The organism is Rhodosalinus sp. K401 (assembly GCF_041365735.1).
Taxonomy (GTDB): Bacteria; Pseudomonadota; Alphaproteobacteria; order Rhodobacterales; family Rhodobacteraceae; genus Rhodosalinus.
Window position 1 is genome coordinate 278,597 of the sequence record NZ_JBGFSI010000002.1, and the last position, 52,754, is coordinate 331,350.

The following is a 52,754-nucleotide window of genomic DNA, read 5'->3' on the forward strand; positions in this document are numbered from 1 at the left end:
TGACGCGTCCGACCGCGTGCCAGGCCGGCCCGCCGGCGTCGGCCAGCGGCGGCAGCGCGCTCTCTGCCCCGCCCGGCAGCGGGGCCCATAGCGCGAGGCAAAGCGTGGCGAGGCGGAGCGGCGCACGCATCCTTGCGCTCCTTGTGAGGGATGTCGGGCCAGGCGAGCCTAGCGTCGGGTCAGGCGCGCCCGCAAGCGTCCGGGCGCGTCTTGCAAACCCGGCGCCCGCCCCATAGGTTCGCGCCAGATCTCGCGGGGACGCCCCGCCACTTATCAAGGGAGTCCCCGATGGACGGTGCGAGCGCATTTGCCCAGATTCTGCCGCTGATTCTGATCTTCGCGATCATGTACTTCCTGCTGATCCGCCCGCAGCAGAAGCGCATGAAGGAACACCAGAAAATGGTCGAGAACCTGCGCCGCGGCGATCAGGTGGTCACGCAGGGCGGGCTGATCGGCAAGATCACCAAGGTCAAGGACGACAACGAGATCGAGGTCGAGCTGGCCGATGGCGTGCGCGTGCGCGTCGTCCAGAACACCATCGCGCAGGTCCTCAGCAAGACCGAGCCCTCGGGGTCCTGACCGCGGCCCCGGACGAAAGGTCCGCGAAATGCTCCAGTTCGATCTCTGGAAGCGCGTCCTGATCTGGCTCGTCGTGGCCACCGGACTGCTTCTGGCCATGCCGAACCTGTTCTACGAGCGGGTGGAGACCCGTAACGACGCGGTCGCCACCATCGAGCGCGAGGGCGCGACGCCGCGGCTGGAGGCCGAGGCGGGGCTCTGGCCGTCGTGGCTGCCCTCCGGCATCGTCAATCTCGGCCTCGACCTGCGCGGCGGTGCGCATCTGCTGGCCGAGGTTCAGGTCGGGGACGTCTACGAAAGCCGGATGGAGTCGCTCTGGCCCGAGCTGCGCGACGCGCTGCGCGACGAGCGCGAAACCGTGGGCACGATCCGCCTGCAGCCTTCCGCGCCCGACGAGTTGCGCGTGCGCATCTCCGAGCCCGACGCCATGGCGCGCGCGCTGCAGGTCGCGCGCGGGCTCGCCCGCCCGGTCACGTCGCTTGCCGGCACGGGCGCCCAGGACCTGGAGGTGCGCGGCGAGGGCGACGAGATCGTGGTGACGCTCTCGGAGGCGGAGAAACGCGCCACCGACGATCGCACGGTGCGCCAGGCCCTCGAGATCATCCGCCGCCGCATCGACGAGGTGGGCACCCGCGAGCCGACCATCCAGCGACAGGGCGCGGAGCGCATCCTGATCCAGGTTCCCGGCATCGGCTCTGCCGCGGAGCTCAAGGAGATCATCGGCACCACGGCGCTTCTGACCTTCCAGCCGGTGGTCAGTCGAAACGCCGATCCCGGCGAGCCTCCGGGCATCGGCAACGAGATCCTGCCCTCGCTGGACGAGGAGGGTGTTTTCTACAACCTCGAATCCGCGCCCGTCGTCACCGGCGAGGAGCTGGTGGACGCGCAGCCCGCCTTCGATCAGAACGGGCGCCCGGCGGTGAATTTCCGCTTCAACCCGACCGGCGCGCGCAAGTTCGGCGACTACACCGCGCAGAATATCGGCAACCCCTTCGCCATCGTGCTCGACGGGGAGGTGATCTCCGCCCCCGTGATCCAGAGCCACATTCCCGGCGGATCGGGAATCATCACCGGCGACTTCACGGTCGAGGAGTCCACCAATCTCGCCGTGCTGCTGCGCGCGGGCGCGCTGCCCGCGGGCCTCGAGTTCCTGGAGGAGCGCACCATCGGCCCCGAGCTCGGCGCCGACTCCATCGAGGCCGGGCGGATCGCGACCATGGTGGCGTTCGCCGCGGTGCTGATTTTCATGGGGCTGTCCTACGGACTCTTCGGGCTTTTCGCCAACGTGGCGCTCATTCTCAACATCGGTCTCATCTTCGGGCTGCTGTCGCTGATCGGCGCGACGCTGACGCTGCCCGGCATTGCCGGGATCGTGCTCACCGTCGGCATGGCGGTGGACGCCAACGTGCTCGTCTTCGAGCGCATCCGGGAGGAGCTTCGCACCGCCAAGGGCCCGGCGCGGGCCATCGAGCTGGGCTACGAAAAGGCGCTTTCGGCGATCGTGGATGCCAACATCACCACCTTCATCACCGCGCTCATCCTTTACGTGATGGGGTCGGGGCCCGTGCGCGGCTTCGCGATCACGCTCGGCCTCGGCATCCTCACCTCGGTGTTCACGGCGATCTTCGTCACCCGCCTGCTGGTGGTGATGTGGTTCGAGCGTCGCCGACCCAAGACGCTGGAGGTCTGACGATGCGGCTGAAACTGGTCCCCCAGGACACGAATTTCGACTTCTTCGGGCGGCCGAAGCTGTGGCTCGGGATCTCGGGGCTCCTGGTCGTCGTCGCCATCGCCTCCTTTCTGCTCCAGGGCCTGAACTACGGCATCGATTTCCGCGGTGGCACGACGATCCGGACCGAATCGGCCCAGCCCGTCGACGTGGGCGCCTACCGCGACGCGCTGCAGCGGCTGAACCTGGGCGATGTCGCGATATCGGAGGTTTTCGATCCGACCTTCGGCCCCGACCAGAACGTCGCGATGGTCCGCCTCGCAGCGCAGGAGGGCGAGGAAAGCGTTTCCGCCGCGGTCGTGGAGGAGGTGCGCGGCGCGCTTCGGACGGTCGCGCCGGACATCCAGTTCGTGTCGGTGGAGTCGGTCGGCCCCAAGGTCTCCGGAGAGTTGATCAGGACCGCGATCATCGCGGTGATGCTCGCCATCGGCGCGGTGCTCATCTACATCTGGTTGCGCTTCGAGTGGCAGTTCGCGCTGGGCGCCGTCGCCGCCCTCATCCACGACGTGATCCTGACCATCGGCATCTTCTCGGAATTGCAGATCAGGTTCGACCTCGCGATCATCGCGGCTCTGCTGACCATCGTGGGCTATTCGCTCAACGACACGGTGGTCGTCTTCGACCGGGTGCGCGAGAACCTGATGAAATACAAGAAGCGCCCGTTGCGGGAGGTGCTGAACCTTTCGATCAACGAGACGCTTTCGCGCACCTTCATGACCTCGGTGACGACGCTGCTCGCGCTGATCTCGCTTTTCGTCCTCGGCGGCGACGTGATCCGCGGCTTCGTCTTCGCGATGATCTGGGGCGTGGTCGTCGGCACCTATTCCTCGATCTTCGTGGCCTCGACGATCCTCCTCGTCCTCGGGGTGAAGCGCGACTGGTCGAAGCCCGACGCCTCCGCCGGAACGCAGTTCTCCGACGTGGATGCCTGAGGGCCTCTGGGCCGCGCTCGCGACCCCCGGCGCGGCCTGGCTCGCTCTCACGATCGCCGTCGCCGGGCTCGTGCGCGGCTTCACCGGCTTTGGCACGGCGCTGATCTTCGTGCCCGTCGCGGGGCTTTTCCTGCCGCTCTCGCAGGTCGTGCTGCTGATCGCGCTCACCGGGCTGGCAAGCACCGGGGCGCTTTTGCCGCGGGCCTGGGGCGAGGCCGATCGGGGCGAGGTGGGTGTGCTTGCGCTTTGTGCCGCGGTGACCGTGCCCGCCGGCGTCTGGGCGCTGGGCGTGCTGCCGGAAACCACGCTGCGCTGGCTCGTCACGGGTATCGCGGCGACGACACTCGCCGCCGTGGCAACGGGATGGCGCTACCACGCGCGGCTTCGTGCGCCGGGCATTGCCGCGATCGGTGGGGCCGCCGGCGTCGTGGGCGGGATGACCGGGCTGACCGGCCCGGTGGTGATCCTGTTCTACCTCGCCTCGGCCCGCGCAGCGCAGGCCGTGCGCGCCAACACCATCCTCTTTCTCGCGGCGCTCGACGTGGTGATCGTGGCCAACCTGTCGCTGCGGGGGCTGGGGGGCGGCGCGGCGACGGTCTGGCTCGCCGCGTTGCTGGCCGTGCCCTATTTCGTCACCACGCTTCTGGGCCAGTGGCTCTTCGATCCCGCCCGCGAGCGGCTCTTCCGGGGCGCGGCCTATGGCGTGATCGCGCTTGCCGTGATAACCGGAGCCCCGCTCTTCGACGGCTGAGGGAGGTCCGCGATGCGCCTCAACGAAGTGGTCTATACCGATGCCCTGCCGGTGGACGGCTACGGCCCCGGCTTCTTCCGCGTGGGCGGGGAGGCGCGCGAGGGCCCGCTTCTTCTGAGCCACCGCGGCGCGGCGTCCTGGGGCGGCTACGAGGACAACGAGAGCCTTCTTGCGCTGGCGGGCGACGTCGACGTGCTTTTCGTCGGCACCGGTGCGGAGATCGCCCATATCCCCTCCGATCTGCGCGCCCGGCTCGAGGAGGCCGGCATCGGGGTCGAGGTGATGGCCACGGGGCCCGCCTGCCGAAGCTTCAACGTGCTCCTGTCGGAGGGCAGGCGCATCGCGCTCGCCGCGCTGCCGGTCTGAGGGGTCCGGGGGCGCCTTCGTGAGCCCCGGCTCGCATCCGCGCGGCCCATCGACATCGGGCGGGGGCGCGGCGCCGTCCCGCCTTTCCCCCGCCGGGGCGATGGGCTAAGGCCCGGGTCATGTTGTTGTCCGCCCACGATCTTGCTGTCTCCCGCGGCGGCGTGCCCGTGCTGGAGCACGTGGCCTTCACGCTCGCCCCGGGCGGGGCGCTGGTGCTGCGCGGGCCGAACGGGTCCGGCAAGACCACGCTTCTGCGCACGGTGGCGGGGCTTCAGCCGCCGCTCGAGGGCTGGATCGAGGCCGCGCCGGACGCCATCGCCTACGCGGCCCACGCCGACGGGTTGAAGACGACGCTTACGGTGACCGAGAACCTCGCCTTCTGGGCGCGCGTCTTCGGCACCGGCGATATCGCCCCGGCGCTGGCCGCCTTCGACCTCGAGGCGCTGGCAGAGCGGCCGGCGGGCGCGCTTTCGGCCGGGCAGAAGCGCCGCCTGGGGCTTGCGCGCCTGCTGGTCACGGGCCGGCCGGTCTGGGCGCTGGACGAGCCCACCGTGTCGCTCGACATGGCGTCTGTGGGGCTTTTCGCGCAGGCGGTGCGCGCCCATCTCGGGCAGGGCGGCGCGGTGCTGATCGCCACGCATATCGATCTCGGGCTCGAGGCGCAGGTGCTGGACGTCACCCCGCTGAAAGCGCGGCCGCGCGCCGCGGCCGAGGACGAGGCGTTCCTGTGATCGCGCTTCTGGCCCGCGACCTGAAACTTGCGATCCGCGCGGGCGGGGGGTTCGGACTCGGCCTCGCCTTCTTCCTGATCGTCACCGTCCTCGTGCCCTTCGGGGTCGGGCCGGATACCGCGCTTCTCGCGCGGATCGCGCCGGGCATCCTCTGGGTGGGTGCGCTGCTGGCCTGCCTGCTGTCGCTCGACCGGATCTTCGCGCTCGACTGGGAGGATGGCAGCCTCGATCTGCTGGCCACGGCCCCCCTGCCGCTCGAGGCGCTGGTGTCGGTCAAGGCGCTGGCGCACTGGCTGACCACGGGGCTGCCGCTGGTGCTGGCCGCGCCGGCCCTCGGCGTTCTGATGAACCTCGCGCCCGGGGGGTATCTGTGGCTCGTGGTCTCGCTCGCGCTCGGCACGCCCGCGCTGTCGGTGATCGGCACCTTCGGTGCGGCGCTGACGGTCGGGATCAAGCGCGGCGGGCTTCTGCTGTCACTTCTCGTGCTGCCGCTCTACGTTCCCACGCTGATCTTCGGGGCGGAAGTGGCGCGCCGCGGGGCCGAGGGCCTCGCTGTCGCGACCCCCGCCGCGCTTCTGGCCGGGCTGACCTGCGGCACCATCGCGCTTTTGCCTTTCGCCTCTGCCGCGGTAGTCAGGATCAACCTGCGCTGATGTGAATTGCGCCCGGCGCCGGCAGCGACTAGATCAGGCGCGACGAGAGGGAGGACGATGGAACAGCGCGCGAGCCGGTCGATGTGGGAGTGGGCGAACCCCGTGAAATTCCTGCGGCTATCGGGATGGCTGCTGCCCTGGGTGTCTTGGGGGGCGGCGATCTGCCTTGCCGTGGGTCTTGTCTGGGGGTTCTTCTTCACGCCCGACGATTTCCGCCAGGGATCGACGGTGAAGATCATCTACCTGCACGTTCCGGCCGCGCTCATGGCGATCAACATCTGGATCATGATGCTGGCGGCCTCTTTGATATGGGTGATCCGCCGGCACCACGTCTCGGCGCTGGCGGCGAAGGCCGCGGCCCCCGTGGGCCTCGTCATGACGGTGATCGCGCTTCTGACGGGCGCGCTCTGGGGGCAGCCGATGTGGGGTACCTGGTGGGCGTGGGATCCGCGGCTCACCTCGTTTCTTGTCCTGTTCCTGTTCTACCTCGGCTACGTCGCGCTCTGGGAGGCGGTGGACAACCCGGACACGGCGGCGGACCTCACCTCGGTGCTGTGCCTCGTGGGCTCGGTCTTCGCGCTTCTGTCGCGCTACGCGGTGCTCTTCTGGAACCAGGGTCTGCACCAGGGCGCGTCGCTGTCGCTCGACGCCGAGGAGAACGTGCACGACGTCTTCTACCTGCCGCTTCTCGTCTGCATCGCCGGGTTCGTGCTTCTGTTCGTGGCGCTTCTGCTGCTGCGCACGCGCACCGAGATCCGCGCGCGGCGGGCGAAGGCGCTCATCGCGCGGGAGCGGATGGCATGATGCCCGATCTCGGAAAATACGCGGCCGCGGTGCTCGGGTCCTATGGCGGGAGCCTTCTGCTCCTCGCGGCGCTGGTCTGGCTGAGCCTGAGGCGCGCGCGGCGCGTGAAGGCCGATCTCGACAAGCTGGAGGCGCGGCGCGATGGCGAAGCTTAGGCCGATGATGATCCTGCCGCCGGTGATCTTCGCCGCGCTGGCGGGGCTGTTCTTCGCGGGCATGTTCCGCGAGGACCCCGACGCGCTGCCCTCCGCGCGGGAAGGGCGACCGGCCCCGCCCGTGCAGGTGAGCGACCTCGGGGACAAGACGCTTTTCGATGACGACACGCTGCGCCGTCCGGGCGCGAAGCTCGTGAACTACTGGGCGTCCTGGTGCGCGCCCTGCCGGGTGGAGCATCCGCATCTCGAGACGCTCGCCGAGGAGGGCGTGCCGATCTACGGAATCAATTACAAGGACGACCCGGGCAAGGCGCTGCGATTCCTGGAGGAGCTGGGCGATCCCTACGCCGCCATCGGGGCGGACGCCTCGGGGCGTATGGCGCTCGACTGGGGGCTTTACGGCGTGCCCGAGACATACGTGATCGACGGCGACGGCGTGATCGTCCTGCGCTTCGCCGGACCGATCACGGAGAGCATCCTGGAAAGCACGATCCGCCCGGCCATCGAGCGGGCGGGCGGCATCGCCGGGAACTGACCCTCACAACGCCGAGACCAGGACAAGCGTGAGAAGGAATGCCGCCTCGAGAAGCGGCATCGGGATGGCCCCGCGACGCAGGACGCGCGCGGGGGCGGAACGGTGGTTTGCGAAACGATGTGTCATTCGTGATTTCCGTGATGGCGCCCTCGCCCGTGGCGACGGTTCTGCCCGAAAATCGTCAAGGAAAGGTTTTCCCGCGCGCTCCCGTAAGGAGGGCAGGTGGCGGCGCCGGGGTCGCCGGCGCCGCCCTTCGGATCATGCCGCGCCGGCGAGGTTCCGGAGCACGAAGTGCAGCACGCCGCCGTTCTCGACGTATTCCTTTTCCACCGCCGTATCGATGCGGCACTTCAGGGTGATCTCCTTCGTCGTGCCGTCGCCGTAGGTGATCGTCGCCGGAACCTCGGCCTGCGGGCTCACGCTGTCGAGCCCCCCGATCGAGACGCTTTCGTCGCCCTTCAGCCCCAGAGTTCGCCGTGTGTCGCCGTTCATGAACTCGAACGGCACGACGCCCATGCCCACGAGGTTCGAGCGGTGGATGCGCTCGAAGTTCTCGGCGATGACGGCCTTGACGCCCAGAAGCGCGGTGCCCTTCGCCGCCCAGTCGCGCGACGAGCCGGCGCCGTACTGCTCGCCCGCGATCACCACGAGCGGCACGCCCTTCTCCTGCCAGGCCATGGCGGCCTCGTAGATCGAGGTCTGCTCGCCGTCCGGGCCGAGCGTGTAGCCTCCCTCGACCCCGTCGAGCATCTCGTTGCGGATGCGGATGTTGGCGAAGGTGCCGCGCATCATCACCTCGTGGTTGCCGCGCCGCGAGCCGTAGGAGTTGAAGTCGCGCGGGGCCACCTGCCGATCGGTCAGGTAGCGCCCGGCCGGCGTGTCGGGCTTGAAGGAGCCGGCGGGCGAGATGTGGTCGGTGGTCACCATGTCGCCGAGGATCGCGAGGATGCGCGCGCCCTCGATGTTCTCGATGGTGCCGGGCTCCATGCCCATTCCCTGGAAGTAGGGCGGGTTCTGCACGTAGGTGGAACTTGCCGGCCAGTCGTAGGTCTCGCTGTCGGTGGTCTCGACCGAGCGCCACTTGTCGTCGCCCTCGAAGACGTCGGCGTAGCGCGTCTGGAACGCCTCGCGCGTCACCGTGCGTTCCACGAGCTCCGCGATCTCCTTCTGGCTGGGCCAGAGATTCTTCAGGTAGACGGGGTTGCCGTCCTTGTCGTCGCCGACGGGCTCCCGCGTGAGGTCGATGTTCATGTCGCCCGCGAGCGCGTAGACCACGACGAGCGGCGGGCTGGCGAGGTAGTTCGCGCGCACGTCGGGGCTGATCCGGCCCTCGAAGTTGCGGTTGCCCGAAAGCACCGAGGTGGCGATGAGGTCGCCCTTGGTGATCGCCTCGGAAATCTCAGGCTGAAGCGGGCCCGAATTGCCGATGCAGGTGGTGCAGCCGTAGCCCACGAGGTTGAAGCCGATGGCGTCCAGATCCTCCTGAAGCCCGGCTGCTTCCAGATAGGCGGAGACGACCTGGCTGCCCGGGGCGAGGGAGGTCTTGACCCAGGGCTTGCGTGTCAGGCCGAGTTCGCGCGCCTTGCGCGCCACGAGCCCCGCGCCGATCATCACGTAGGGGTTCGACGTGTTGGTGCAGGAAGTGATCGAGGCGATGACCACCGAGCCGTCGCGCAGGGTGTAGTCCTCGCCCTCGACCGAGATCTCCTTGCGCGGGTCGACCATCGCGTCGGGCGCCGGGCCTTCGGACGCCATGGAGGTGGCCTCGAGCCCCTCGTCCTCGCCGCGATACTCCGAGACGACCTCGAAGAAGGCCGGCGCGGCGCGGTCGAGCGTGGTGTAGTCCTGCGGCCGCTTCGGCCCCGAGATAGCGGGCACGATGGTGCCCATGTCGAGCGTCAGCGTGTCGGTGTAGATCGGCGCGTAGTCGGGCCCGCGCCACATGCCGTTGGCCTTGGCATAGGCTTCCACAAGGTCCACGCGCGCCTCCTCGCGGCCGGTCTGGCGCAGATAGCGCAGCGTCTCGTCATCGACCGGGAAGAAGCCGCAGGTGGCGCCGTATTCGGGGGCCATGTTGGCGATCGTGGCGCGGTCGGCGAGCGGCAGGTGATCCAGCCCTTCGCCGTAGAACTCCACGAACTTGCCCACCACGCCCTTCTTGCGCAGCATCTCGACCACCTTGAGCACGAGATCGGTGCCGGTCGTGCCCTCGATCATGCGGCCGGTCAGCTCGAAGCCGACCACCTCGGGGATCAGCATCGAGATCGGCTGGCCCAGCATCGCGGCCTCCGCCTCGATGCCGCCCACGCCCCAGCCGAGGACGGCCGCCCCGTTGACCATGGTGGTGTGGCTGTCGGTGCCCACCAGCGTGTCGGGATACGCCACCTCATCGCCGTTCTGGTCCGCGTCGGACCAGACGGTCTGGGCCAGGTATTCCAGGTTCACCTGGTGGCAGATGCCGGTGCCCGGCGGAACCACGCGGAAGTTGTCGAAGGCCTTCTGGCCCCATTTGAGGAAAGTGTAGCGCTCGATGTTGCGCTCGTATTCCCGGTCCACGTTCATCTGGAAGGCGCGCGGGTTGCCGAACTCGTCGATCATCACCGAGTGGTCGATCACGAGGTCGACCGGGTTCAGCGGATTGATCTTCTGAGGATCGCCGCCAAGCGCCTTGATGCCGTCGCGCATCGCCGCGAGATCGACGACCGCCGGCACGCCGGTGAAGTCCTGCATCAGGACCCGCGCGGGGCGGTAGGCGATCTCGCGCGGGGTCTTGCCGCCCTTTTCGGCCCAGGCCGAGAACGCCTTGATGTCGTCCACCGAGACGGTCTTGCCGTCCTCGAAGCGGAGCATGTTTTCCAGCACCACCTTGAGCACGGCGGGAAGGCGGGAGAAGTCGCCCAGCCCGGCCTCCTCGGCCGCGGGAATGGAGTAGTAGGCAAACCGCTTGCCGCCCGCCTCGATCTCGCGGCGGGTTCCGGCGCTGTCCTGTCCGACGGTGATGGGCATTGAAAGCTCCTCGGGTAATGGCTGGAATGGCGCGTTCGCGGCCGGCTTACCGCCCGCGCAGGGGTGCGATCAAGGCCGGCGTCACGCTTTGTATACTATAGTGCACAATTGGTCGCAAGGCGCGTGTGACAGCTCTCGCAAAACGGTGATTGGCCAACCCCCGGTGCGGCTCCTAGAACGAAGGTGGCGTAACGGAGAAAGGCATCGAGGCATGCGGCGGATCGGCGGATGGCTACTGGCTGGCTGGGTTCTGGTGGCGGGTGCGTCGGTGGCCTCGGCCGACGAGCACCCGGTCGTCGTCGAACTCTTCACTTCGCAGGGATGCTCCTCCTGCCCGCCCGCCGACGCGTTTCTGGCCGATCTGGCAGAGCGCGACGACGTGATCGCACTCGCGCTGCACGTCGATTACTGGGACTATATCGGCTGGAAGGACAGCTTCGCGCAGCCCGCCTTCACCGCGCGGCAAAAGGCTTACGCCCATGCCGCCGGGCACAATTCCATCTACACGCCGCAGATGATCGTGGGCGGCGCCGACCACGTGATGGGCGCCCGCCCGATGGCCGTGATCGACCTGATCCGCGCCCATGCCGAGGCGCCGCGCAAGGTGTCGCTGGGCCTCGAGCGGGCCGCCGGGGCGAAAGTGGCGATCGAGGTCGAGGCCGTGGCGCCCGTGGGCGCGGCGCAGGTGCACTTCGTGCGCTACCGGCCGCACGCGACCGTGAAGATCACGCGGGGCGAGAACGCGGGCCGCACGCTGGCCTATTCCAACATCGTGACCCGCTGGACGGTGCTGGCGCGCTGGGACGGGCAGACGCCCCTTCGGCTTCTGGCGGAGGCGCCCGGGGATCAGCCCGTCGTGGTTCTGGTCCAGGACGCGGGCGACGGTGACGATCAGGGCGCGGTGCTCGCGGCGGCGCGCTTGCGCTGACGCGCGGCCTGGCGCTCGGGCTTCCAGCGGCGGTGGATCCAGAACCATTGGCCGGGATCGGCGCGCACCCGCGCCTCAAGCCGCCGGGTCATCTCTCGGGTCATCTTCACCGGGTCGCCATGGGGCACCGGCGCCTCGAACACGATCTCGAAATGAAGGCCGTCGGGCTGGCGGATGCTGAAGAACGGGATCACGTGAGCCCCGGTCTTCAGCGCGATCTCGGCCGCCGAGGTCAGTGTCGGCGCGGGCTTGCCCAGAAAATCCACCGGCGCGCCGCGCCCGGCATAGAGGTCGAAGAGAAGCACGCCGATGCCGCCCTCGCGGATGTGCCGGACGAGGCCCATCGTGCCCCGGCGGCCCTGCTCGAAGACCGGCCCCGAAAGCGCGTGCATGTTCGCCGCGTAATGATCGTTGAAGTAGCGGTTCTTCATCGGGCGGTAGAGGCCGCCCACCTGCAGGCCGCGCGCCACCAGCGCGGCGCGCGGGATCTCGTGGTTGCCGAAATGCCCGGTCACCAGCAGCACCGGCTCGCCGGCGGCGTGGGCGCGTTCCAGCAGCGCGAGACCCTCGCCGCCGATGGGCGCGGCGGCGGCGCGCGCCTTCAGCCCCGCGATGTCGTAGTTCTCGATCATGGTGCGCCCGGCATTGTCGGCGGCCGCGTCGGCGATGCGCCGCCGCTCCGCCTCGGGCATGTCCGGCCAGACATGGGCAAGATTGGCCCGCGCCCGCGCGCGCCAGCCGGCGAGCGGTGCCACCACCCGACGCACGAGCCATCCCATGAGGCGGGTTCGCGTCGTCCAGGGCAGCAGCAGGGCACCGGCGATCAGACCGCGCAGCAGCCGGTCCGTCAGCCAGTCGCTCCAGCTTCCGCCGGGGGCGTCGGATTGGGGCGGGGCAGGGGGCATGGCGCTCCGCCGTCAGGCGGCCCTTGTTTCGCGGTGCCAGACATAGAGTCCGGCGCCCGCGATCACAAGCGCGCCCAGGATGGTCCAGCCATCGGGGTATTCCGCGAAGAAGAGGATGCCCCAGAGCGCCGCGAAGACCAGTCCGGCATAGGCGAAGGGGGCGAGCATTCCCGCTTCGCCCCGCTGCAGCGCGGTGATGAGCAGGAGTTGCCCGGTCGTCCCGAACCCCGCGAGCGCCACCATGAGGAGAAGCGAGAGGGCATCGGGCGTCTGCCAGTAGAACGGCACCGCAAGGCTGAGCGCGACCGTGCCGAAGAGCGCGGTGTAGACGAGCGAGGTCCAGCGGTCTTCGTCGCGGCCGACGAACCGGGTGGTGAGCGCATAGGCCGAATAGAAGATCGCCGCGCCCAGCGGCAGCAGCGCGAAGGGCGAGAATACGGCACTGCCCGGCCGGATCACGATAAACGCGCCCAGAAGCGCCGCCGCGATGCCGAAGGCGCGGCGCGGACCGATCCGCTCGCCGAGAAAGAGCGCGGCCCCGAGCGTGATCAGCACCGGGTTCACGTTCATGATCGCGGTGGCCTCGGCAAGTCCGATATTCGCGATGCCGAAGAAGAAGCACGCCGTCGCGCCAAGAAGGTAGAGCGAGCGAAGCAGCTGCAGACGCGGGTAGCGCGTGCGCAGCACGGTGCCGAGCCGCGGCGCCATGAGCGCCAGCACCACGAGCGTCTGGCCCGCGTAGCGCGCCCAGAGCGTCGGAACGGTGCCGACCCGGACTGAAAGCGCCTTGGCTGTGGCGTCCATCAGCGTGAAGCAGAGCACCGCGCCGAGCATCAGCAGGATCGCCCGCGACCGGACGAGGGCCGGATCGACGATCGGGGCGGGGGTCGGCGTCGCGGGGCGTGTCATGTCGGAAGGTTAGGCACGGGCCATCGCGGCTGTCCACCGCCGTCGGGCTCACTCCCTGGGCGGGGGCGTCGCGAGGCGGATCTCGCCCGCGCGCTCGAGACGCCGGATGACGCCCACGACCTCGGTGATGGCTTCCTCGCCCTCCTGCGCGGAGACCTCCCCCAGCCCGGCCATTTCCTCGCGCAACGTGTCGGCCAGGCGGGACGATATGTTGTCGAGGAGGAAGGCGGCCGCGTCGCGCAGACCCTCGTCCGAGGCCTCGGCCGCGGCGAGCGCGCGGGCGAAGATCGGCTGTTCCATCTCGCGCAGGATCTTGCCGGCGTCGCGCGGCTCCAGCCGGCCGGGGATGTCGGCGAAGGTGAAGATCGCCTGGCGCACGCGTTCGGCGAAGGCGCGGTCGGTTTCCTCCAGCCCCTCGAGCACGTCGTCCCGGGTGGCGGCGGCAGACGAGTCGAGGATCGCACCCACGCGCTGCACCGGCTCGTCCGGGAAGGCGCGGGGCGGGCGCGCGTCGAGCTGCGCGGCAAGGGCAAGGCCGATCCGGTCCACGGCCTCGGGCGTGATCGCGGCGGTGAGCGAGACGGCATAAGTGATCCGCCGCGCGCGCGCACCGGGCAAAAGGCCGAGAAGCGCCGCGGCCTTGGACGTCTCGAGCTTGGAGAGCAGCACGGCCGCGACCTCGATGCTTTCACCCGTCACGAAGGGCAGAAGCTCCTTCGGGGAAAGCGCCCCGAGCCGCGCCCAGGGATCGCCGGACTGGCGCACCCCGGCCTCGCGGCGCAGACGCGCGGCGGTGGGGGCGCTGAGATGGCCTTCGAGCGCGTCGAGCGCCCCGGCCATGCCCCCGGGGAAGGCGAGGCCCACGCGCTCCAGCTCGTCGGCGAACTCGTCGATGACGGCGCGCAACGTGTCGCGGTCGACGTAGCGCATGGCGCCCATTTCCTGGGCGAGCTCTGCCTGCAACTCGTCGGGCAACTCGGAAAGCGGGATCTCCGCCCCCTCGTTCACAAGAAGGCGGACGATGATCGCCGCCTTGCGCCGCCGGTCGAGCGACGAGGGCTGGGGGGCGGCCGGCGTGGCGCCGAGCGGTGCAAGCTCGCGATGCGTATCCATCCTCTCCCCGATGTCGAGCCGTTCTCGACGGGTCTTAAGCGGGAGCGGTGAAGAAAGACTGAACCGGGGCGGAGGATTTGCGGCGCCCGCCTGGTTTCCCGGCGCGCGTCGATTCAACGAGACGGCCCCGCCTCGCGGCGGCGGCGGGATGCGCGACGGAGACGGCGCCGATTGGCGCATGTCGCTTTTCGGGCAAGAGACCGCGGGCGAACGGGGCCATGGGCCGGGCACCACGGGCGCGCGGCGGACGTGCCGTCACGCACGAAAAAGGCGGCCCGCCGGGGCCGCCCGGTCCTGTTCCGTCCTGCCCGGCGTCGCCGGTGTCAGCTCATTACCTGCTGCACGCAGGCCTGCTGAGCCTCGCTCCAGACAAGGCCCTCGCCGCAGGACATCACCTGCTTGCTGTGGCTGCCGCAGGCCGCCATCGACATTGCGGGCACGGCGGTCAGGGCGGCGGCGGCCAGAAGCGTCTTGATCGTGGTCATGGCGGTCTCCTGTTGGTTCCGTAGTGGAAAGGCTAGCACGGCGACGGCGGTCTTCAAATGCTCGATGCACCGAAAACCCTCTCGAAGATCGTGTCGACGTGTTTCAGGTGGTAATCGAGGTCGAATTTTTCCTCGATCGCCTCTTTTCCAAGCGCCTGGACGACGTCCGGATCGGCCAGGAGCTCGGTCTTGAAGTCGCGGCCGTCCTCCCAGACCTTCATCGCGTTGCGCTGGACCATGGCGTAGGCGTCCTCGCGGCTCACCCCCGCCTGGGTGAGCGCGAGCAGAACGCGCTGGCTCATCACGAGGCCGCGGAAACGGTGCAGGTTCTCCAGCATCCGCTCGGGGTAGATCACCAGCTTGTCGACGACCCCCGCGAGGCGGTGCAGCGCGAAGTCGAGCGTCACCGTGGCGTCGGGCGCGATCACGCGTTCCACGGAGGAATGCGAGATGTCGCGCTCGTGCCAGAGCGCGACGTTCTCCATCGCCGGGATCACCGCCGAGCGCACCAGCCGCGCGAGCCCTGTGAGGTTCTCCGAGAGCACCGGGTTGCGCTTGTGCGGCATCGCGGAGCTGCCTTTCTGGCCCTGGCTGAAGAACTCCTCCCCCTCGAGCACCTCGGTGCGCTGCATGTGGCGGATCTCGGTGGCGATGTTCTCCACAGACGAGGCGATGACGCCGAGTGTCGCGAAGAAGGCGGCGTGGCGGTCGCGCGGGACCACCTGGGTGGAGATCGGCTCGGGCGCGAGCCCCATCTGCGCGCAGACATGCGCTTCCACCGCCGGGTCGATGTTGGCGAAGGTTCCCACGGCGCCCGAGATCGCGCCGGTCGCGATATCCGCCCGCGCGGCCTCCAGCCGACGGCGGCCTCTGTCGATCTCGGCGTAGAAGCGCGCGAAGGTGAGGCCCATCGTCGTGGGTTCGGCGTGGATCCCGTGGGAGCGGCCGATGCGCACGGTCTCCTTGTGCTCGAAGGCGCGGCGCTTCAGCGCGGCGAGCACCCGGTCCAGATCTTCGAGAAGGATGTCGGCCGCGCGGGTGAGCTGCACGTTGAGGCAGGTGTCGAGCACGTCCGAGCTCGTCATGCCCTGGTGGACGAAGCGCGCCTCCTCCTGGCCCACGATCTCGCCCAGATGGGTGAGGAAGGCGATGACGTCGTGGCGGGTCACCGCCTCGATCTCGTCGATCCGCGCCACGTCGAAGGTGGCGTCCTTCGCCTTCCAGACGGCTTCGGCGTTCTCGCGCGGGATCACGCCCAGCTCGGCCATGGCGTCGCAGGCATGCGCCTCGATCTCGAACCAGATGCGGAACCTGCTCTCGGGCGACCAGACGGCCACCATCTCGGGGCGGGAATAACGGGGGATCATGGGCGGCGCTCCTTCCTGGGACGGCGCGGGGTGTAGACCGCGCGCCGCGCCCCCGCAAGCGCCGCGCCCGCGGGATCAGGCGAGCGCGGTCTCCACCCGGCTCGACTGCTCCAGGGTGCGGTGGACGGGGCAGCGGTCCGCGATCTCGAGCAGCCGGGCGCGCTGCGCATCGTCGAGATCGCCCTCGAGCCGGATCGTCCGGCGGAACACGTCCACCTTCTTCGCCTCGCCCGCGCCGGCCTCGTCGGCGTCCTCGCCGTGCAGCTTGTCGTGGGTGACCTCCACCTCGACATGCGCGAGCGGCCAGCCCTTCCGGCGGGCATAGATGCGGATCGTCATCGAGGTGCAGGCGCCGAGTCCCGCGGCGACGAAGCCGTAGGGCGACATGCCCTTGTCCGTCCCGCCGAGGCGTTCGGGCTCGTCGGCCAGCGCGTGGTGATGCGGCCCGGACTGGATGTCCTGCAGGAAGCCTTTCGGATCGGCTTCCGTCACGCGGACCACGCCCTCGGGCGCGCCGTCGGGCGGGGCGGAGCGCTCGAGCGCGAGATAGCGCCCGGCCCAGGCGGCGATGACCTCCGCGGCATAGTCCGCGTCCCGCTGCCGTGTCACGAGATGGTCCGCGTCGTCCAGCGTCACGAAGCTCTTCGGGTGCTTCGCGTTCACGAAGATGCGGGTGGCGTTCTCGATCCCCACCACCGCGTCGCGGGGGGCGTGCATGACGAGCAGCGCGCGGCGCAGCTCGCGGATGTCCTCGACGAGGCTCGCGCCCTCGAGATCCTCGAGGAAGCCCCGCGAGATCGTGAAGGGCCGCCCGCCGAGATCCACCGTCGCCTCGCCCGCCTCGCGGATCTCGTCGAGATTGGCGCCGAAATTGTGGGTGACATGCTCGGGGTCGCAGGGCGCGCCGATCGTGGCCACGGCCTTCGCGCTTCCGATGCGGCGCGCGGCGCGGAGCACCGCCGCGCCGCCGAGCGAATGCCCCACGAGGAGCGAGGGCGCCATGCCGCGCGCCTCAAGCGCCGCGGCGGCGGCCACGAGGTCGTCCACGTTGGAGCTGAAGGAAGTGTTGGCGAACTCGCCCTCGGAATGCCCGAGCCCGGTGAAATCGAAGCGGAGCACGGCAATGCCCATGCCGGCCAGGCGCTGGGCGATCCGCCGCGCGGCGGCGATGTCCTTGCCGCAGGTGAAGCAGTGCGCGAAGAGCGCGGTGGCCAGATGCGCGCCCCTCGGCATGTCGAGCCGGGCTGCAAGCGCGTGGCCGGCGTGGCCCTCGAAGGTGAAGCGGTCGTCGGGCATGGGGTCGAGCTCCTCGGCGATGACGTGACCGCACCCTGCTGAGGCCGCGGGCCCGGCGCAAGGCGCCTCGCGGCGAGGTGATGGAACGTCAGAGATGCAACGCGCGGGCAAGCCGCTTGCAAGCGGCTTGCCCCCTCTCCGCGGGGCTCAGGCGCCCATGAGCCGGGGGTCGAACGGGTAGCGCGTCAGGTTCTCGTGGCCCGTCTCGGTGATCAGCACCTGGTCCTCGAGCTTGATCGAGAAATCGCCCCCGACCTCGCCCACCAGCGCCTCGACGCAGAGCACCATGCCGGGTTCGAGGTGATAGTCGAACGCGCCTGGGACCATCCGGTCGGGATAGGCGATGAGCGGCCACTCGTCGCAAAGCCCGACGCCATGCATCAGGCAGCCGTATTTCAGATCCTGGTACTTGTCCGCGAGACGGTGGCAGTTTTCGGAAAGCTCGCGCATGTGCACGCCGGGCCGCAGCATCTCCATGTTCGTCATGATGTGCTCGTGCGCGTGGCGCATCGCCTCTACCATGTCCGGCCGCGGCTCGGCCTCGCCCAACCACCAGGTGCGCGAGATGTCCACGCAGATACCGTAGGCGCCGACGAGATCCGTGTCGAAGGCCACGATCTCGTTCTCCTGCACGACCCTTGGCCCGCATTCCTGGAACCAGGGGTTGGTGCGCGGCCCCGAGGCGAGAAGCCGGGTCTCGATCCACTCGCCGCCGCGGCGGATGTTTCCGGCGTGGAGCACCGCCCAGATGTCGTCCTCGCTGACGCCGCCCCCGGGCACGCTGGTGCGGGCGAAGCGCTCCATCTCGGCCACGGCCGCCTCGCAGGCGTGGGAGGCGCAGCGCATGGCGAGGATCTCGTCCGGGCCCTTCACGCTTCGCGCCTTCTCGGTGACCTCCTCGCCCTCCATGATCTCGAAGCCGCGGCGCTCGAGCGCGCGGAGCCCGTGAAGCATGATCTTGTCCACCGCGAGACGCATGTTGCCGCCGCCATGCTCGGCCACAAGGTCGCGCAGCTCGTTCGAGAAGGCGTCGGCCGCCACGTCCACCTTGTCCCCCCGGTCGAAGTAGAAGAGGTCCGCGCCCGAACGAACTTCGCGCACGAGAGGATTGAATTCGCTCAGGAAGGGGGCGTTCTTGTAGTCCCAGAGCACCATGTATCCGTCGGCGCAGAGCAGGAGCGCCCGGAACGGGTTGTGGGTGTTCCAGAGCTGCATGTTGGTGGAATCGGTGGCGTAGCGGATGTTGAGCGGGTCGAAGAGCAGCAGCCCACCGTAATCGCGCGTCACGACGTGATCGGTGAGCCGGCGCCAGCGGTAGCGGCGCATCCGGGCCAGATCGGGAAGCGCGAGCCCCGCCGCCTCCCATTCCCGGAAGGCGAGCCGGGTCGGGCCGATCTCCACGCGGTCATTGTCGTTCGGCGTTCCGTCACCGAGCGTGGCGCCCCGCGTGGGGTCGATCTTGCGGGTGTCGCGGTAGTGCTGGTTCATGGCGCGGCCCTCCTCGCTCGCGCCAAGTCTGTCGGGCCTCGCGCGGCGCGCGCGCCTGCGGGCGACATCTCCGCTTGTCGTTTTCGGTCGCGCCGGACGCGTCAGGCTGCCGCCGGCGTTTCGGGCTTGCCTCCGCCGCGCTGGCGCGAAACTCTCTGGCCCCATGTCCGAGATCACCGAGCAGTACGACGCCTACCCCTATCCCGAGCGCGACCCCGATGACGAGCGCCGCCGCCTCGTCACGGGTTCGCCCTCCGACCTGCGGGAGATCGAGCATTTCCTCTTCGCCGGCCGGCGCGACTGGTCGCGGCCCTTCCGGGTGCTGGTCGCGGGGGGCGGCACCGGCGACGGGCTCGTGCAGATCGCGCAGCAGCTCGCCTGGGCGGGGCGGAGCGCGGAGATCACCTATCTCGATCTGTCGACCGCTGCGCGGGAGATCGCCGAGCGGCGCGCCGGGATCCGCGGCCTCGACGGCATCCGCTTCGAGACGGGCGATCTGCGCGAGGCCGCCCGGCTCGGCCCCTTCGATTACATCGACTGCTGCGGCGTGCTTCATCACCTGCTCGAGCCGCAGGAGGGGTTCGACGCGCTCGCCGCCGCGCTCGACCCCGGGGGCGGGATCGGGCTCATGGTCTATGCGCCCCACGGCCGAAGCGGGGTCTATCCCCTGCAGGAAGCGTTCCGGACCCTGCTCGCGGGGCTCCCCCCGGCCGAGCGGCTCGCCCGGGCGCGGGAGATCCTCGCCCGCGTGCCCGAAGGCCACCCGTTCCGACGCAACTCCCATCTCGTGGACCACGCGGCGAGCGACGCGGGCTTCTACGACCTTCTTCTGCACAGCTGCGACCGGGCCTTCGCCATCGAGGAGCTCGACGCGCATCTCTCCCGCGCCGGGCTTGGCCTCGTGAGCCCGGCCCGGCCCGCGCTCTATGATCCTGCGCGCTTCCTGCCCGAAGGCGTCGCGCTTCCCGAAGACCTGCCCCTGGCCGCGCGCATGGGGCTCGCCGAGCGGCTTTCGGGCACGCTCAAGACCCACATCGTCTATGCCGCGCCCGAGGCGCGGGCGGGCCGGGCCATGGCGCGGGGCAGCGACAGCGCGCTCGTGCCGCATCTTCGCGGCGCCGCGCCCGAGAAGCTTGCCGCGCATGTGGCGGCGAAGGGAGAGGTCGCGGCGCAGGGCGCGGGCACGCGCATCTCAGAGCCTCTGCCGCGTGCGTGCGCCCCGCTGCTCGCCCGGATCGACGGGCGGCGGAGCGTTGCCGATATCGTCGCGGCGGCCGGCGGCGACACGCTTGCCGCGCTCGGCCACTGGGCCCGGATCGACCGGGCGCTCACGGGCTGGGGCCTTCTGCACTACGCGAGCCCGCGGCAGGCCGAGCGATGAGCGCGCCGATCCTTCAGGAGCGGTTACCCTTCGATCCGGCCGCGCCGCGCCCGTTGCCGGGGGTCGCGCCGCTCGACCCGGCCGACTGGCTGCTGGTGGACGAGGCGTTCGCCGCGCAGATGGCGCTGCGCGACCGGTTGCTCGCGACGCGGCGCGACGAGGTGCTGCGGCTCGACGCGGCGGCGCGGCCGGCGGCGGAAGAGCTTTTCGACACGGTGCTCTGCCACCTGTCGCGGCAGCCGGGCTACGAGGTCGGGGCAGGGGACGTACTCCGGCCCGACGGCGTGCGCGTCGCGCTCGACCGGGGCGATCCGCTGGCCACGCTCGGACGGCTGGTGCAGGAGGATCTGTGCCTGATGGATCTGCGCGGCGCGGAACATCTCCTTGCCGGTGCGGTGCTCTGCTTCCCCGCGAGCTGGCGGCTCGACGAGAAGTTCCTGGGGCCGCTGACCGCGATCCACCGGCCGGTGGAGGTTTACGACGCCGATCTCGCGCGGCGTGTGCAAAGGCTCTTTCACGGGGTGAAACCCGGCCGCCCGCTCTGGCGCTTCAACGCGCTGGGCTACCACGATCCGGCGCTCTTCCAGCCCAGGAGCGAATCGGACCCGCACCGAGGGGATCGCGGCAGCGCCCCCTACCTGCGCTGCGAGCGCCAATGCGTGCTGCGCCTGCCGGAAAGCGGGGCGGTGGTGTTCTCGATCCACACCTACATGCTCGCCCGGCCGCGCGGGGCCGCGGCCGGGCGCGACGCCATCACATGAAGGGAACCGGCGCGCCGGCCGCGGCGAGGGTGAGGAACACGCTGGTCAGCGTCAGCGCATGGGTGTTCAGCCGGAAATCCTCTCCGCGCAGGACGTTGTAGACCGCGAGCGAGGCCCCCACAGGCGGCGAGAAGATCGCAACCGTGCCGTTGACGGCCCAGGTGGCGAGTCGCGCCTCGATGGGCAGTTGCGGGCGATCCTCGACGATGTCCTGCCAGAAGCGGCGGGCGTCGGGCTCCGGCGGGTCGAGGCGGAGCCACTCGGCCTCGAGCCGGTCGCCCGTTTCCTCGATGTCGGGGAAGCGCGCGTCCACCGAGGCGTCGTCCTCGCTGTTTCCCGCGCCGATCAGCACGGTCGGCGGGCTCACGAGACGGAATTCGGTCTGGAACCTTTCGCCTGTCATCAGGCCCGAGCGGCCGGGCAAGCGCACGAAATGCGCGTAGGTGCGATCGACGAGAAGGTGCAGCATCTGCGCGAGCACCGCGGAGGTCGTGTCCGGCGTGCCGTCGGTGTCGGGCGCATGGGCCACGAGGCGCACCGAAATCAGTGCGTCGGGGCGCGGCAGGTCGGGATAGGCGTCAGCGAAGACCTCGATCCCTTCCTTCACCTCGTCCTCCGGCACGCTGCCGCCGCGGCGGGCATCGGCGAACACGTCGAGCTGGGCCATCAGCGTCCGTCCCACGACGGTGAGCGGATCGTCGCATTCGGCCGGATCGCCGAGCGGGGCCTGGCCAGTGGCGCGGAACGCCGTCTCGACGTCGCCGCGCAGCTCGTCTGCATCGAACGTGTGGCGGCCGAAGACCACCAGCACGGCCTGGTGAAGAACTGCTTCCTCGTCCATTGCGGATTCCTTCCTTCTTTCTTGCCCAAGTTGTGGCGGGCAAAGAGGGAAAAACTGTGTCCTGACGGCAGAAACAGTTAGGCAATTGTTAAGGATTGCGCGGATTGTTGCCGGACGGCCGTAACCGGGCACGCAGAGCACGGCAATTTTCTGCCGGTCGCGCGGCGCTCAGCCCCGACCGTCGATCTGCGCCGCCATGATCGCGATGGTCTGCTGGTAGACGGAAGCCGCATTCCATTCCTGAATCACCCGGAAGTTGCGTTCGCCGGGCTGGTATCCGGCGCCGCGCTGCCAGCCCTTCTGCACGAGGAAGTTCGCGGTGGAGGCGAGCGCGTCGGCTTCGGAATAGAAATCCACCCGGCCGTCCCGGTTGGCGTCCACCCCGTAGCGCAGCGCGTTGCCAGGCAGGAACTGGGTGTGGCCGAGCTCCCCGTGCCGGGCGCCGAGCGTGCCGGCGGAGATCGTCCCGTTGTCCACGAGCCTCAGCGCGCCGATGGCGTGGGGCCTGAAGAAATCGCTCCGGCGGCAGTCATAGGCCAGCGTCACGATGGCCGAGACGACCTGGCTGTCGCCCATGAAGCGCCCGAACCCCGTTTCCATGCCGTGGATCGCGATCAGAACGCCCGCTGGCACGCCGTAGGCGCGTTCGAGCGAGGCGTAGAACCGCGGGTTCCGGGCAAGGCGCTGGCGGCCCTGCCTGACGATGGTGGCCGAGCCGCGCACCCGCATGAACTCGTCGAGCCCGAGGCGAAAACTCTTCTGGTTGCGGTCGGCGTTGATGGTGGACTGCGCATAGCGCGAGGCGGCGAGCGCCTGCAGGCCGCGCTGACCGACCCCGGCGCGGGCGGCGTCCTGCGCGAAGGCGGCCTTCCATGTCTCGAAGCCCGCGCCGGTGTTGCCGCAAGGCGCGGCGGCGGCGGGGGTCGAGGCGGCGGCGGCGAGCGCGAAAAGCGCGCCCATGGCGCGGCTCCTCTGTCGGGCGTGCATCGTGTCCCTCCGTGTGCGGTGCCAACGGGGGAAGCGTAGCCAAAGTTTACGCTGCGGCAAAGCGTTCGCTGCCGCGTCCGGGATCTTCAGGACAGGGCGAGCGCGGCCAGATGCTCGAAGGTGCCCGCCCGTTCGAGCAGGACATAGATCCCGGCCAGGGCCATCGCGTGGACGGGCAGGCGCGGATCGGCCCCGTGGCGAAGGTTGATCGCGGCGAGCACCGGCGCGAGCGGCAGGTAGATCGTCGCGATTGCGGCCGTGAAGGTCCAGGGCAGAAGCGTCTCGGCCCGTCCGGGCCGTCGCGCGGCCGGGGGGGCGTAGCGGGCTGCGTCCGCCCGTGCCGGCGGCGAGGCGTCCTGCGCTGCCCCGGGCGGCGGGGCCGGGGCGGCGGGGCGGCGCACGCGCGCGGGGCGTGCGGGCCGCACGCGGCCGATCGGCCCCGGGATCACGCGCAGGAAATCCGCGACATCGAGCCGGAGACCGGGTTCCTGCCACTCGAGCGCGACAGGCCCGAGCCGCGCCGTAAGCCCGTAGGTGATGCCGATCAGGGCGAGGAGCGCGGCGTTGGCCGAGCCGCCGGTTTCCTCCAGCCGGATGGCGAGGCGGCGCTCCTTCGCGGTCTCGCCCACGCTTTCCATCACCGTGACCCGGAACCCGTCCGTTTCGATCAGCGCGGCCCCGTTCGACGGGTGAAGCCGTGCCGCGCGCACGGTGTGGCCGGCCTGCTCGAGCCAGCAGTCGAGCCGGTCCAGAAGCGCCGCCGCCGACGGCGCTTCGTCGGCCGGAAACACGAGCGCGGCGTAATGGCCCGTGCCGTGCAGGGTGTGCGGGATCGCGGTCATCGTCGCCCTCGCTCGGGTTTCCGAAGGAGAATGACGGTCAATCGCGGAGAATTCGTGACCCGAATTCGCAGAACCGGGGGCAAGTGCCGGACTCCCGACGCGTCGTCGCCGGTTCGGAAACGAAACGGGGCGCCCGAAGGCGCCCCCCGCGAACCTTGGAAACGATACGGTTCAGCAGCTGTAGTAGAGCTTGAATTCGACCGGGTGCGGCGTGTGCTCGTAGGTTTCGATCTCTTCCATCTTGAGATCGATGTAGCCGTCGATCTGGTCCTTGGTAAAGACGTCGCCCGCGAGAAGGAACTCGTGATCCGCCTTCAGGCAGTCGATGGCCTCGCGCAGCGACCCGCAGACGGTCGGGATGCCCTCGAGCTCCTCTGCCGGCAGGTCGTAGAGGTTCTTGTCCATCGCCTCGCCCGGATCGATCTTGTTCTTGATCCCGTCGAGGCCGGCCATGAGCAGCGCGGCGAAGCACAGGTAGGGGTTCGCCGACGGGTCGGGGAAACGCGCCTCGACCCGCTTGGCCTTCGGGCTTTCGGTCCACGGGATCCGGATGCAGCCCGAGCGGTTGCGGGCGGAATAGGCGCGCAGCACCGGCGCCTCGAAGCCCGGGATGAGCCGCTTGTAGGAGTTCGTCGACGGGTTGGTGAAGGCGTTGAGCGTCTTGGCGTGCTTCAGAAGCCCGCCGATGTACCACAGCGCCTCCTGGCTGAGGTCGGCGTACTTGTCGCCCGCGAAGAGCGGCTTGCCGTCCTTCCAGATCGACATGTTGACGTGCATGCCGGTGCCGTTGTCGCCGGCGATGGGCTTGGGCATGAAGGTCGCCGTCTTGCCGTAGGCCTGCGCCACGTTGTGGATGACATACTTGTATTTCTGCAGCTCGTCGGCCTGCTTGGTCAGGGTCGAGAAGATCAGCCCGAGTTCGTGCTGGCAGGACGCGACCTCGTGGTGGTGCTTGTCCACGGTCATGCCGATGCGCTTCATCGTGGACAGCATCTCGGAGCGGATGTCCTGCCCGTCATCGACGGGCGGCAGCGGGAAATAGCCGCCCTTGATGCCCGGGCGGTGGCCCATGTTGCCCATCTCGTATTCGGTGTCGGTGTTCCACGACGCGTCGAGCGCGTCCACCTCGTAGGACACCTTGTTCATGCCCACCGAGAAGCGGACGTCGTCGAAAAGGAAGAACTCGGCCTCGGGACCGAAAAAGGAGGTATCGCCGATCCCCGAGGATTTCAGGTAGGTCTCTGCCTTCTCCGCGGTGCCGCGCGGGTCGCGGTCGTAGTGCTCGCCGGTGTCCGGCTCGACGATGGAGCAATGCACCGCGAGCGTCTTCTCGGCATAGAACGGATCGATGTAGCTGCTGTCGAGGTCCAGCTTCATGTTCATGTCGGAGGCTTCGATCCCCTTCCATCCGTTGATGGAGGAGCCGTCGAACATGAATCCCTCGTCGATGAAGTCCTCGTCCACCAGATCGGACATGACCGTGACGTGGTGCATCTTCCCGCGCGGGTCGCAGAAGCGCAGGTCGACGTAGGCCACGTCCTCGTCCTTGATGGTCTTGAGGATGGAGTCCTTGCTCATTCCCTTGGTCCCTTTCGTCTAGATTTGGGCGTTTATCAGATCGCGTCCGAGCCGGTCTCGCCGGTGCGGATGCGGATCGCCTGTTCCACGGGGCTGACGAAGATCTTGCCGTCGCCGATCTTGTCGGTCTTGGCGGCGCTGACGATGGCCTCCACCGCCGCGTCCACCTGGTCGTCGTCGAGAACGACCTCGATCTTCACCTTGGGAAGGAAATCAACGACGTATTCCGCCCCGCGATAAAGCTCGGTGTGCCCCTTCTGCCGTCCGAAGCCCTTGACCTCGATGACGGAAAGGCCCTGCACACCCACCTCCTGCAGCGCTTCCTTCACCTCGTCGAGCTTGAACGGTTTGATGATCGCCTCGATCTTCTTCATCCCGGGGTCTCCCTCGCTTCCCGTGTCACGGCGGTGAGACCAGTTTCGCGCCGGGGCGACAATCGGATAGGCTGAGAGCGCCACGGAGCGGGGAGGGGTTTCCCGTCGCGTGGCGCGGTTTTGTGCGAGGCGCATATAAAATGAGCAGAGTTGAATCGGTGAGCCGGGCGCCCTGCGAGGTGCTGACCGCGGAGCAGATGCGCGCGGCCGAGCGCTCGGCCATGGAGGCCGGGGCGGCCACCGGGCTGTCGCTCATGGAGCGTGCGGGCCGTGGCGTGGTGGCGGAGGCGTTCGAGGCCTGGCCCGATCTCGCGGCCGCGCCGCGGCGGGCCTGGGTGTTATGCGGGCCGGGCAACAACGGCGGCGACGGGTTCGTGGTGGCGCGGCTCCTCGCCGGGCGTGGCTGGCAGGTGGAGGTCGTGCTCTTCGGCGAAGCCCAGAAGCTGCCGCCCGACACGCGCGCCAACCACGACCGCTGGGCCGCAACCGGGCCGGTGCACGGCGCCCCGCCCGAAAGCGCGGCGGCCCCCGATCTCGTGGTGGACGCGCTGTTCGGCACCGGGCTCGGCCGTGCGATCCCGGACGAGCTCGTCCGTTGGGGCCGGGTCGTCCGCCGCATGGACGGCGTGCGCGTCCTTGCGGTGGACATCCCGAGCGGGCTTTGCGCTGACAGTGGCGCGGCGCTTGTGCCGGCCGGCCGCCCCGACGCGCCGGCCGGGGGCTGCGTGTTCGCGCCCGCCGACCTGACGGTGAGCTTCCATCGGGCCAAGCCCGGACATTTCCTGCGCGACGGCCCGAGGCTCTGCGGGCGGCTTGCGGTGCACGACATCGGCCTGGGCGGGGACGCCGCGACGGGACCGGGCGCCGCCCTGCTTCGTCTCGTGCGCCCCGGATCGCCGCCCTTCGCACCGCCGCGGAAGCGGCCCGAGGCCCAGAAATACGAGTACGGCCATGCGCTCGTCCTGTCGGGCGGGGTGGGGCAGGGCGGTGCGGCGCGGCTGGCCGCGCGCGGCGCGCTGCGCATGGGCGCGGGTCTCGTGACGGTGGGCTGCCCGCCCGAGGCGCGCACCGAGAATGCCGCGCGGCTGGACGCCATCATGCTGCGGGAGGTCGCCGACGCCGACCGCCTCGCGGAACTGCTCGAGGATCCGCGCATCACCGTGCTGTGCCTCGGCCCCGGGCTGGGCACCGGTACCCGGGAGGCGGCGATCCTCGAGGTGGCGCTTCGCTCCGGGCGCGCCGCAGTTCTTGACGCGGACGCGCTCACGCTGCTGGCGGCGGACAGGACGCTGGCGCGGCTCGTCCACGCGGGATGCGTGCTAACGCCGCATGGAGGAGAGTTCGCGCGTCTCTTTCCGGACCTGTCCGAAGCGCTCGACGCGCCACCCGTCAAGGGGCCGGCCGTCTCGAAGGTCGAGGCGGCGCGGCAGGCGGCGGCGCGCCTTGGCTGCACGCTGCTTTTCAAGGGCGCCGACACGGTGATCGCGGGGCCCGGACCCTCGGCGGCCCTGAGCGCGGCGGTCCATGAGCGCGCCGCCCCCTGGCTTGCCACGGCGGGCGCGGGAGACGTGCTTTCGGGCTTCGTCGCGGGGCTTCTGGCGCAGGGGCGCGCGCCCCTCGACGCCGCTGCGACGGCGGCTTGGCTGCATCAGGAAACGGCAATCGCCTTCGGTGCCGGCCTCGTGGCGGAAGACCTGCCCGAGATGCTGCCGTCGGTCCTGCGGTCGCTTGGCTGAGCCTCAGCTCTCGGCGGGGGCGGTCATGGCCGAGGCGGCGGCGAGCTCCAGCCCGTCGGCGTAGACGATGTGTGGGCTGTCGAACTTCAGGGTGAAGAGCGTCCACTCCGCCACGCCCTCATCCGTGACGCAGGTGCCGTCCACCAGCCGCGCGGCGGGAATGATCGCCTGCTCCGCGCCGTAAAGCGCCTTCGCCCGCCAATCGCGGATGAGCACGCCCTGGCAGCCCGGCAGCGCCGTGTCTCGGATCGGCCGAAGCTGGCCCATCACGCGGGCCGGAAAGCGGATCCGTCTCATGCGTGCCCTGCGCCACGTCACGGCGCGGAGCGTCGCGAGGCCGCGATCGCGGGTGATGATGCGGTCGCCAGGGCAGAGATACTCCACCGGAAGTTCGCCGTCCTTGCTGTAGACGATCGCGCCTGCGGGGATGCCCCCCGTTCCGGGCGGCTGGCACAGATCGAGTCCGGCGTCGCTGACGCGACGTGGCTGTCGAGGTCTCATGGGCTGGTCCTGCTTCGCCTGCCTTATTGTTTCTCATCAGAATACGGCAAAATCTGGTTGATGTCGCGGTTTTTCTGGCGCCTTTTTTCCTCTCGCATCCCCAGGGGCGCTTTGCTAGACAGCCGCGAAACGGCGGGGACCCGGCGGGTGCCCTCTCGTTCTATTGGCGGGTGTGGCGGAACTGGTAGACGCACCAGATTTAGGTTCTGGCGCCGCGAGGCGTGGGGGTTCAAGTCCCTCCACCCGCACCAGACAAGTTTGAGAAGGACTGAGAATGCAGGTCACCGAGACTCTCAAGGACGGGCTGAAGCGCGGCTACGAGATCACCGTCACCGCCGCGGAGCTTGACGAAAAGGTCAACGAGAAGCTCGCCGAGGCGCGGCCCGAGGTGGAAATGAAGGGCTTTCGCAAGGGCAAGGTGCCGATGGCGCTGCTGAAGAAGCAGTTCGGCCAGCGCCTTCTGGGCGAGGCGATGCAGGAGAGCATCGACGCCGCCATGTCCGAGCATTTCGAGCAGACCGGTGACCGCCCCGCCGCGCAGCCGCAGGTCCAGATGAAGGGCGAGGACTGGAAGGAAGGCGACGATGTCCTCGTCGAGATGACCTACGAGGCGCTGCCCGAGGTTCCCGAGCCCGATCTGTCCTCGATCTCGCTCGAGCGGCTTGTCGTGAAGCCGTCGGAGGAGGCGGTGGAGGAGGCGCTGCAGAGCCTTGCCGAGAACGCCCAGGACTTCGAGGACCGCGACGCGGGCGCCGCGGCGGAAGACGGCGACCAGGTTGTCATCGATTTCGTCGGCAAGCTGGACGGCGAACCCTTCGAGGGCGGCGCCGCCGAGGATTTCCCGCTGACCCTTGGCTCGGGCAGCTTCATCCCCGGCTTCGAGGAGCAGCTCGCCGGCGTGACCGCGGGCGAGGAGAAGACGATCGAGGTGACCTTCCCCGAGGATTACGGCGCCGAGGCCCTCGCCGGGAAGCTTGCGGCCTTCGACGTCACGGTGAAGGCGGTGAAGGCGCCCAAGGCCGCCGAAATCGACGACGCGCTCGCGCAGCGTTACGGGGCGGACGATCTGGAGGCGCTCAAGGCCCAGATCCGCGAGCGGCTGGAGGCCGAGTATGCCGGCGCTGCGCGCGCGGTCGCCAAGCGGACGCTTCTCGACAAGCTCGACGAGATGGTCGATTTCGACCTCCCGCCGAGCCTGCTCGAGGCCGAGGCCAAGCAGATCGCGCACCAGCTCTGGCACGAGGAGAACCCGGACGTCGAAGGCCACGATCACCCCGAGATCGAGCCCACCGACGAGCACATGAGGCTGGCCGAGCGCCGGGTGCGGCTTGGCCTGCTTCTGGCCGAGCTGGGCAACCGCGCGGAGATCGAGGTTTCCGATGCGGAGATGACGCAGGCGGTGATGGCGCAGGCGCGGCAATATCCCGGCCAGGAGCGGCAGTTCTTCGAGTTCGTGCAGCAGAATCCGCAGATGCAGCAGCAGCTGCGGGCGCCGATCTTCGAGGACAAGGTCGTCGATTATATCCTAGAGCTTGCCGAGGTCACCGAGCGCGAGGTCGGCAAGGACGAGCTTCAGGCCGCCGTGGAGGCGATGGAAGAAGAGTGAGCTCCGCCCAAGGGCGGAGCTCCGAGGTCCGGTCGGCGCGGGCTGGGGGGCGCCGCCGCCCGGGCCCCGCAGCCGGCGTCAGCCGACCACGCGGTGCGGGGCGGGACGCTTCGGCGTCTCGCCGCGACCGGATTTCAGGAGCTCTTCCATGAGTGCCAGCGCGGCCTCCAGCTCCGTCTCGTCCCGTGCGTCACGGATCTGCGCGCGCAGGTAAGCGCACAGCGCGTCGATGCTCGGGGCCGGAGCGTTTTCCTCCGGACTGTCGCCATCGACCACGGCCAGCGGCGGCTGACCCGCCGCGGTCGCTTCGCCGGCGACCCGGCGCGCGACCAGCGCAAGCGCCTCTTCGTCGCTCAGATGCACGTCGTGATGGATGCCCGCGAAGGCACGGATCCGGTTGATCCGCTCTTCGGTGCAATCGAGAAGCGCGGCCATCGCCGTGACCTTGCCCATCGGCTTGGCCGTGCCGAGGTAGTCGTAGGGGGCGCTGTTCGAGCGTTTCAGGATGCGATCGATGATGGGGTCGATCACCGTCACGATGTCCGAGATGCCCGAACGGCGCGCGAATTCGAGCGATCCGATCATCAGCTCGCAGGTCGCGTAAGAGATCGAGTTGCGCGCCTTGCCGCGGCCAAGACGCTGCGTGTCCACGCAGAAGCGGGTCGATTCCCAGAGCGTCGCGCTGCGCAGCGGCGGCTCGCCGTCTAGAATTGCGGAGAACACGTCGGCCAGCATGTGCGGGCCGGTCGTCTGCAGCGCACGGACGCACGCGACCACATGGCCCTCGTCGTCGAGACCGACCACATAGGCCGGATCCAGCCGGTCGAACTTGTCGATTTCCTTGCCGTCGCTGACTTCCACCTCCCACCCGAGCCGGTCGGCGAAGACACGCGCGCGAAGGCGGAACATGTCGTCCAGAACGTGCTGGAAGCGGTGCTTGTTGATGGCGTCGATGACAATGATCATTTCGGTTTCCCCCGATGTTTCCGTGGAAAAAACTTTAGGGGATGGAGCGATCTACTCCATTGGGGAAATCCCGTAGCTCTCTTGCGCAAACGGATCCGTGGCGGGCGGGCCCTGCGGGTCGCCGCGAGGCGGCGCTCAGCGGGGCTGAATGAGCCCGAGCCCGATCGCGCGGCCGACGGCCTGGGGCGTGGTGAGAGAGTAGAGCTTTTCGCGCGCCGAGCGCAGATGCACCTCTACCGTGCGATGCGAGATCGACAGGATGTCGCCGATGTCCTGTTGCGACTTGCCGGCGGCCGTCCATTGCAGGATTTCCAGTTCGCGCAGGGAGAGCGCGGGAAAGCGCAGCGCGCGCGAGAGCACGTCCGACCGCATCACCGTGTCGTGCAGGTGCACGGCCGCCGCCTGCAGATCCGCGATCACGCCGGGCAGGAAGTCATCCCAGTCGGACGGCGTGCAATCGCGCGTGACGCTCAGCATGCCCACCTCGCCGAAGGGGCCCCGGACCGGCACGGTCATGCCGCGATCGGCGATACCGAAGTCATGCGCATCGCGGAAGACGCGGTGGAAGCGCGCGTCGCGCTCGAGGCGGCGCCAGTCCACCGGCGCGATGCTGCGCCCGGCCGAAATGAGCGTCGGGTCGATGTTGTGAAAGCCGTTGCGGACATAGTGGCGCTTCCACGACTCCGGATAGGTCACATGGCCGTGGAGCGTGCCGTTTATGGGGTTGCTGCCGGCATAGGCCGCGTGATCGAAGCCCAGCCTGTCGCAGATCTGCGCAAGGAAATCTTCGAAGCTGCGATCTTCCTCGGAGATCGTTCCAAGGTCGATAGGATCCATCCGGGCTCCGCTGGGTTCGGCCCGGCCCCGGAACCCGGGAGGTCGGGCATGTCTTGTGGCGATCAGGCGCCGAGTCGCTCCGCCGTTCTGTCTGACCCCTCACGGTGCGCCATGGACGCGACGATATCAAGAACGGCCTTCTTCTGCTCTTCGGGAAGGCACAGGAAGTCGCTCACGAGGCGCATGGCGCGGGTATCGCCGAGAAAATCGGCGCGCCCGGCGTCAGATGCCGATCCGACGGGCAACTGTTCGAAGAAATGGACAACCGGGACGTCGAGTGCCTCGGCAATGGCCCACAGCCTGGACGCGCTGACGCGGTTCTGGCCGGATTCGTATTTCTGGACCTGCTGGAACTTGACGCCGATCCGTCGCCCGAGTTCCGTCTGGCTCATGCCGAGGGCCGCGCGCCGCGCACGCACCCGCTGACCGACCATGACATCCACTGAATTCATATCCATCTTCCCTCGCAGCCTCGGCGGGCAATGTCGGACGGCGAAGAAGATAGGAAGCCAAGGTTCCGATCGAAGACCACGACGTCCCCCGGCCTGAATGAGGCCTTCCCGCCCTACGTTGAAGTAGGTGAAACGTTACATCCTTGGGTAGAGAAAGGCAAGGTGTGAATGCCGGGGACGCGCCCGGCCGCGGGCGCGCCGCGGCCGGGAAAGGCGGGCGCCTCAGGCGCCCTGAACGGTATCCTCGTCGGAGCCGTCTTCGCGGGGCTCGTCCGCATCGCGGCTTTCGCCGCCGACCTCGTCGAGCTCGTCGAGCTGGGCCGCGCCGATGTCGTCGAAGAGCTCGGCAATCTCGAATTCGGCCTGCGCCTCTTCCTCGGCGGCGAGTTCCTGGATCGACTTGCCCGAAGCCTGGACCTCGGCCTCCTCGGGGGAGCGGGCCACGTTCAGCGTGATCCGGGCCTCGACCTCCGGGTGAAGGCGCACGAGGACCGTGTGCAGCCCCAGCTCCTTGATCGGCTTTTCGATCAGAACCTGTTTGCGGTCGACCGAGAAGCCCGCCTCGGCCGCGGCGTCCGCGGCATCGCGCGGGGCGACGGACCCGTAAAGCGAGCCGCCGTCCGAGGCCTGGCGAATCACGACGAACTGCTGGCCGTGGAGGCGTTCGGAAAGCGCCTCGGCCTCCTTGCGGGTTTCGAGGTTGCGCGCCTCGAGCTCGGCCTTGCGGGATTCGAAGGCGGCGATATTGGCCTTGGAGGCGCTGAGCGCCTTGCCCTGCGGCAGGAGAAAGTTGCGCGCGAAGCCGGGCTTGACGTCGACGACGTCGCCCATCTGGCCGAGCTTCGCGACGCGTTCCAGAAGGATCACTTGCATCGCTCTCTCCTTATTTCACGGCGTAGGGCAGCAGGGCGAGGAAGCGGGCGCGCTTGATCGCACGGGCGAGTTCGCGCTGTTTCTTCGACGATACCGCGGTTATGCGCGATGGCACGATCTTGCCGCGCTCGGAGATGTAGCGCTGCAGCAGCTTCGTGTCCTTGTAATCGATCTTGGGCGCATTGTCCCCCGAGAAGGGGCAGACCTTGCGACGGCGGAAAAACGGTTTCGCAGCCATTTTCGGAACTCCTTTCCTCGCTCAGCGGCGCTCGCGGCGGTCGCCGCGTTCGTCGCGCTTCTGCATCTGGACCGAGGGACCCTCGTCATGGGTGTCGACCTTGATGGTCAGCACGCGCATCACGTCGTCGTGCAGACGCATCAGGCGCTCCATTTCCTGGATGGCCGCGGCGGGCGAGTTGGTCCGCATGAAGCCGTAATGGCCCTTGCGGTTCTTGTTGATCTTGTAGGCCATCGTCTTGACACCCCAGTACTCGGTGTCGACGACCTGGCCCCCGTTGTCCGCCAGGACGGTGCCGAAATGCTCGATGAGCCCCTCGGCCTGCGCGTTCGAAAGATCCTGACGCGCGATCAGGACATGCTCGTAAAGCGGCATGCGTGCTCCGTTTCTGTTCAGGCGCATTTCATAGGGCCGGACGATCTGCTTCCGCGCCCCGACCCACGAGAGACTGCGCGGCAAAAGAGTGCTTGCGCGGAAGGCGTGTCACTTGCCACGGATCGACCCTCGGCGCAAGTCCGGCACCCCGGGGAAACGCCGCCGCGCGCGCGGCGCGTCATCGTCGCGGCCTTGCCCCGCATGTGCCCAAAATTCGACGCAGTGTTGAATGACCTTGGTGGACACAAGACGAGCCACGGAGGATGAGTGATGTCGCTTACCGATCTTCAGAACGCCCGGCCGACGCCGCAGGGCCTCAACCGTCTTTTCTGCAGGGTGCTGGGGGTGGCGCTTCTCACCGCGGCTGCCGGGCTCTGGGTGCTGCCGGGATCCCTCTTCGCCATGGAAACGCTGCTGTTGAAGTTCGGGCTCACGCTCTTCCTGCTTGGCGGCAGCGCGACGCTTCTGACCGCCCCGCGCTGAGGCGCCGCCTCGGCCGTTGCGCCCTCTCGCCGCGCCCGCTATCTGGGCGCGGGATTGAAGGGAGGGCCGCATGAGCCGGGCATTCGTATTTCCAGGACAGGGCGCGCAGACCATCGGCATGGGGCGCGCGCTGGCCGAGGCCTACCCCGCCGCGCAAGCGGTCTTCGACGAGGTGGACGAGGCGCTGGGCGAGCGGCTGTCGCACCTCGTCTGGGAGGGCGACGCCGGGGAACTGACGCTCACCCGCAACGCGCAGCCCGCGCTCATGGCCACCTCGCTCGCCGCGATGCGCGCGCTCGAGGCGGAGGGCGTCGCCGTGACGTCCGCGGCCTACGTCGCCGGTCACTCCCTCGGTGAATATTCCGCGCTGGCGGCCGCCCGCGCGCTTTCGGTCGCCGACGCGGCGCGGCTCCTGCGCCGGCGCGGAGAGGCGATGCAGCGCGCGGTGCCGGTGGGCGAGGGCGCGATGGCCGCGCTTCTCGGGCTCGATCTGGAGGCCGCGCGCGAGGTCGCCGCGGAGGCGGCGGGCGGCGAGGTGTGCGAGGCCGCGAACGACAACGACCCGGCGCAGGTGGTGATCTCGGGGCACAAGGCGGCGGTGGAGCGCGCGGTGGAGATCGCGAAGGCGCGCGGGGGGAAGCGCGCCGTTCTGCTGCCCGTCTCCGCGCCCTTCCACTGCGCGCTGATGGCGCCCGCGGCCGAGGAGATGGCCGAGGCGCTCGCCGGCGTGGAGATCGCGCCGCCCGCCGTGCCGCTGGTGGCCAATGTCCGCGCAGAGGCCGTCACCGACCCCGACGAGATCCGCCGCCTGCTGGTCGAGCAGGTGACCGGCGCGGTGCGCTGGCGCGAGTCCGTGGCCTGGATGGCCGGCGCGGGCGTCGACGAGTTCTGGGAGATCGGCGCCGGCAAGGCGCTCTCGGGCATGATCCGGCGCATCGCGCGCGAGGCGGGCACGAAACAGGTCGGCACCCCCGAGGAGGTGCGCGCGGTTTCAGGGCTAAAGGGCTAGGAGATGCCGCTGCTGGAGGCGAATGGCAGCCGCATCTTCTTCGCGCACATTCCGAAAACGGGGGGCACCAGTGTCGAGGCCTACATGGCCACGAAGGGGCGGCTTTCCATGATGTCGGGGGATCAGCGTCCAGTGCCCGGCGATCCCGTCACACAGCAGCATTATCATCGTGAGCTGTATCTGCCGAAGCTTGCCGACACAGGTGTCGATGCCTGGTTCGCGATCCTGCGCAATCCGCTGGACAGGCTCGTGAGCGAGTATCGCTTTCGGCTGAAGGCACGCCCGGGATTTCATGCGCTCGACCCGCGGATCTGGTTCGGGCGCTGGCCTGTAAAGGTGGGTCGGCAGCATCTGCGCCTGACATTCGAGGAGTGGGTCGAAGCGGTTTTCTCGGCCTATGCGGAAGATCCGTGCGTGAACGACAACCACATCCGGCCTCAGTCCGACTTCGTCTGTGAGGGAATGACGCTTTTCGACTTCGAGAACGGGTTGAACCCGGTCTTCGACTGGATCGATGCGCAAACGGACGGCACGCGATCGCAAGGCCGTTACGAGGCCAAGCGGTCCAGCGGCCGACGTCCCGCGGTCACGCACGCATTGCGGCAGCGCGTACTGGACTTCTATCGTGAGGATGCAAACCTCTTGGCGCAGTTGAGCGGGAAACGCGAGGCGATCGCATGAAGCCCCTGATCGGATTGCGGAACAGGCTCGTCTTTCGCGGCATGGACGTCGTGCATTCGAACCTGAACAACGCGGATGCCGTGGCGGCGTTCCCGCAGCTGCGTGTCGCGTTCAACCGGATCAAGAAAGCTGGAAACTCGACCGTCACCACCTTTCTGGCGGAGCTCTCCGCCGAGGATAGCGGGCAGTCTTTCAACTCCGTTCGCGATGCGAAGAAGGGCGCGCTGTCACCGGCGCGCTGCGGGTGGCGCGATGCGCGGGAGATGCGCGGCTACACCTTCTTCACCGTCGTGCGGAACCCTTACGACCGGGTGCTTTCCGCATTTCTCAACAAGGTGGCGCTGGGCGAAAAGGGCATAGACAGCCGCAAGCCGCGGTTTCGCGTCGTACCGGGCTGGGGCGAGGCGACCCCGGCGGGCTTCGCCGAGTTCGTGGCCTTTCTGGATCGAGGCGGGCTGTCGCATGATCGGCACTGGTGGCCGCAGTGCGATCTGCTCATCATGCCGCCCGAGCACTTCGACCTTATCGGACGGCTTGAAACGCTGCCCGAGGACATGGCCCGTTTGCTGACCATGATCGATCGTGACCCGGAGCGCGCCCGCGCGCTGGAGAAGCCGCACCCCCTCGAGGCCAGCCAACCGCACAAGATCACCGGGGCGACGTCCAAGCGCGCCCAGTTCTACACGCCGGACCTCGAGCGCGTGGTGCGACGGCTTTACGCAAGGGATTTTGCGACGTTCGGCTACCCGGAAGAGGCTGGCTAGCCCGGTACGGCGGTCGTTTCGTGATCGATGAGGGCCAGAACGCGGTCGCGCAGAACGTCGCCCGCATGCTTCCTCGCGAACGCATGAAGCGTCTGGGGCGAAAACGACGTGTCGAGGGCGGCCTGCACCTGACGGGCGAGGTCGTCGGCGTCGTCCATCCGCGCGATCCGCCCGCAGCCCGAGCCTTCGAGCACTTCCACCGCGCCGGGCGTGTCGGTGGCGACGACCGGCGTGCCGTGGGCGAGCGACTCGATGATGACGTTCGGAAACCCCTCCCAGCGGGAGGGCAGAACCGTCAGGTCGGCGCGTCGATATTCGGAGTCCACGTCGGAGACGTGGCCGAGAAAGGTGACGTCCTCGGCGATGCCCAACCGTCGGGCCTGGCGTTCGAGCTGTTCCCGCAGCTTGCCGTCGCCGGCGATCCGCAGCCGCGCCTCGCGCGTGCGGCGCAGCCGTGCGAAGGCGTCGAGCAGGAGGCCCACGTTCTTCTGCTTCGTCAGCCGCGCGACGCACAGGATCGTCGGCGGGCCGTCCGGCGGCAGGCGCTCGGGCGGGGCGTCGGGCACGTCGACCGCGTTGCGGATCACGGTGATCCGCTCGCGCGGCACGCCCCACTTCTCGGCGATCTGCTCGGCCATGCTGTCGGTGAGCGCGATCACGTGATCGGCGCGGGCGTAGCCCTTGCGGAACACATACGCTTTCTGCGTGCGCACGAACCAGGACCGCATCTGGTTGCGCTCCCACGTGTAGAGCGCCTCGCGCAGGATCACGCGCGGTTGCGGGTCGACGCCGCGCAGGGCGAGCTGAAGCCCGAGCATGTTGGCCATGTCCACCACGAGGCAGATATCGGGGCGCGCGCCCTCGATGACCCTGCGAAGCCGCGGCCCCACCTGGATGTTGCGGCGCACGTTCAGGACCTCCAGGCGGACGAGATCGCGGCGCAGCCCGAACTGGTCCACCTGGGGCGCGCGGCCGGTCGCCAACGTGACCTCGTGCCCCGCCTCGGCGAGGATGTTCGCGTATTTCACCGCGTTCTTGCCGGCGCCGCCCGAAACGGCGCGGACATAGACGACGATGCGAAGAGGGCTCGGCATGTGCTTTGTCCGGATGGCCTTCTTGCGCGATATCGCCTGGCCGCTCGGGTTGCAAGCCGCGCTCCCGTCTTGCCGCGCGACCGCGCCCTCGGTTAAGGCTCCGGGATTGGATCGCCGGGTGGGCGGTGTGTTTTTTGCTGGGAGGCGGGCATGTTCGATCTGACGGGAAAGACGGCGCTCATCACGGGCGCTTCGGGCGGTATTGGCGGCGAGATCGCGCGCGCGATGCACGAGGCGGGCGCCACGGTGGGGCTTTCGGGAACGCGGGAGGCGCCTCTTGCGGCGCTCACGGAAGAGCTGGGCGCGCGGGCGCATGTGCTGACCTGCGACCTCTCCGACCCCGCGGCGGTGGACGCGCTGCCGAAGCGCGCGGCCGAGGCGATGGGCTCGGTGGACATCCTCGTGAACAACGCGGGCATCACCGCCGACAACCTTTTCATGCGCATGTCCGACGAGGAATGGGCGCGGGTGCTCGAGGTCAACCTGACTGCCGCGATGCGGCTTTGCCGCGGTGTCATGCGCGGCATGATGAAGGCGCGCTGGGGCCGCATCGTCTCGGTGGGCGCGGTGGTGGGAGCCATCGGCAACCCGGGCCAGGCCAATTACGCCGCGGCGAAGGCGGGCCTCGTGGGGCTGACGAAGTCGATCGCCCACGAGGTGGCGAGCCGCGACATCACCGCCAATGTCGTCGCGCCGGGTTTCATCACCACGGCGATGACGGAAAAGCTGACCGAGGATCAGCAGTCGGGGCTGCTGACCCGCGTGCCGATGGGACGCATGGGGTCGGCGCGCGAGGTGGCGGCGGCGGTGGTTTACCTTTCGAGCGAGGAGGCAGGATACGTTACCGGCGCGACCTTGCACGTCAATGGCGGCATGGCCATGTTGTGAGCGCCGTGCGGGGCGGGCGAAAGCGTTTGCCATTCCCCGCGCCTGTGCTATAGGCGCGCAGGATTTCGGCGGGGGGCCTGCGGGCATGTCCCGCCGGCCCGCCCGAGGCGGGAGCAGGAGCCGCCCTCAGGGGCAGTTGAAACCGAGCGTCCGCAATGGGCGAGGGCAAATCAGGGGCGAAGCCCCGGAAAGACAATGAGGATTTGACATGAGCGACATCGCGGATCGCGTGAAGAAGATCGTCGTGGAACATCTCGGCGTGGAGGAGGACAAGGTCGCCGACAATGCGTCCTTCATCGACGATCTCGGCGCGGACAGCCTCGACACTGTCGAGCTCGTCATGGCCTTCGAAGAGGAGTTCGGCATCGAGATCCCGGACGACGCCGCCGAGAACATCCAGACCTTCGGCGATGCGGTGAAGTTCATTCAGGACGCCCAGTAAGGGCAGCCTCGGGATGATTGCGGGCGGCGTCCGGGAGACCCCGGGCGCCGTTCTTGCTTTTGGGCGGGCCTGCGCCGCGCCGCCGACGCCGGGTGCGGCGCTCTTGCCGAACGCGGGCGAGCCGCGCTAATGAGCGGCGAGTAAAAAACGGGAACAAGACGGGGGCCGGGCATGCGACGTGTCGTGGTGACGGGGCTGGGACTTGTGACGCCGCTCGGCTGCGGCGTCGAAACGACATGGCGGCGCCTGCTGGAGGGCCGGTCGGGCGCGGGCACGATCAGCAAGTTCGATGCGAGCCATCTTGCCACGACCTACGCGTGCGAGGTGCCTTACGGCGACGGCTCCGACGGCAGCTTCAACCCCGATGACTGGGTCGCGCCGAAGGAGCGACGCAAGATCGACGAGTTCATCGTCTTCGGTCTCGCCGCCGCGCAACAGGCGGTCGAGGACGCCGGCTGGACCACCCCGTCGGAGGCGGAGAAGCTGCGCACCGGCGTGATGATCGGGTCGGGAATCGGCGGGCTCAACTCCATTGCCGAGACGGCATACCTGATCCGCGACAAGGGCGCGCGGCGCGTGTCGCCCTTCTTCATTCCCGGCTCCCTCATCAACCTGATCTCGGGTCAGGTGAGCATCCGCTACGGCTTCAAGGGGCCGAACCATGCCGTGGTCACCGCCTGTTCGACCGGCGCGCACGCCATCGGCGACGCGGCGCGGCTGATCCGCGACGGCGACGCGGACATCATGGTGGCGGGCGGGGCCGAGGCCGCGATCAGCGAGATCGGCATCGCCGGGTTTAACGCCTGCAAGGCGCTTTCCACGAAGCGTGGCGACGCCCCGGAAACGGCGAGCCGCCCCTACGACGCGGACCGGGACGGCTTCGTCATGGGCGAGGGGGCCGGAATCGTCGTGCTGGAGGATTACGAGCACGCGAAGGCGCGCGGGGCGCGGATCTACGCCGAGGTGATCGGTTACGGCCTTTCGGGCGACGCCTATCACATCACAGCGCCCTCCGAAGACGGCGACGGGGCGGAGCGCTGCATGCGCGCCGCGCTCGACAAGGCCGGTCTCGCGCCGTCGGACATCGACTACATCAACGCCCACGGCACCTCGACCATGGCCGACGTGATCGAACTGGGCGCGGTGGAGCGGATGATGGGCAACGCCGCGTCCAAGGTCACCATGTCGTCCACCAAGTCGATGACCGGGCATCTTCTCGGTGCCGCGGGCGCCATCGAGGCGATCTTCTCGATCCTCGCGATCCGTGACCAGGTGGCGCCGCCGACGATCAACCTCGACGATCCGGCCGTGGAAACGGCGGTGGACCTCGCGCCCAACGCGAAGCGCGAGCGCGAGATCAACGTGGCGCTGTCCAATTCCTTCGGCTTCGGCGGAACCAACGCGAGCGTGCTTTTCAGGAACGTCGCCTGATGTGGCGCAGCCTTGCGTCGAACGCCCTGACGATCCTCGCGCTGGCGCTGTTTCTTGCTGCCGGCGCCATTCTCTGGGGCCAGCGGCAATACGTTTCGGAGGGACCGCTCTCCGAGCCGATCTGCCTGCGGGTCGAGCGGGGCGCCAACATCCGCGACGTATCGGAGGACCTCGCCGCCGAGGGCGCCATCGAGAGCGCGGCCCTCTTCCGGATCGGAATGGACTACGCGGGCAAGTCCGAGGCGCTCAAATTCGGCAGCTACCTCGTGCCCGTGCATGCATCGATGCAGGAGATCGCGGACATCGTGACCCGGGGCGGGGCGTCCACCTGCGGCACCGAGATCGTCTACCGCGTGGGCGTGACCCAGACACAGACGGAACTGCGCGAACTCGACCCGGCAAGCGGCCGCTACGAGCAGCAGGCGGAATACCTGCTCGGGACGGGCGAGGCGCCCGATGCGGTCGCCGAGGCGATGGCGAAGCCCGACACCCGCTTTCGCATCGCGCTGGCCGAGGGCGTGACGAGCTGGCAGGTCGCCGAGGCGCTGCGCGACGTGGAGATTCTGGACGGCGAGGTCGATCTGCCAGCGGAGGGCAGCCTTGCGCCCGACAGCTACGAGGTCGTGCCCGGCGATAGCCGGCAGGCCCTGATCGACAGGATGCAGCAGGCGCAGCGGGTGATCCTCGCGGCCGCATGGGAGAATCGCCAGCCCGACCTGCCGCTCGAGTCGCCGGAGGAGGCGCTCATCCTCGCCTCCATCATCGAGAAGGAAACCGGCGTGCCCGAGGAGCGGCGCCAGGTCGCCAGCGTCTTCGTCAACCGTCTTCGTGCGGGGATGCGCCTGCAGACCGACCCCACCGTGATCTATGGCGTTACCGAGGGCCGGGGCGTGCTGGGGCGGGGACTTCGTCAAAGCGAGCTTCGCGGGGCGACTCCCTACAACACGTATGTCATCGAGGGTCTTCCGCCCACGCCTATCGCCAATCCGGGCCGCGCGAGCATCGAGGCCGCGGTGAACCCCGACGCCACGCCCTACATCTTCTTCGTGGCCGACGGCACCGGTGGACACGCCTTCGCCGAGACGCTGGCCGAGCATAATCGCAATGTCGCACGCTGGCGCGAGATCGAGGCGGAACGGGCGGCCGAGCCGGACCAGGACAACCAGTAACGCGGTCTCTGCGGGCAGGATTTTGTTAAAGGAACCGGGCGCTTACCCGGTGCTCCGTTGCGCAACGCGGTTGACTCCCGGGCCGCTCTCGCCTATAAGGTGTGCCACGCTGACGGCGATGCGGGCGGCCCGGGGGATGACCCCGCGGCCGCCTTTTTCGTGCCGACGGCGGGACGTTCCCATGAAAGGCCGATCACCGACATGATCCTGAAGACCGAGGCGGAGGACACCTCCCCGCTGGACGAGGAGATCGTCAGCATTGCCCGCCAACTTCGCGAAATGCGCCACGATCTCGAAGACTTCCAGGCAAGTCTTGCCTCTGGCGATCTCGTCGAGGCGCGCGAAACGGGAAAGGCGGTCTCTTCGATCAAGCAGTGGATCCGCCTTGCCATCGAAGCGGAGATGCTCCTTGCCACACGACAAAGAAACCGCGCCGGTATCGCCCGCGGCGGATACGCCCTCGACCTCGACGCCGCCCGAAGCGAAATCGCCGCTCGACTGGATCGCCTGCGCCGGGCGCGAGACGCGGAGGACGTTTCTTGATGCGCTGGCTGACGGGCCGCTTCTGGCGCTTCCCTACCTTTTCGAGTTCTGGGCCATGGACCATCAGCTTCCCCCAGGGGGCGACTGGCGGGCCTGGGTGGTGCTGGGCGGACGCGGCGCGGGCAAGACGCGTGCGGGCGCGGAGTGGGTGCGCGCGCAGGTCGAGGGGCCGCGCCCGCTCGACCCGGGCCGGGCGCGGAATGTGGCGCTTGTGGGGGAGACCTATGACCAGGCGCGCGACGTCATGGTTCTTGGCGAAAGCGGGATCGTGGCCTGCTCCCCGCCCGACCGTCGCCCGGAATGGCAGGTGAGCAAGCGCCGCCTCGTCTGGCCGAACGGGGCCGCCGCGCAGCTCTACTCGGCGTCGGATCCCGAGGCGCTTCGCGGCCCGCAGTTCGACGCGGCCTGGGCCGACGAGCTTGCCAAGTGGCCCCGCGGCGAGGCCGCCTGGGACATGTTGCAGTTCGCGCTGCGCCTCGGCGACGATCCGCGGCTGTGCGTGACGACGACACCCCGCAATGTCGCCGTTCTGAAACGCCTGCTCGCTGCGCCGACGACCGTGGTCACACGCGCGGCGACGGAAGCGAACCGCGCGAACCTCGCCGAGAGCTTCCTTGCCGAGGTGCGGGCGCGCTACGACGGCACCCGGCTTGGGCGCCAGGAGCTCGACGGCGTGCTTCTGGAAGATGCCGAGGGGGCGCTCTGGACGTCGGCCGCGCTGGCGGGCATGCAGCTCGACGTGGCGCCCGAGCTCGACCGGATCGTGGTCGCCGTGGACCCGCCGGCCACCGGCCATGCGGGCAGCGACGCGTGCGGCATCGTCGTGGCCGGCGCGGTGACGCGCGGGCCGGTGGCGGACTGGCGCGCCGTGGTGCTGGAGGACGCCAGCGTCGAGGCCGCGAGCCCCTCGGCCTGGGCGAAGGCGGCCGTCGCCGCGATGGAGCGTTGGCGGGCCGAGCGTCTCGTGGCGGAGGTGAACCAGGGCGGCGCGATGGTCGAGGCGGTCATCCGGCAGGTCGACCCGCTGGTGCCGATCCGCAGCGTTCACGCGACGCGCGGCAAGGTGGCGCGCGCCGAGCCCGTCGCCGCGCTTTACGAACAGGGGAGGGTGCGGCACCTGCGCGGGCTCGCCCGGCTCGAGGACCAGATGTGCCGCATGACGGCGCATGGCTTCGAGGGTTCGGGCAGCCCAGACCGCGTGGATGCGCTCGTCTGGGCGCTCCACGAACTGATGATCCTGCCGGCGGCGGGCTGGCGCCGGCCGCGCATGCGGGAACTTTGAGACAGGCGCGAGGCTGAACGCCGCGGGCGGGCCGCCTGCGCAAGGGGAGGGCATGCCGGCCCCTCGCGGCACCCGCGGGCGGTATCGCGGGGATGCGCGGCCGCCCGCCGGGCGAAGGCTGAAGACGGTCGATCGTGCCTGTTGCGGGGTCGCGCACATCACCGTGCGCTTCGCTGCCGCGTCGTTAACGCCTTGGTAGCTATACCCCTTCTCAACGCCGCGGGGCGCGACGGAGCGCCCGCCGCAGACGAAGATCGAGGAGCCGCCAAAGATGGTCTTTTCCTTCCGCCGCGCCGAGCCGCAGGCCCCCGAGCAGAAGGCATCTGCCACGGGACCGGTGCTTGCCTGGGCGAGCGCGGGCCGCGTGGCCTGGAGCCCGCGCGACACCGCGACGCTGACCCGCACGGGCTTTGCCGGAAACCCGGTGGGCTTTCGCGCCGTCAAGCTGATCGCCGAGGCCGCGGCCGCGCTGCCCCTCGTCCTTCAGGACCGCGCGCGGCGCTACGAGACGCATCCCATTCTCACGCTGCTCGCGCGGCCGAATCCCGTGCACGGGCGGGCCGAACTTCTGGAGGCGCTCTACGGCCAGCTTCTGCTCACCGGAAACGCCTATCTCGAGGCCGTGGCGGGCGGCGAGGGCTGGCCGGTGGAACTGCACGTGCTGCGCTCGGACCGGGTGAGCCTCGTGCCCGGGGCCGACGGCTGGCCCGCCGCCTACGACTACACGGTGGGCGGGCGGAAGCACCGGTTCCACATGGACGAGCCACCCGCGCCGATCTGCCACGTGAAAAGCTTTCACCCGCAGGACGATCATTACGGCCTTTCCCCGCTGCAACCCGCGGCGCAGGCCATCGACGTGCACAATTCCGCCTCGCGCTGGTCGAAGGCGCTTCTCGACAATGCGGCGCGGCCGTCGGGCGCGATCGTCTACACCGGCGCGGATGGCGCAGGCGGGCTCGGCGCCGAGCAGTACGACCGGCTCGTGGCGGAGATGGAGCGCTACCACCAGGGGGCGCGGAACGCCGGGCGGCCGATGCTTCTGGAAGGCGGACTCGACTGGAAACCGATGGGGTTTTCGCCCTCCGACATGGAGTTCCAGAAGACCAAGGAAGCTGCGGCGCGGGAGATCGCGCTCGCCTTCGGGGTGCCGCCGATGCTGCTCGGGATACCGGGGGACGCCACCTACGCCAACTACCAGGAGGCCAACCGGGCGTTCTACAGGCTGACCGTCCTGCCGCTTGCCCAGCGGGTGACCGCCAAGATCGCTGACTGGCTCTCGGGTTTCGGGGGTGCGGTGCTTGAGCTCGGTCCCGACCTCGACCAGGTGCCCGCCCTTGCCGCCGAGCGAGACGCGCAGTGGCGTCGGGTCGCGGCCGCGGAGTTCCTGACGAACGCCGAGAAGCGGCGGCTGCTCGGCCTGCCGGCCGAGCCGGACGGGGCCACGGATGAGTGAGCGGGCACGCTACGGATTTGAGCCGTTCGACTGTGCCCCCGCGCTGCGCCTCGAGGCGCACGAGGCCATGGTCCGGCTCCAGTTCCAGACGCTGGAGGCGCGGCTCGCGCGGATCGAGCAGATGGTGGAACGACTGGAACGGCGGCTCTGGCTGACCGTCTACGGGATCGCGGGAATGATCCTCGCGCAGGCGGCGCAGTCGCTGATGCAGGGCGCGCCCTGAGCGCGCCGGGAGGCCAGGGAAGGAATGGGGCGATGGACATGGAAACGGGACTGGAGCGCAAGTTCTGCCGCGCGGGCGAGACGCTTTCGCTGGGCGAAGGCGCCGTGATCGCGGGCTATGCAAGTCTTTTCGGCGCCGGCGATACGGGCGGCGACGTGGTCGCCGAGGGCGCCTTCGCGGCCTCGCTGGCGCGCCTCGCCGCGGGTGGCGGGCGGGTACGGATGCTCTGGCAGCATGACCCGCGCGAGCCGATCGGGGTCTGGGACGAGGTTCGCGAGGACAAGAAGGGCTTGCGTGTGCGCGGCCGGCTTCTCGAGGCCGTGGCCCGGGGCCGCGAGGCCGCCGCGCTGCTGGCGGCGGGCGCGATCGAGGGCCTTTCGATCGGCTACCGCGTGAAGCGCGCGCACCGCGACGCCGCGGGACGCCGTGTGCTCGAGGAAATCGAGCTGTGGGAGGTGTCGCTCGTCACCTTCCCGATGCTGCCGAGCGCCCGCGTGGCGGCGAAGGAGGATGCGGGCGCGGTCGCGCTTCGCGAGATGGCGCAGGTCTTCGAGACCGCGCGCCGCAGCCTGGCGGGCGACTGAACCCGTCCCCCGAAAACACGCCGCGGTCGCGGCCAAGCGAGAGGAAACCGGATGGAAACGCAGGAGGACGCGCCGGGCGGGCAGATCGCGCCTGTCGCGGAGGTGAAGCGCGCAGTGGTGGGTTTCACAAAGGACTTCAGGGAATTCCGAGAAGGAATTCATCAAAGGCTTCAGCAACAGGAAGAACGGCTAGACATGCTTGACCGCAAGACAACGCTCGCCACGGCGACGACGACGCGCCCCGCGCTTTCGCGCGCCGATCACACCGACGCCCCGCACCGCAAGGCCTTCGCCGCCTACCTGCGCACGGGCGACGACGATCATCTGCGCGGACTCGAATTCGAGGGAAAGGCGATGTCGACCGCGGTGGCGGGCGACGGGGGCTACCTGATCGACCCGGAAACCGCGGCGACGATCCGTTCGGTCCTGGGCGGCGCGGGTTCCATCCGGCGGATCGCCAACGTCGTCGAGGTCGAGGCCAGCGCCTATGACGTGCTGATCGACACCAGCGAGGCGGGCGCGGGCTGGGCCAGCGAGACGGGCCCGCAGGCCGAGACCGGGACGCCCACGGTCGATCGGATCTCGATCCCGCTTCACGAACTTTCGGCGCTGCCGAAATGCAGCCAGCGTCTTCTCGACGATGCGGCCTTCGACATCGAGGGCTGGCTGGCCGGGCGCATCGCGGAGAAGTTCGCCCGGGCCGAAGCTGCGGCCTTCGTGTCGGGCGACGGGACGGACAAGCCCACGGGGTTCCTGACCCACCCGGCGGTGGCGAACGACAGCTGGGCGTGGGACAGCCTGGGCTATGTGCCCACTGGCGCGACCGGCGCGTTCTCGGGCGCCGAAGCGCTGGTGGACCTCGTCTACGCGCTGGGCGCGCCCTACCGGGCCAATGCGAGCTTCGTGATGAACTCGAAGACGGCGGGCGCGGTGCGCAAGCTCAAGGACAATGACGGGCGCTTCCTGTGGTCTGACGGCCTCGCCGCGGCAGAGCCGGCGCGGTTGCTGGGCTACCCGGTGCTGATCGCGGAGGACATGCCCGACATCGCCAGCGGTTCGGACGCCATCGCCTTCGGTGACTTCCGCGCGGGATACACGGTTGTGGAAAGGCCGGACCTGCGCGTGCTGCGCGACCCGTTCAGCGCGAAGCCGCATGTCCTCTTCTACGCCACGAAGCGCGTGGGCGGTGACGTGACCGACTTCGCCGCGATCAAGCTGCTGCGCTTCGCCGCGTCCTGACGCGGCGACGGCAAGCCAGAGCCGGTCCCGGCGGCGCCCACGCGCGCGGCCGGGGCCGGAGACCAGTCGGAGAGGTTGGATGATGCTGATCGATGAAGCCGGCGTGCCCGACGCCGCGCTGCCGGTGACGGAGTTCACGGCCCATCTGCGGCTTGGCACGGGGTTTTCCGCCGAGACGCTTCAGGAGCCCGTGCTGCGGAGTTTCCTGCGGGCGGCCATCGCGGCGATCGAGGCGCGCACGGCCAAGGCGCTCGTCCGCCGCGTCTTTGCGCTGACGGTGCAGGACTGGGCTGCGCGCGACGCGCATCCACTGCCCGTGGCGCCGGTGACGGGGCTGGTCTCGCTGGGCTTCCGCGACCGGGCGGGCACGGAAACGGCAAGCGGGCTTGACGTGGTCTGGCTGGCAGAGGAGGCGCATCGCCCGGTGCTGCGCGCCGCGGGCGGGGCCCTGCCGGCGATCCCCAGGGAGCAAAGCGCCGTGCTGCGCTTCGAGGCAGGCTACGCCGCGGCCTGGGGAGAGTTGCCGGCCGACCTCGGCCAGGCGGTGCTGCTGCTCGCGGCGCATTACTACGAATACCGTGATGCGACCTCGCTCGGCGGGGGCTGCATGCCCTTCGGCGTGACGAGCCTGATCGAGCGTTACCGCGCATTGCGGCTTCATGCCGGGGCGGGGCGGTGAGCGCGGCGCGGCTGAACCGGGCGCTGGTGCTGGAGGCGCCGGGCGAGGTGCCGGACGGCGCCGGCGGCTTCGTCCCGGGCTGGAGCGCGCTCGGAACGCTCTGGGCCGCGGTCACGCCGCGCGCGGCGCGCGAGGAGGCGGGCATGGCGGCGCCTCTGGCGCAGTCCGCCTACCGGGTCACCGTGCGCGCGGCGCGCCCCGGCGATCCGGCCCGTCCGCGGCCGGGCCAGCGCTTCGCAGAGGGCGAGCGGCGTTTCCGGATCCTCGCGGTGGCCGAGGCCGACCCGCACGGCCTCTATCTCGACTGCGTCTGCGAGGAGGAGCTTTCGCAATGAGTTACGCGCTCGCGCCCGATCTTCAGAAGGCGGTTCATGGCCGCCTGTCGGCCGACCCGGCGCTCGCGGCGCTTGTGGCCGGCCATGTCTATGACGCGTTGCCGCCGGGCAAGCTGCCGCCGCTCTTCGTGCTTCTGGGCGACGAGACGGTGCGCGACCGGTCGGACGCCACCGCGCGTGGCGCGGACCACGACGTCACCGTCTCCGTCGTCTCGGACGGGCGGGGCTTCGCCCCGGCGAAGGCGGCCGCCGCGGCGGTCTCGGACGCGCTTCTGGCGCCCGGGCTCTCGCTGGCGCGCGGGCATCTCGTCTCGCTCCGGTTCCGCCGCGCCGCGGCCCGGCGCGAAAAGCGCGGCCGCTATCGCCGCATCGATCTCGTGTTCCGCGTCCGCGTGGACGAGGACTGACCGAAGGAGGACCGCGCATGACCGCGCAGAACGGCAAGGATCTTCTGATCAAGGTGGATCTGACCGGTGACGGCCAGTTCCACACCATCGCGGGGCTGCGGGCCACGCGGCTGAGTTTCAACGCCGAGCAGGTGGACGTGACCAGCCTGGAAAGTCAGGGCGGCTGGCGCGAGTTGCTGGCCGGCGCCGGGGTCAAGTCGGCCGCCATCTCGGGTTCGGGCGTTTTCCGCGACGCGGCGACCGACGAGCGCGCCCGCCAGATCTTCTTCGACGGGGAGACGCCGGATTTCCAGGTGGTGATCCCGGGCTTCGGCACGGTGGACGGGGCGTTCCAAGTGACCGCGCTCGACTACGCGGGCAGCCACAACGGCGAAGCCACCTACGAGCTTTCCCTCGCCTCGGCGGGCGCCCTTCGGTTCACGGCGCTCTGAGATGGCCAATCCTTGGGCGGGCGAGGTGGAACTCGTCATAGACGGCAAGGCGCGGGTGATGCGGCTCACCCTCGGGGCGCTGGCCGAGCTGGAGGCCGCGCTCGAGGCGGGATCGCTCCTCGATCTTGTGCGGCGCTTCGAGGAGGAGATTTTTTCCGCGCGCGATGTGCTGGCGCTGCTTGCGGCGGGGCTGCGGGGAGGCGGCGCCGACATGACGGCCGCAGATCTTGCCCGCGCCGAGATCGCGGGCGGGCCGCGGGCGGCGGCGCGGGCGGCCGCCGAGCTTCTGGCGCGCGCCTTCATGGATCCCGGAGAGCCGTCGTGACGGCGCGAATGGACTGGCCGGGGCTCTTGCGGGCTGGCGTGCGCGGGCTGGGGCTGGCGCCCGCCGAGGTCTGGGCGCTGACCCCGGCCGAATTGCGGCTGCTACTGGGACCGGAGGCGGGGGTGGCGCCGATGCCGCGGGCGCGGCTCGACGAGCTGCTCGCGGCGTTTCCTGACGACATGGGAGACTGCGATGGCTGACTACGAGGAGGCCGAGCGCCTCGAGGACCAGATCGACGCCCTCGAGGCGAGTTTCGGCGCCGCGGCAGGCCTCGCGGCGGGCTTCGACGCCGAACTCAGGCGCATCCACGAGACGTTCAGCGCCACCGGCAAGGGCGTGGCGGAGCTCGAGTCGTCGCTGGGCCGCGGGCTTCGCCGGGCCATCGACGGGATCGTGCTGGACGGAATGCGCGCCTCCGAGGCGCTGGAGGCAGTGGGCCGCTCGCTCGTCGCCACGGCTTACGGCGCCGCGGTGAAGCCCGTGACCGATCATTTCGGCGGGCTGATCGCGGACGCGGTGGGCGGGCTCTTCGGCGGGCTTTCCGGGTTCGCGTCGGGCGGCAGCTTCACGCAAGGGCGGGTGATGCCGTTCGCCGAGGGCGGGATCGTCACCCGGCCCACGCTCTTTCCCATGCGGGGCGGAACCGGGCTGATGGGCGAGGCGGGACCGGAGGCGATCCTGCCGCTCGCACGGGGCGCCGACGGGCGGCTCGGAGTGCGCTCCGGGCAGGGATCGGCGCGGCCCGTCACCGTGGTGGTCAACGTCACCACCCCCGACGTCGACGGCTTCCGCCGGTCGCAGGGCCAGATCGCCGCCGAGATGGGCCGCGCGCTCGCCCGCGGGCAGCGCTACCGCTGAGGAGGGACCATGGGCTTTCACGAGATCCGCTTTCCAAGCAACCTGAGTTTCGGATCGGTGGGTGGGCCGGAGCGCCGCACCGACGTGGTGACCCTCGCCAACGGGTTCGAGGAGCGCAACACGCCCTGGGCGCAGTCGCGGCGGCGCTATGACGCGGGCGTGGGCCTGCGGTCGCTCGACGACATCGAGACGCTCGTGGCGTTCTTCGAGGCGCGGCGCGGGCGGCTGCACGGGTTTCGCTGGAAGGACTGGTCGGACTTCAAGTCGTCGCGCCCCAGCCGGCCTGTCGCGCGGGACGATCAGCACCTTGGCACGGGCGACGGGGCGACACGGGCCTGGCAGCTCGTCAAGACCTACCGGTCCGGAGAGGGCGCCTACACGCGGCGGATCGAGAAGCCGGTCTCCGGCACCGTCCGCGTGGCGGTGCAGGGCGACGCGCTGCGCGAGGGCGTCGACTTCGAGGTCGATGCGGCCACCGGCCTCGTGACGCTGGAGCGCGCGCCGGCAGCGGGCATGGAGATCACTGCGGGGTTCGAGTTCGACGTGCCGGTCAGGTTCGACACCGACGCGATCCAGACCGGCGTGGCGAGTTTCCGCGCCGGCGAAATGCCCCGCGTGCCGGTGGTGGAGATCCGCACATGAGCGACATGAACCCGACCCTGGCCGCGCATCTCGACGGTGGCCTCACGACCCTTGCGCGCGCCTGGGCGCTGACCCGCACCGACGGTGTGGAGATGGGGTTCACCGATCACGACCGTCCGCTCGTCTTCGAGGGCATCGCGTTCCGCCCCGACACCGGGCTGAGCGCCATGGCGCTTCAGCAGGGCACCGGGCTTGCGGTCGACAACACCGAGGCGCTGGGCGCGCTGTCGGATTCCGCGATCACGGAGGCCGACGTCGAGGCGGGCCGCTACGATGGCGCGGAGCTTCAGGTCTGGATCGTCGACTGGCAGGATCCGCGGGCGCACCACCTCGTCTTCCGGGGGCATATCGGCGAGATCCGGCGGATCGACGGCGCTTTCCGCGCCGAGGTTCGGGGGCTTTCGGATGCGCTCAACCGCCCGCTCGGGCGCGTCTTCCAGCGGCCCTGCACGGCCGTCCTGGGCGACGCTGCCTGCCGCTTCGACCTGTCGAGGCCCGGGTATGCCCACGAGGCCGCGGCCGTTTCGGCGGATCGCGCGCGGGTCTTCCGCCTTGCCCCGCTGCCCGGCTTCGCGCCGGGCTGGTTCGCGCACGGGCGGCTGACGGTGCTGGACGGGCCTGCGGCGGGGCTTTCCGGCGCCATCAAGCGCGACGCGGCCGAAGAGACCGCGCGCGTCATCGAGCTTTGGGAGCCGCTGCGTGCCGTCGTCGGCGCGGGCACGCGGCTGCGCCTCGAGGCGGGGTGCGACAAGCGCATGGAAACCTGTCGCCTGAAATTCGACAACCTTCTGAACTTTCGTGGTTTTCCGGATATTCCCGAGGAGGACTGGATGCTCGTTCATGCCGCGCAGTCGGGCAGCATCGGCGGCGGAAGCCGGCGCTGAGATGGCGGCGCATGCGCGGATCGTGGTCGCCGCCGCGCGCGGCTGGATCGGAACGCCCTACCGCCACCAGGCGAGCGTGAAGGGGGCCGGCGCGGACTGTCTCGGGCTGCTGCGCGGGGTGTGGCGCGAGGTTCTGGGCACCGAGCCGGAGGCCGTCCCGCCCTACACGCCCGACTGGTCGGAGCCGCAGGGCGAAGAGCGGCTCTGGCGTGCGGCGGCGCGGCATCTCGTTGCCAAGCCGCTCGCCGCGGAGGCGCCGGGGGACGTCCTGCTCTTCCGGCTTCGGCGCGGCGCGGTGGCCAAGCATCTCGGCATCCAGGGGCGCACCGGCCGCGCGGCCAGCGTGATCCACGCCTATTCGGGCCACGGCGTGGTGGAAAGTGCGCTCGGATCGCCCTGGCGGCGGTGCATCGTGGCCCGTTTCTCGTTTCCCGAAAGGACCCGCTGATGGCGACGATCCTTCTTTCCGCTGCCGGGGCGGCGCTTGGCAGTTCGCTGGGGGGCACGGTTCTCGGCCTGTCGATGACGGCCGCGGGCCGGTTCCTGGGCGCCACGCTGGGGCGGGCCATCGACGCGCGGCTGATGGGGCAGGGCTCGGACACGGTGGAAACCGGCCGGATCGAGCGGTTCCGCCTGACGGGCGCGGGCGAGGGCGCGCCGGTTCCGCAGGTCTATGGCCGGATGCGGGTGGGGGGGCACGTGATCTGGGCCAGCCGCTTTACCGAAGTCGTCACCGAGGCGGGCGGTGGCGGCAAGGGCGGACCGCGCCAGCCCAAGACGCGGCGCTACAGCTACCGAGTCAGCCTTGCCGTGGCGCTTTGCGAGGGCGAGATCGCGGGCGTCGGCCGTGTCTGGGCGGACGGCGCCGAGATCGCGCCCGGAGAGCTTGTCATGCGGGTGCACCCGGGCAGCGAGGACCAGTTGCCCGATCCGGCGATCGAGGCGATCGAGGGGGCGGGCGCGGTGCCCGCCTACCGCGGCACGGCCTATCTGGTGATCGAGGATCTGGACCTGTCGACCTGGGGAAACCGCATCCCGCAGCTGAGCTTCGAGGTGATCCGCCACGAGCAGCCCGCCCGTCCCGGGGCCGAGACGGAGCCGGCGGGTGTGTTGCGTGCGGTGGCCCTCACGCCGGGCACCGGCGAATACGCGCTCGCCACCACGCCGGTCCGGCTCGAACGCGAGCCAGGGCGGAAGGTGGTCGCCAACGTGAACTCGCCCTCGGGCGAGACCGATCTGGTGACCTCGCTCGACGGGCTCGAGCGCGAGTTGCCGGCCTGCGAGGCGGTGTCGTTGGTCGTGAGCTGGTTCGGTGACGATCTGCGCTGCGGCGCGTGCAGCCTGCGGCCGAAGGTCGAGCAGGCCGAGGCCGACGGCAAGGAAATGCCGTGGGCAGTGGCGGGGGTGACCCGCGGTGCAGCCGGAACGGTGCCTGTCGATGACGGCCGTCCCGTCTACGGTGGCACGCCCACCGACGCCGCCGTGGTCGAGGCGATCCGCGAGCTTTCCGCGCGCGGGCAGGCGGTGACCTTCTATCCGTTCATCCTGATGGAACAGATGGCCGGCAACACGCTGCCCGACCCGTGGACCGGCGCGGCGGGGCAGCCCGTGCTGCCATGGCGAGGGCGCATCACGCTCTCCGTCGCGCCCGGGCGCGAGGAGTCTCCGGATGGCACCGCGCCCGCGGCCGACGAGGTCGCGGCCTTCTTCGGCGCGGCGCGGGCGGCGGATTTCGCCGTGGGCGACGGGACCGTCACCTACACCGGCCCGGCGGAGGACTGGGGCCTTAACCGTTTCATCCTGCACTATGCGGCGCTCTGCGCCGCCG

Annotated in this window: 62 protein-coding genes and 1 tRNA gene (2 of these 63 running past the window's edge); 41 read left to right on the top strand and 22 right to left on the bottom strand. The window is 69.6% G+C overall.

Annotated elements, in window-relative coordinates:
• A protein-coding gene (locus AB6A66_RS03820; protein ID WP_371054849.1) for a serine protease crosses the window boundary here: on the bottom strand, positions 1–130 show its 5' portion. It extends 578 nt beyond the left edge of the window; 130 of the gene's 708 nt are visible here — the first part of the coding sequence; its start codon is at positions 128–130; the stop codon falls past the left edge of the window.
• A 158-nt stretch (positions 131–288) separates the two neighbouring features.
• Between AB6A66_RS03820 and yajC the strand changes: the two genes are divergently transcribed.
• The 10 genes from yajC (at position 289) to AB6A66_RS03870 (ending at position 7,235) form a co-directional block, all read left to right on the top strand.
• Complete coding sequence (yajC, locus tag AB6A66_RS03825; protein WP_371036525.1) at positions 289–579, top strand: preprotein translocase subunit YajC; 291 nt, start codon at positions 289–291, stop codon at positions 577–579.
• Between the two features lie 28 nt (positions 580–607).
• Complete coding sequence (gene secD, locus AB6A66_RS03830) at positions 608–2,269, top strand: protein translocase subunit SecD (RefSeq protein ID WP_371054850.1); 1,662 nt, start codon at positions 608–610, stop codon at positions 2,267–2,269.
• Between the two features lie 2 nt (positions 2,270–2,271).
• On the top strand, positions 2,272–3,240 hold the full coding sequence (gene secF / locus AB6A66_RS03835) for a protein translocase subunit SecF (protein ID WP_371036523.1): 969 nt from the start codon (positions 2,272–2,274) through the stop codon (positions 3,238–3,240).
• A complete protein-coding gene (locus AB6A66_RS03840) occupies positions 3,233–3,991 on the top strand; it encodes a sulfite exporter TauE/SafE family protein (protein ID WP_371054851.1) in 759 nt (252 codons plus the stop codon). Before secF ends, AB6A66_RS03840 begins: the two co-directional genes overlap by 8 nt.
• A 12-nt stretch (positions 3,992–4,003) precedes the next feature.
• Positions 4,004–4,357: an Mth938-like domain-containing protein gene (locus AB6A66_RS03845; RefSeq protein WP_371036521.1), complete on the top strand. Its 354-nt coding sequence runs from the start codon at positions 4,004–4,006 to the stop codon at positions 4,355–4,357.
• A 119-nt stretch (positions 4,358–4,476) separates the two neighbouring features.
• On the top strand, positions 4,477–5,088 hold the full coding sequence (gene ccmA / locus AB6A66_RS03850) for a heme ABC exporter ATP-binding protein CcmA (RefSeq protein WP_371036520.1): 612 nt from the start codon (positions 4,477–4,479) through the stop codon (positions 5,086–5,088).
• Positions 5,085–5,741: a heme exporter protein CcmB gene (gene ccmB, locus AB6A66_RS03855; protein WP_371036519.1), complete on the top strand. Its 657-nt coding sequence runs from the start codon at positions 5,085–5,087 to the stop codon at positions 5,739–5,741. Before ccmA ends, ccmB begins: the two co-directional genes overlap by 4 nt.
• A gap of 57 nt (positions 5,742–5,798) precedes the next feature.
• Complete coding sequence (locus AB6A66_RS03860) at positions 5,799–6,545, top strand: heme ABC transporter permease (RefSeq protein ID WP_371054852.1); 747 nt, start codon at positions 5,799–5,801, stop codon at positions 6,543–6,545.
• Positions 6,542–6,700: a heme exporter protein CcmD gene (gene ccmD / locus AB6A66_RS03865; RefSeq protein ID WP_371036517.1), complete on the top strand. Its 159-nt coding sequence runs from the start codon at positions 6,542–6,544 to the stop codon at positions 6,698–6,700. Before AB6A66_RS03860 ends, ccmD begins: the two co-directional genes overlap by 4 nt.
• A complete protein-coding gene (locus tag AB6A66_RS03870) occupies positions 6,687–7,235 on the top strand; it encodes a DsbE family thiol:disulfide interchange protein (protein ID WP_371054853.1) in 549 nt (182 codons plus the stop codon). Before ccmD ends, AB6A66_RS03870 begins: the two co-directional genes overlap by 14 nt.
• 258 nt (positions 7,236–7,493) lie before the next feature.
• On the opposite strand, the gene acnA is transcribed toward AB6A66_RS03870, so the two are convergent.
• The gene (acnA, locus tag AB6A66_RS03875; RefSeq protein WP_371054854.1) at positions 7,494–10,241 is read right to left on the bottom strand and encodes an aconitate hydratase AcnA; all 2,748 of its coding nucleotides are present in this window, start codon (positions 10,239–10,241) and stop codon (positions 7,494–7,496) included.
• A 211-nt stretch (positions 10,242–10,452) separates the two neighbouring features.
• Here acnA and AB6A66_RS03880 point away from each other — a divergent pair, with 211 nt between their 5' ends.
• Positions 10,453–11,169 carry a DUF1223 domain-containing protein gene (locus AB6A66_RS03880; protein WP_371036514.1) on the top strand — a complete coding sequence of 239 codons (717 nt, stop codon included), beginning with the start codon at positions 10,453–10,455 and terminating at the stop codon, positions 11,167–11,169.
• On the opposite strand, the gene AB6A66_RS03885 is transcribed toward AB6A66_RS03880, so the two are convergent.
• The 7 genes from AB6A66_RS03885 to dddP form a co-directional block, all read right to left on the bottom strand.
• On the bottom strand, positions 11,133–12,074 hold the full coding sequence (locus AB6A66_RS03885) for a lysophospholipid acyltransferase family protein (RefSeq protein ID WP_371054855.1): 942 nt from the start codon (positions 12,072–12,074) through the stop codon (positions 11,133–11,135). The genes AB6A66_RS03880 and AB6A66_RS03885 overlap by 37 nt on opposite strands.
• Before the next feature lie 12 nt (positions 12,075–12,086).
• Positions 12,087–12,983 carry a DMT family transporter gene (locus AB6A66_RS03890; protein ID WP_371054856.1) on the bottom strand — a complete coding sequence of 299 codons (897 nt, stop codon included), beginning with the start codon at positions 12,981–12,983 and terminating at the stop codon, positions 12,087–12,089.
• 48 nt (positions 12,984–13,031) lie between these two features.
• On the bottom strand, positions 13,032–14,096 hold the full coding sequence (locus AB6A66_RS03895; RefSeq protein ID WP_371054857.1) for a flagellar motor switch protein FliG: 1,065 nt from the start codon (positions 14,094–14,096) through the stop codon (positions 13,032–13,034).
• Between the two features lie 323 nt (positions 14,097–14,419).
• The gene (locus AB6A66_RS03900; RefSeq protein WP_371054858.1) at positions 14,420–14,581 is read right to left on the bottom strand and encodes a chitin-binding domain-containing protein; all 162 of its coding nucleotides are present in this window, start codon (positions 14,579–14,581) and stop codon (positions 14,420–14,422) included.
• Positions 14,582–14,634: 53 nt separating this feature from the next.
• Positions 14,635–15,948, bottom strand: coding sequence for an adenylosuccinate lyase (gene purB, locus AB6A66_RS03905; protein ID WP_371054859.1), 1,314 nt, complete (start codon positions 15,946–15,948; stop codon positions 14,635–14,637).
• 75 nt (positions 15,949–16,023) lie between these two features.
• On the bottom strand, positions 16,024–17,244 hold the full coding sequence (locus AB6A66_RS03910; protein WP_371054860.1) for an alpha/beta fold hydrolase: 1,221 nt from the start codon (positions 17,242–17,244) through the stop codon (positions 16,024–16,026).
• Between the two features lie 147 nt (positions 17,245–17,391).
• The gene (gene dddP / locus AB6A66_RS03915; RefSeq protein WP_371054861.1) at positions 17,392–18,732 is read right to left on the bottom strand and encodes a dimethylsulfonioproprionate lyase DddP; all 1,341 of its coding nucleotides are present in this window, start codon (positions 18,730–18,732) and stop codon (positions 17,392–17,394) included.
• 163 nt (positions 18,733–18,895) lie between these two features.
• Here dddP and AB6A66_RS03920 point away from each other — a divergent pair, with 163 nt between their 5' ends.
• Together AB6A66_RS03920 and AB6A66_RS03925 are read left to right on the top strand one after the other, a co-directional pair.
• Positions 18,896–20,113: a class I SAM-dependent methyltransferase gene (locus tag AB6A66_RS03920; protein WP_371054862.1), complete on the top strand. Its 1,218-nt coding sequence runs from the start codon at positions 18,896–18,898 to the stop codon at positions 20,111–20,113.
• Positions 20,110–20,874 carry a DUF3445 domain-containing protein gene (locus tag AB6A66_RS03925; RefSeq protein ID WP_371054863.1) on the top strand — a complete coding sequence of 255 codons (765 nt, stop codon included), beginning with the start codon at positions 20,110–20,112 and terminating at the stop codon, positions 20,872–20,874. The genes AB6A66_RS03920 and AB6A66_RS03925 overlap by 4 nt, the downstream gene beginning before the upstream one ends.
• Here AB6A66_RS03925 and AB6A66_RS03930 read toward each other — a convergent pair.
• The 5 genes from AB6A66_RS03930 to AB6A66_RS03950 form a co-directional block, all read right to left on the bottom strand.
• Positions 20,867–21,715 (bottom strand): hypothetical protein, encoded by an 849-nt coding sequence (locus AB6A66_RS03930; RefSeq protein ID WP_371054864.1) that lies wholly within the window; start codon positions 21,713–21,715, stop codon positions 20,867–20,869. The genes AB6A66_RS03925 and AB6A66_RS03930 overlap by 8 nt on opposite strands.
• A 168-nt stretch (positions 21,716–21,883) precedes the next feature.
• Complete coding sequence (locus AB6A66_RS03935; RefSeq protein ID WP_371054865.1) at positions 21,884–22,675, bottom strand: lytic transglycosylase domain-containing protein; 792 nt, start codon at positions 22,673–22,675, stop codon at positions 21,884–21,886.
• 113 nt (positions 22,676–22,788) lie between these two features.
• Positions 22,789–23,544, bottom strand: coding sequence for a hypothetical protein (locus AB6A66_RS03940; RefSeq protein ID WP_371054866.1), 756 nt, complete (start codon positions 23,542–23,544; stop codon positions 22,789–22,791).
• A gap of 171 nt (positions 23,545–23,715) precedes the next feature.
• A complete protein-coding gene (gene glnA, locus AB6A66_RS03945) occupies positions 23,716–25,122 on the bottom strand; it encodes a type I glutamate--ammonia ligase (protein ID WP_371036501.1) in 1,407 nt (468 codons plus the stop codon).
• 35 nt (positions 25,123–25,157) lie between these two features.
• Entirely contained in the window at positions 25,158–25,496 is a 339-nt protein-coding gene (locus tag AB6A66_RS03950) for a P-II family nitrogen regulator (RefSeq protein ID WP_371036500.1), read from the bottom strand.
• Positions 25,497–25,636: 140 nt separating this feature from the next.
• Here AB6A66_RS03950 and AB6A66_RS03955 point away from each other — a divergent pair, with 140 nt between their 5' ends.
• On the top strand, positions 25,637–27,232 hold the full coding sequence (locus AB6A66_RS03955) for an NAD(P)H-hydrate dehydratase (protein WP_371054867.1): 1,596 nt from the start codon (positions 25,637–25,639) through the stop codon (positions 27,230–27,232).
• Between the two features lie 3 nt (positions 27,233–27,235).
• Here the strand turns inward: AB6A66_RS03955 and AB6A66_RS03960 are convergent, their stop codons facing one another.
• Positions 27,236–27,733, bottom strand: a complete 498-nt coding sequence (locus AB6A66_RS03960) for a Hint domain-containing protein (protein ID WP_371054868.1) — start codon at positions 27,731–27,733, stop codon at positions 27,236–27,238.
• 166 nt (positions 27,734–27,899) lie between these two features.
• Here AB6A66_RS03960 and AB6A66_RS03965 point away from each other — a divergent pair.
• A tRNA-Leu gene (locus tag AB6A66_RS03965) sits at positions 27,900–27,984 on the top strand.
• 23 nt (positions 27,985–28,007) lie between these two features.
• Positions 28,008–29,339, top strand: coding sequence for a trigger factor (tig, locus tag AB6A66_RS03970; protein WP_371054869.1), 1,332 nt, complete (start codon positions 28,008–28,010; stop codon positions 29,337–29,339).
• Between the two features lie 78 nt (positions 29,340–29,417).
• On the opposite strand, the gene AB6A66_RS03975 is transcribed toward tig, so the two are convergent.
• The 6 genes from AB6A66_RS03975 to rpsF form a co-directional block, all read right to left on the bottom strand.
• Entirely contained in the window at positions 29,418–30,305 is an 888-nt protein-coding gene (locus tag AB6A66_RS03975; protein ID WP_371054870.1) for an acyl-homoserine-lactone synthase, read from the bottom strand.
• A 135-nt stretch (positions 30,306–30,440) separates the two neighbouring features.
• Complete coding sequence (locus AB6A66_RS03980; protein WP_371036495.1) at positions 30,441–31,142, bottom strand: LuxR family transcriptional regulator; 702 nt, start codon at positions 31,140–31,142, stop codon at positions 30,441–30,443.
• Positions 31,143–31,204: 62 nt separating this feature from the next.
• Positions 31,205–31,594 carry a helix-turn-helix domain-containing protein gene (locus AB6A66_RS03985; protein ID WP_371054871.1) on the bottom strand — a complete coding sequence of 130 codons (390 nt, stop codon included), beginning with the start codon at positions 31,592–31,594 and terminating at the stop codon, positions 31,205–31,207.
• A 222-nt stretch (positions 31,595–31,816) separates the two neighbouring features.
• Positions 31,817–32,467 carry a 50S ribosomal protein L9 gene (rplI, locus tag AB6A66_RS03990; protein ID WP_371054872.1) on the bottom strand — a complete coding sequence of 217 codons (651 nt, stop codon included), beginning with the start codon at positions 32,465–32,467 and terminating at the stop codon, positions 31,817–31,819.
• Positions 32,468–32,477: 10 nt separating this feature from the next.
• Complete coding sequence (gene rpsR, locus AB6A66_RS03995; RefSeq protein WP_020040241.1) at positions 32,478–32,705, bottom strand: 30S ribosomal protein S18; 228 nt, start codon at positions 32,703–32,705, stop codon at positions 32,478–32,480.
• A gap of 21 nt (positions 32,706–32,726) precedes the next feature.
• Positions 32,727–33,080 carry a 30S ribosomal protein S6 gene (gene rpsF, locus AB6A66_RS04000; protein ID WP_371036493.1) on the bottom strand — a complete coding sequence of 118 codons (354 nt, stop codon included), beginning with the start codon at positions 33,078–33,080 and terminating at the stop codon, positions 32,727–32,729.
• 270 nt (positions 33,081–33,350) lie between these two features.
• On the opposite strand from rpsF, the gene AB6A66_RS04005 reads away from it, so the two are divergent.
• The 4 genes from AB6A66_RS04005 (at position 33,351) to AB6A66_RS04020 (ending at position 36,017) form a co-directional block, all read left to right on the top strand.
• Positions 33,351–33,563, top strand: a complete 213-nt coding sequence (locus AB6A66_RS04005) for a hypothetical protein (protein ID WP_371036492.1) — start codon at positions 33,351–33,353, stop codon at positions 33,561–33,563.
• 70 nt (positions 33,564–33,633) lie between these two features.
• Positions 33,634–34,572, top strand: a complete 939-nt coding sequence (gene fabD, locus AB6A66_RS04010; RefSeq protein WP_371054873.1) for an ACP S-malonyltransferase — start codon at positions 33,634–33,636, stop codon at positions 34,570–34,572.
• 3 nt (positions 34,573–34,575) lie between these two features.
• Complete coding sequence (locus AB6A66_RS04015) at positions 34,576–35,253, top strand: sulfotransferase family 2 domain-containing protein (RefSeq protein WP_371054874.1); 678 nt, start codon at positions 34,576–34,578, stop codon at positions 35,251–35,253.
• Positions 35,250–36,017 carry a sulfotransferase family protein gene (locus AB6A66_RS04020; RefSeq protein WP_371054875.1) on the top strand — a complete coding sequence of 256 codons (768 nt, stop codon included), beginning with the start codon at positions 35,250–35,252 and terminating at the stop codon, positions 36,015–36,017. Before AB6A66_RS04015 ends, AB6A66_RS04020 begins: the two co-directional genes overlap by 4 nt.
• Here AB6A66_RS04020 and AB6A66_RS04025 read toward each other — a convergent pair.
• Positions 36,014–37,111: a glycosyltransferase gene (locus tag AB6A66_RS04025; protein WP_371054876.1), complete on the bottom strand. Its 1,098-nt coding sequence runs from the start codon at positions 37,109–37,111 to the stop codon at positions 36,014–36,016. The two genes, AB6A66_RS04020 and AB6A66_RS04025, sit on opposite strands and share 4 nt — an antisense overlap.
• 150 nt (positions 37,112–37,261) lie before the next feature.
• Here AB6A66_RS04025 and fabG point away from each other — a divergent pair, with 150 nt between their 5' ends.
• From fabG to AB6A66_RS04130, 21 genes are all read left to right on the top strand, one after another.
• Entirely contained in the window at positions 37,262–37,999 is a 738-nt protein-coding gene (fabG, locus tag AB6A66_RS04030) for a 3-oxoacyl-[acyl-carrier-protein] reductase (protein WP_371054877.1), read from the top strand.
• Between the two features lie 208 nt (positions 38,000–38,207).
• Positions 38,208–38,441: an acyl carrier protein gene (locus tag AB6A66_RS04035; protein ID WP_371036486.1), complete on the top strand. Its 234-nt coding sequence runs from the start codon at positions 38,208–38,210 to the stop codon at positions 38,439–38,441.
• Positions 38,442–38,612: 171 nt separating this feature from the next.
• The gene (fabF, locus tag AB6A66_RS04040) at positions 38,613–39,872 is read left to right on the top strand and encodes a beta-ketoacyl-ACP synthase II (protein WP_371054878.1); all 1,260 of its coding nucleotides are present in this window, start codon (positions 38,613–38,615) and stop codon (positions 39,870–39,872) included.
• On the top strand, positions 39,872–41,041 hold the full coding sequence (gene mltG / locus AB6A66_RS04045) for an endolytic transglycosylase MltG (protein ID WP_371054879.1): 1,170 nt from the start codon (positions 39,872–39,874) through the stop codon (positions 41,039–41,041). Before fabF ends, mltG begins: the two co-directional genes overlap by 1 nt.
• 201 nt (positions 41,042–41,242) lie before the next feature.
• Positions 41,243–41,584, top strand: a complete 342-nt coding sequence (locus AB6A66_RS04050) for a hypothetical protein (RefSeq protein WP_371054880.1) — start codon at positions 41,243–41,245, stop codon at positions 41,582–41,584.
• 55 nt (positions 41,585–41,639) lie between these two features.
• Entirely contained in the window at positions 41,640–42,866 is a 1,227-nt protein-coding gene (locus tag AB6A66_RS04055) for a DNA-packaging protein (protein ID WP_371054943.1), read from the top strand.
• Positions 42,867–43,137: 271 nt separating this feature from the next.
• Positions 43,138–44,319, top strand: a complete 1,182-nt coding sequence (locus tag AB6A66_RS04060; RefSeq protein ID WP_371054881.1) for a phage portal protein — start codon at positions 43,138–43,140, stop codon at positions 44,317–44,319.
• Entirely contained in the window at positions 44,312–44,542 is a 231-nt protein-coding gene (locus AB6A66_RS04065) for a hypothetical protein (RefSeq protein ID WP_371036481.1), read from the top strand. The genes AB6A66_RS04060 and AB6A66_RS04065 overlap by 8 nt, the downstream gene beginning before the upstream one ends.
• Before the next feature lie 32 nt (positions 44,543–44,574).
• Positions 44,575–45,126 (top strand): HK97 family phage prohead protease, encoded by a 552-nt coding sequence (locus AB6A66_RS04070; RefSeq protein ID WP_371054882.1) that lies wholly within the window; start codon positions 44,575–44,577, stop codon positions 45,124–45,126.
• A 51-nt stretch (positions 45,127–45,177) separates the two neighbouring features.
• Positions 45,178–46,365 (top strand): phage major capsid protein, encoded by a 1,188-nt coding sequence (locus tag AB6A66_RS04075; protein ID WP_371036479.1) that lies wholly within the window; start codon positions 45,178–45,180, stop codon positions 46,363–46,365.
• A 79-nt stretch (positions 46,366–46,444) separates the two neighbouring features.
• Positions 46,445–47,044 (top strand): head-tail connector protein, encoded by a 600-nt coding sequence (locus AB6A66_RS04080; RefSeq protein ID WP_371054883.1) that lies wholly within the window; start codon positions 46,445–46,447, stop codon positions 47,042–47,044.
• A complete protein-coding gene (locus AB6A66_RS04085) occupies positions 47,041–47,379 on the top strand; it encodes a head-tail adaptor protein (protein WP_371054884.1) in 339 nt (112 codons plus the stop codon). The genes AB6A66_RS04080 and AB6A66_RS04085 overlap by 4 nt, the downstream gene beginning before the upstream one ends.
• A complete protein-coding gene (locus AB6A66_RS04090) occupies positions 47,376–47,786 on the top strand; it encodes a DUF3168 domain-containing protein (protein WP_371036476.1) in 411 nt (136 codons plus the stop codon). The genes AB6A66_RS04085 and AB6A66_RS04090 overlap by 4 nt, the downstream gene beginning before the upstream one ends.
• 17 nt (positions 47,787–47,803) lie before the next feature.
• A complete protein-coding gene (locus AB6A66_RS04095) occupies positions 47,804–48,217 on the top strand; it encodes a phage major tail protein, TP901-1 family (RefSeq protein ID WP_371054885.1) in 414 nt (137 codons plus the stop codon).
• A gap of 1 nt (position 48,218) precedes the next feature.
• Positions 48,219–48,542, top strand: coding sequence for a gene transfer agent family protein (locus tag AB6A66_RS04100; RefSeq protein WP_371054886.1), 324 nt, complete (start codon positions 48,219–48,221; stop codon positions 48,540–48,542).
• Between the two features lie 8 nt (positions 48,543–48,550).
• Positions 48,551–48,742 carry a rcc01693 family protein gene (locus AB6A66_RS04105; protein WP_371054944.1) on the top strand — a complete coding sequence of 64 codons (192 nt, stop codon included), beginning with the start codon at positions 48,551–48,553 and terminating at the stop codon, positions 48,740–48,742.
• Entirely contained in the window at positions 48,735–49,400 is a 666-nt protein-coding gene (locus AB6A66_RS04110; protein WP_371036473.1) for a phage tail tape measure protein, read from the top strand. Before AB6A66_RS04105 ends, AB6A66_RS04110 begins: the two co-directional genes overlap by 8 nt.
• 9 nt (positions 49,401–49,409) lie before the next feature.
• Complete coding sequence (locus AB6A66_RS04115) at positions 49,410–50,042, top strand: TIGR02217 family protein (protein ID WP_371036472.1); 633 nt, start codon at positions 49,410–49,412, stop codon at positions 50,040–50,042.
• Complete coding sequence (locus AB6A66_RS04120) at positions 50,039–50,926, top strand: DUF2163 domain-containing protein (protein WP_371054887.1); 888 nt, start codon at positions 50,039–50,041, stop codon at positions 50,924–50,926. The genes AB6A66_RS04115 and AB6A66_RS04120 overlap by 4 nt, the downstream gene beginning before the upstream one ends.
• Before the next feature lies 1 nt (position 50,927).
• Positions 50,928–51,374, top strand: a complete 447-nt coding sequence (locus AB6A66_RS04125; protein ID WP_371036470.1) for a peptidase — start codon at positions 50,928–50,930, stop codon at positions 51,372–51,374.
• Positions 51,374–52,754: the start of a glycoside hydrolase/phage tail family protein gene (locus tag AB6A66_RS04130; RefSeq protein ID WP_371054888.1), read on the top strand. 2,546 nt of this gene lie beyond the right edge of the window; only the first 1,381 of its 3,927 coding nucleotides appear in the window; its start codon is at positions 51,374–51,376; the stop codon falls past the right edge of the window. The genes AB6A66_RS04125 and AB6A66_RS04130 overlap by 1 nt, the downstream gene beginning before the upstream one ends.

What these genes read in the sequence shown, in the direction of transcription:
- yajC (WP_371036525.1), top strand. Translation starts at nt 289, where the DNA reads ATGGACGGTGCGAGCGCATTTGCCCAGATTCTGCCGCTGATTCTGATC.
- secD (WP_371054850.1), top strand. Translation starts at nt 608, where the DNA reads ATGCTCCAGTTCGATCTCTGGAAGCGCGTCCTGATCTGGCTCGTCGTG.
- secF (WP_371036523.1), top strand. Translation starts at nt 2,272, where the DNA reads ATGCGGCTGAAACTGGTCCCCCAGGACACGAATTTCGACTTCTTCGGG.
- AB6A66_RS03840 (WP_371054851.1), top strand. Translation starts at nt 3,233, where the DNA reads ATGCCTGAGGGCCTCTGGGCCGCGCTCGCGACCCCCGGCGCGGCCTGG.
- AB6A66_RS03845 (WP_371036521.1), top strand. Translation starts at nt 4,004, where the DNA reads ATGCGCCTCAACGAAGTGGTCTATACCGATGCCCTGCCGGTGGACGGC.
- ccmA (WP_371036520.1), top strand. Translation starts at nt 4,477, where the DNA reads ATGTTGTTGTCCGCCCACGATCTTGCTGTCTCCCGCGGCGGCGTGCCC.
- AB6A66_RS03860 (WP_371054852.1), top strand. Translation starts at nt 5,799, where the DNA reads ATGGAACAGCGCGCGAGCCGGTCGATGTGGGAGTGGGCGAACCCCGTG.
- ccmD (WP_371036517.1), top strand. Translation starts at nt 6,542, where the DNA reads ATGATGCCCGATCTCGGAAAATACGCGGCCGCGGTGCTCGGGTCCTAT.
- AB6A66_RS03870 (WP_371054853.1), top strand. Translation starts at nt 6,687, where the DNA reads ATGGCGAAGCTTAGGCCGATGATGATCCTGCCGCCGGTGATCTTCGCC.
- acnA (WP_371054854.1), bottom strand. Translation starts at nt 10,241, where the DNA reads ATGCCCATCACCGTCGGACAGGACAGCGCCGGAACCCGCCGCGAGATC.
- AB6A66_RS03880 (WP_371036514.1), top strand. Translation starts at nt 10,453, where the DNA reads ATGCGGCGGATCGGCGGATGGCTACTGGCTGGCTGGGTTCTGGTGGCG.
- AB6A66_RS03885 (WP_371054855.1), bottom strand. Translation starts at nt 12,074, where the DNA reads ATGCCCCCTGCCCCGCCCCAATCCGACGCCCCCGGCGGAAGCTGGAGC.
- AB6A66_RS03890 (WP_371054856.1), bottom strand. Translation starts at nt 12,983, where the DNA reads ATGACACGCCCCGCGACGCCGACCCCCGCCCCGATCGTCGATCCGGCC.
- AB6A66_RS03895 (WP_371054857.1), bottom strand. Translation starts at nt 14,096, where the DNA reads ATGGATACGCATCGCGAGCTTGCACCGCTCGGCGCCACGCCGGCCGCC.
- AB6A66_RS03900 (WP_371054858.1), bottom strand. Translation starts at nt 14,581, where the DNA reads ATGACCACGATCAAGACGCTTCTGGCCGCCGCCGCCCTGACCGCCGTG.
- purB (WP_371054859.1), bottom strand. Translation starts at nt 15,948, where the DNA reads ATGATCCCCCGTTATTCCCGCCCCGAGATGGTGGCCGTCTGGTCGCCC.
- AB6A66_RS03910 (WP_371054860.1), bottom strand. Translation starts at nt 17,244, where the DNA reads ATGCCCGACGACCGCTTCACCTTCGAGGGCCACGCCGGCCACGCGCTT.
- dddP (WP_371054861.1), bottom strand. Translation starts at nt 18,732, where the DNA reads ATGAACCAGCACTACCGCGACACCCGCAAGATCGACCCCACGCGGGGC.
- AB6A66_RS03920 (WP_371054862.1), top strand. Translation starts at nt 18,896, where the DNA reads ATGTCCGAGATCACCGAGCAGTACGACGCCTACCCCTATCCCGAGCGC.
- AB6A66_RS03925 (WP_371054863.1), top strand. Translation starts at nt 20,110, where the DNA reads ATGAGCGCGCCGATCCTTCAGGAGCGGTTACCCTTCGATCCGGCCGCG.
- AB6A66_RS03930 (WP_371054864.1), bottom strand. Translation starts at nt 21,715, where the DNA reads ATGGACGAGGAAGCAGTTCTTCACCAGGCCGTGCTGGTGGTCTTCGGC.
- AB6A66_RS03935 (WP_371054865.1), bottom strand. Translation starts at nt 22,675, where the DNA reads ATGGGCGCGCTTTTCGCGCTCGCCGCCGCCGCCTCGACCCCCGCCGCC.
- AB6A66_RS03940 (WP_371054866.1), bottom strand. Translation starts at nt 23,544, where the DNA reads ATGACCGCGATCCCGCACACCCTGCACGGCACGGGCCATTACGCCGCG.
- glnA (WP_371036501.1), bottom strand. Translation starts at nt 25,122, where the DNA reads ATGAGCAAGGACTCCATCCTCAAGACCATCAAGGACGAGGACGTGGCC.
- AB6A66_RS03950 (WP_371036500.1), bottom strand. Translation starts at nt 25,496, where the DNA reads ATGAAGAAGATCGAGGCGATCATCAAACCGTTCAAGCTCGACGAGGTG.
- AB6A66_RS03955 (WP_371054867.1), top strand. Translation starts at nt 25,637, where the DNA reads ATGAGCAGAGTTGAATCGGTGAGCCGGGCGCCCTGCGAGGTGCTGACC.
- AB6A66_RS03960 (WP_371054868.1), bottom strand. Translation starts at nt 27,733, where the DNA reads ATGAGACCTCGACAGCCACGTCGCGTCAGCGACGCCGGACTCGATCTG.
- tig (WP_371054869.1), top strand. Translation starts at nt 28,008, where the DNA reads ATGCAGGTCACCGAGACTCTCAAGGACGGGCTGAAGCGCGGCTACGAG.
- AB6A66_RS03975 (WP_371054870.1), bottom strand. Translation starts at nt 30,305, where the DNA reads ATGATCATTGTCATCGACGCCATCAACAAGCACCGCTTCCAGCACGTT.
- AB6A66_RS03980 (WP_371036495.1), bottom strand. Translation starts at nt 31,142, where the DNA reads ATGGATCCTATCGACCTTGGAACGATCTCCGAGGAAGATCGCAGCTTC.
- AB6A66_RS03985 (WP_371054871.1), bottom strand. Translation starts at nt 31,594, where the DNA reads ATGAATTCAGTGGATGTCATGGTCGGTCAGCGGGTGCGTGCGCGGCGC.
- rplI (WP_371054872.1), bottom strand. Translation starts at nt 32,467, where the DNA reads ATGCAAGTGATCCTTCTGGAACGCGTCGCGAAGCTCGGCCAGATGGGC.
- rpsR (WP_020040241.1), bottom strand. Translation starts at nt 32,705, where the DNA reads ATGGCTGCGAAACCGTTTTTCCGCCGTCGCAAGGTCTGCCCCTTCTCG.
- rpsF (WP_371036493.1), bottom strand. Translation starts at nt 33,080, where the DNA reads ATGCCGCTTTACGAGCATGTCCTGATCGCGCGTCAGGATCTTTCGAAC.
- AB6A66_RS04005 (WP_371036492.1), top strand. Translation starts at nt 33,351, where the DNA reads ATGTCGCTTACCGATCTTCAGAACGCCCGGCCGACGCCGCAGGGCCTC.
- fabD (WP_371054873.1), top strand. Translation starts at nt 33,634, where the DNA reads ATGAGCCGGGCATTCGTATTTCCAGGACAGGGCGCGCAGACCATCGGC.
- AB6A66_RS04015 (WP_371054874.1), top strand. Translation starts at nt 34,576, where the DNA reads ATGCCGCTGCTGGAGGCGAATGGCAGCCGCATCTTCTTCGCGCACATT.
- AB6A66_RS04020 (WP_371054875.1), top strand. Translation starts at nt 35,250, where the DNA reads ATGAAGCCCCTGATCGGATTGCGGAACAGGCTCGTCTTTCGCGGCATG.
- AB6A66_RS04025 (WP_371054876.1), bottom strand. Translation starts at nt 37,111, where the DNA reads ATGCCGAGCCCTCTTCGCATCGTCGTCTATGTCCGCGCCGTTTCGGGC.
- fabG (WP_371054877.1), top strand. Translation starts at nt 37,262, where the DNA reads ATGTTCGATCTGACGGGAAAGACGGCGCTCATCACGGGCGCTTCGGGC.
- AB6A66_RS04035 (WP_371036486.1), top strand. Translation starts at nt 38,208, where the DNA reads ATGAGCGACATCGCGGATCGCGTGAAGAAGATCGTCGTGGAACATCTC.
- fabF (WP_371054878.1), top strand. Translation starts at nt 38,613, where the DNA reads ATGCGACGTGTCGTGGTGACGGGGCTGGGACTTGTGACGCCGCTCGGC.
- mltG (WP_371054879.1), top strand. Translation starts at nt 39,872, where the DNA reads ATGTGGCGCAGCCTTGCGTCGAACGCCCTGACGATCCTCGCGCTGGCG.
- AB6A66_RS04050 (WP_371054880.1), top strand. Translation starts at nt 41,243, where the DNA reads ATGATCCTGAAGACCGAGGCGGAGGACACCTCCCCGCTGGACGAGGAG.
- AB6A66_RS04055 (WP_371054943.1), top strand. Translation starts at nt 41,640, where the DNA reads ATGGACCATCAGCTTCCCCCAGGGGGCGACTGGCGGGCCTGGGTGGTG.
- AB6A66_RS04060 (WP_371054881.1), top strand. Translation starts at nt 43,138, where the DNA reads ATGGTCTTTTCCTTCCGCCGCGCCGAGCCGCAGGCCCCCGAGCAGAAG.
- AB6A66_RS04065 (WP_371036481.1), top strand. Translation starts at nt 44,312, where the DNA reads ATGAGTGAGCGGGCACGCTACGGATTTGAGCCGTTCGACTGTGCCCCC.
- AB6A66_RS04070 (WP_371054882.1), top strand. Translation starts at nt 44,575, where the DNA reads ATGGACATGGAAACGGGACTGGAGCGCAAGTTCTGCCGCGCGGGCGAG.
- AB6A66_RS04075 (WP_371036479.1), top strand. Translation starts at nt 45,178, where the DNA reads ATGGAAACGCAGGAGGACGCGCCGGGCGGGCAGATCGCGCCTGTCGCG.
- AB6A66_RS04080 (WP_371054883.1), top strand. Translation starts at nt 46,445, where the DNA reads ATGATGCTGATCGATGAAGCCGGCGTGCCCGACGCCGCGCTGCCGGTG.
- AB6A66_RS04090 (WP_371036476.1), top strand. Translation starts at nt 47,376, where the DNA reads ATGAGTTACGCGCTCGCGCCCGATCTTCAGAAGGCGGTTCATGGCCGC.
- AB6A66_RS04095 (WP_371054885.1), top strand. Translation starts at nt 47,804, where the DNA reads ATGACCGCGCAGAACGGCAAGGATCTTCTGATCAAGGTGGATCTGACC.
- AB6A66_RS04100 (WP_371054886.1), top strand. Translation starts at nt 48,219, where the DNA reads ATGGCCAATCCTTGGGCGGGCGAGGTGGAACTCGTCATAGACGGCAAG.
- AB6A66_RS04105 (WP_371054944.1), top strand. Translation starts at nt 48,551, where the DNA reads ATGGACTGGCCGGGGCTCTTGCGGGCTGGCGTGCGCGGGCTGGGGCTG.
- AB6A66_RS04110 (WP_371036473.1), top strand. Translation starts at nt 48,735, where the DNA reads ATGGCTGACTACGAGGAGGCCGAGCGCCTCGAGGACCAGATCGACGCC.
- AB6A66_RS04115 (WP_371036472.1), top strand. Translation starts at nt 49,410, where the DNA reads ATGGGCTTTCACGAGATCCGCTTTCCAAGCAACCTGAGTTTCGGATCG.
- AB6A66_RS04120 (WP_371054887.1), top strand. Translation starts at nt 50,039, where the DNA reads ATGAGCGACATGAACCCGACCCTGGCCGCGCATCTCGACGGTGGCCTC.
- AB6A66_RS04125 (WP_371036470.1), top strand. Translation starts at nt 50,928, where the DNA reads ATGGCGGCGCATGCGCGGATCGTGGTCGCCGCCGCGCGCGGCTGGATC.